The 57,428-nt window shown below is 67.4% G+C and carries 48 protein-coding genes (2 of these 48 only partly in view); 29 read left to right on the top strand and 19 right to left on the bottom strand.

Annotated elements, in window-relative coordinates:
• The 3 genes from HLH21_RS01300 to HLH21_RS01310 all read left to right on the top strand — a co-directional run.
• Positions 1 to 1,097, top strand: the 3' portion of a protein-coding gene (locus HLH21_RS01300) for a lysine--tRNA ligase (protein WP_182940406.1). The gene continues 523 nt to the left of window position 1, outside the view; the window shows 1,097 of its 1,620 coding nt (coding positions 524-1,620); the start codon falls outside the window, past its left edge; its stop codon occupies positions 1,095 to 1,097.
• A gap of 60 nt (positions 1,098 to 1,157) precedes the next feature.
• A complete protein-coding gene (locus HLH21_RS01305; protein ID WP_373319608.1) occupies positions 1,158 to 3,218 on the top strand; it encodes a lysylphosphatidylglycerol synthase domain-containing protein in 2,061 nt (686 codons plus the stop codon).
• Positions 3,219 to 3,301: 83 nt separating this feature from the next.
• The gene (locus tag HLH21_RS01310) at positions 3,302 to 4,030 is read left to right on the top strand and encodes a MarC family protein (RefSeq protein ID WP_182940408.1); all 729 of its coding nucleotides are present in this window, start codon (positions 3,302 to 3,304) and stop codon (positions 4,028 to 4,030) included.
• Here HLH21_RS01310 and HLH21_RS01315 read toward each other — a convergent pair.
• The 5 genes from HLH21_RS01315 to thpR form a co-directional block, all read right to left on the bottom strand.
• Positions 4,022 to 4,630, bottom strand: a complete 609-nt coding sequence (locus HLH21_RS01315) for a uracil-DNA glycosylase family protein (protein WP_182940409.1) — start codon at positions 4,628 to 4,630, stop codon at positions 4,022 to 4,024. The two genes, HLH21_RS01310 and HLH21_RS01315, sit on opposite strands and share 9 nt — an antisense overlap.
• 13 nt (positions 4,631 to 4,643) lie before the next feature.
• Positions 4,644 to 5,348 carry an NAD-dependent deacylase gene (locus HLH21_RS01320; protein WP_182940410.1) on the bottom strand — a complete coding sequence of 235 codons (705 nt, stop codon included), beginning with the start codon at positions 5,346 to 5,348 and terminating at the stop codon, positions 4,644 to 4,646.
• A gap of 138 nt (positions 5,349 to 5,486) precedes the next feature.
• On the bottom strand, positions 5,487 to 6,887 hold the full coding sequence (locus tag HLH21_RS01325; RefSeq protein WP_182940411.1) for a c-type cytochrome: 1,401 nt from the start codon (positions 6,885 to 6,887) through the stop codon (positions 5,487 to 5,489).
• A gap of 57 nt (positions 6,888 to 6,944) precedes the next feature.
• Positions 6,945 to 9,158, bottom strand: coding sequence for a PQQ-dependent dehydrogenase, methanol/ethanol family (locus HLH21_RS01330; protein WP_182940412.1), 2,214 nt, complete (start codon positions 9,156 to 9,158; stop codon positions 6,945 to 6,947).
• Positions 9,159 to 9,351: 193 nt separating this feature from the next.
• Positions 9,352 to 9,894: an RNA 2',3'-cyclic phosphodiesterase gene (thpR, locus tag HLH21_RS01335; RefSeq protein ID WP_182940413.1), complete on the bottom strand. Its 543-nt coding sequence runs from the start codon at positions 9,892 to 9,894 to the stop codon at positions 9,352 to 9,354.
• Between the two features lie 227 nt (positions 9,895 to 10,121).
• On the opposite strand from thpR, the gene HLH21_RS01340 reads away from it, so the two are divergent.
• The 5 genes from HLH21_RS01340 to cyoD all read left to right on the top strand — a co-directional run bounded on the left by HLH21_RS01340 (position 10,122) and on the right by cyoD (position 15,418).
• Positions 10,122 to 10,901: a Bax inhibitor-1/YccA family protein gene (locus tag HLH21_RS01340; protein WP_182940414.1), complete on the top strand. Its 780-nt coding sequence runs from the start codon at positions 10,122 to 10,124 to the stop codon at positions 10,899 to 10,901.
• A 656-nt stretch (positions 10,902 to 11,557) separates the two neighbouring features.
• Positions 11,558 to 12,481, top strand: coding sequence for a ubiquinol oxidase subunit II (cyoA, locus tag HLH21_RS01345; protein WP_182940477.1), 924 nt, complete (start codon positions 11,558 to 11,560; stop codon positions 12,479 to 12,481).
• Positions 12,482 to 12,486: 5 nt separating this feature from the next.
• Complete coding sequence (cyoB, locus tag HLH21_RS01350; protein WP_182940415.1) at positions 12,487 to 14,481, top strand: cytochrome o ubiquinol oxidase subunit I; 1,995 nt, start codon at positions 12,487 to 12,489, stop codon at positions 14,479 to 14,481.
• The gene (gene cyoC / locus HLH21_RS01355) at positions 14,481 to 15,086 is read left to right on the top strand and encodes a cytochrome o ubiquinol oxidase subunit III (RefSeq protein ID WP_182940416.1); all 606 of its coding nucleotides are present in this window, start codon (positions 14,481 to 14,483) and stop codon (positions 15,084 to 15,086) included. Before cyoB ends, cyoC begins: the two co-directional genes overlap by 1 nt.
• Positions 15,086 to 15,418 carry a cytochrome o ubiquinol oxidase subunit IV gene (gene cyoD, locus HLH21_RS01360; protein WP_182940417.1) on the top strand — a complete coding sequence of 111 codons (333 nt, stop codon included), beginning with the start codon at positions 15,086 to 15,088 and terminating at the stop codon, positions 15,416 to 15,418. Before cyoC ends, cyoD begins: the two co-directional genes overlap by 1 nt.
• A 187-nt stretch (positions 15,419 to 15,605) precedes the next feature.
• Here the strand turns inward: cyoD and fdxA are convergent, their stop codons facing one another.
• From fdxA to HLH21_RS01375, 3 genes are all read right to left on the bottom strand, one after another.
• Positions 15,606 to 15,938, bottom strand: a complete 333-nt coding sequence (gene fdxA / locus HLH21_RS01365) for a ferredoxin FdxA (protein ID WP_182940418.1) — start codon at positions 15,936 to 15,938, stop codon at positions 15,606 to 15,608.
• Positions 15,939 to 16,095: 157 nt separating this feature from the next.
• Complete coding sequence (locus tag HLH21_RS01370) at positions 16,096 to 16,425, bottom strand: RNA-binding S4 domain-containing protein (RefSeq protein WP_182940419.1); 330 nt, start codon at positions 16,423 to 16,425, stop codon at positions 16,096 to 16,098.
• Entirely contained in the window at positions 16,422 to 19,079 is a 2,658-nt protein-coding gene (locus tag HLH21_RS01375) for a helicase-related protein (RefSeq protein WP_182940420.1), read from the bottom strand. Before HLH21_RS01375 ends, HLH21_RS01370 begins: the two co-directional genes overlap by 4 nt.
• A 144-nt stretch (positions 19,080 to 19,223) precedes the next feature.
• Here HLH21_RS01375 and HLH21_RS01380 point away from each other — a divergent pair, with 144 nt between their 5' ends.
• From HLH21_RS01380 to HLH21_RS01390, 3 genes are all read left to right on the top strand, one after another.
• Entirely contained in the window at positions 19,224 to 20,648 is a 1,425-nt protein-coding gene (locus tag HLH21_RS01380; RefSeq protein WP_182940421.1) for a leucyl aminopeptidase family protein, read from the top strand.
• A gap of 162 nt (positions 20,649 to 20,810) precedes the next feature.
• Positions 20,811 to 21,221 carry a MarR family transcriptional regulator gene (locus tag HLH21_RS01385; RefSeq protein ID WP_182940422.1) on the top strand — a complete coding sequence of 137 codons (411 nt, stop codon included), beginning with the start codon at positions 20,811 to 20,813 and terminating at the stop codon, positions 21,219 to 21,221.
• 151 nt (positions 21,222 to 21,372) lie between these two features.
• Positions 21,373 to 21,819, top strand: coding sequence for a hypothetical protein (locus HLH21_RS01390; RefSeq protein WP_182940423.1), 447 nt, complete (start codon positions 21,373 to 21,375; stop codon positions 21,817 to 21,819).
• Between the two features lie 18 nt (positions 21,820 to 21,837).
• Here the strand turns inward: HLH21_RS01390 and HLH21_RS01395 are convergent, their stop codons facing one another.
• On the bottom strand, positions 21,838 to 22,860 hold the full coding sequence (locus tag HLH21_RS01395) for a glycosyltransferase family 4 protein (protein WP_182940424.1): 1,023 nt from the start codon (positions 22,858 to 22,860) through the stop codon (positions 21,838 to 21,840).
• Between the two features lie 67 nt (positions 22,861 to 22,927).
• On the opposite strand from HLH21_RS01395, the gene HLH21_RS01400 reads away from it, so the two are divergent.
• From HLH21_RS01400 to HLH21_RS01415, 4 genes are read left to right on the top strand one after another with little or no spacing between them, the layout of a single operon-like run.
• A complete protein-coding gene (locus HLH21_RS01400; protein WP_182940425.1) occupies positions 22,928 to 24,910 on the top strand; it encodes a polysaccharide biosynthesis protein in 1,983 nt (660 codons plus the stop codon).
• Positions 24,907 to 26,055: a DegT/DnrJ/EryC1/StrS family aminotransferase gene (locus HLH21_RS01405; protein ID WP_182940426.1), complete on the top strand. Its 1,149-nt coding sequence runs from the start codon at positions 24,907 to 24,909 to the stop codon at positions 26,053 to 26,055. Before HLH21_RS01400 ends, HLH21_RS01405 begins: the two co-directional genes overlap by 4 nt.
• A gap of 20 nt (positions 26,056 to 26,075) precedes the next feature.
• A complete protein-coding gene (locus HLH21_RS01410) occupies positions 26,076 to 26,558 on the top strand; it encodes a hypothetical protein (RefSeq protein ID WP_182940427.1) in 483 nt (160 codons plus the stop codon).
• Complete coding sequence (locus tag HLH21_RS01415; RefSeq protein ID WP_182940428.1) at positions 26,555 to 27,151, top strand: HAD family hydrolase; 597 nt, start codon at positions 26,555 to 26,557, stop codon at positions 27,149 to 27,151. Before HLH21_RS01410 ends, HLH21_RS01415 begins: the two co-directional genes overlap by 4 nt.
• 16 nt (positions 27,152 to 27,167) lie before the next feature.
• Here the strand turns inward: HLH21_RS01415 and HLH21_RS01420 are convergent, their stop codons facing one another.
• A complete protein-coding gene (locus HLH21_RS01420; RefSeq protein WP_182940429.1) occupies positions 27,168 to 28,283 on the bottom strand; it encodes an AI-2E family transporter in 1,116 nt (371 codons plus the stop codon).
• Between the two features lie 179 nt (positions 28,284 to 28,462).
• Here HLH21_RS01420 and HLH21_RS01425 point away from each other — a divergent pair, with 179 nt between their 5' ends.
• Entirely contained in the window at positions 28,463 to 29,698 is a 1,236-nt protein-coding gene (locus HLH21_RS01425; RefSeq protein ID WP_182940430.1) for an MFS transporter, read from the top strand.
• A gap of 12 nt (positions 29,699 to 29,710) precedes the next feature.
• On the opposite strand, the gene HLH21_RS01430 is transcribed toward HLH21_RS01425, so the two are convergent.
• Positions 29,711 to 31,591: an ABC-F family ATP-binding cassette domain-containing protein gene (locus HLH21_RS01430; protein WP_182940431.1), complete on the bottom strand. Its 1,881-nt coding sequence runs from the start codon at positions 31,589 to 31,591 to the stop codon at positions 29,711 to 29,713.
• 161 nt (positions 31,592 to 31,752) lie between these two features.
• Between HLH21_RS01430 and ndk the strand changes: the two genes are divergently transcribed.
• The gene (gene ndk, locus HLH21_RS01435; RefSeq protein ID WP_182940432.1) at positions 31,753 to 32,175 is read left to right on the top strand and encodes a nucleoside-diphosphate kinase; all 423 of its coding nucleotides are present in this window, start codon (positions 31,753 to 31,755) and stop codon (positions 32,173 to 32,175) included.
• 76 nt (positions 32,176 to 32,251) lie between these two features.
• Here ndk and purN read toward each other — a convergent pair whose 3' ends face one another.
• Complete coding sequence (purN, locus tag HLH21_RS01440) at positions 32,252 to 32,875, bottom strand: phosphoribosylglycinamide formyltransferase (protein WP_182940478.1); 624 nt, start codon at positions 32,873 to 32,875, stop codon at positions 32,252 to 32,254.
• 16 nt (positions 32,876 to 32,891) lie between these two features.
• The gene (gene purM / locus HLH21_RS01445) at positions 32,892 to 33,989 is read right to left on the bottom strand and encodes a phosphoribosylformylglycinamidine cyclo-ligase (protein WP_182940433.1); all 1,098 of its coding nucleotides are present in this window, start codon (positions 33,987 to 33,989) and stop codon (positions 32,892 to 32,894) included.
• Positions 33,990 to 34,121: 132 nt separating this feature from the next.
• Between purM and HLH21_RS01450 the strand changes: the two genes are divergently transcribed.
• From HLH21_RS01450 to HLH21_RS01465, 4 genes are all read left to right on the top strand, one after another.
• Positions 34,122 to 34,886 carry a P-loop NTPase family protein gene (locus HLH21_RS01450; RefSeq protein ID WP_182940434.1) on the top strand — a complete coding sequence of 255 codons (765 nt, stop codon included), beginning with the start codon at positions 34,122 to 34,124 and terminating at the stop codon, positions 34,884 to 34,886.
• A gap of 92 nt (positions 34,887 to 34,978) precedes the next feature.
• On the top strand, positions 34,979 to 37,252 hold the full coding sequence (locus tag HLH21_RS01455) for an RNA degradosome polyphosphate kinase (protein WP_182940435.1): 2,274 nt from the start codon (positions 34,979 to 34,981) through the stop codon (positions 37,250 to 37,252).
• 42 nt (positions 37,253 to 37,294) lie between these two features.
• Positions 37,295 to 38,785 (top strand): Ppx/GppA family phosphatase, encoded by a 1,491-nt coding sequence (locus HLH21_RS01460; RefSeq protein ID WP_182940436.1) that lies wholly within the window; start codon positions 37,295 to 37,297, stop codon positions 38,783 to 38,785.
• The gene (locus HLH21_RS01465; RefSeq protein WP_182940437.1) at positions 38,782 to 39,594 is read left to right on the top strand and encodes a CDP-diacylglycerol diphosphatase; all 813 of its coding nucleotides are present in this window, start codon (positions 38,782 to 38,784) and stop codon (positions 39,592 to 39,594) included. Before HLH21_RS01460 ends, HLH21_RS01465 begins: the two co-directional genes overlap by 4 nt.
• 6 nt (positions 39,595 to 39,600) lie before the next feature.
• On the opposite strand, the gene HLH21_RS01470 is transcribed toward HLH21_RS01465, so the two are convergent.
• The 6 genes from HLH21_RS01470 to HLH21_RS01495 form a co-directional block, all read right to left on the bottom strand.
• A complete protein-coding gene (locus HLH21_RS01470; RefSeq protein ID WP_182940438.1) occupies positions 39,601 to 41,091 on the bottom strand; it encodes an NCS1 family nucleobase:cation symporter-1 in 1,491 nt (496 codons plus the stop codon).
• A gap of 62 nt (positions 41,092 to 41,153) precedes the next feature.
• Entirely contained in the window at positions 41,154 to 42,467 is a 1,314-nt protein-coding gene (locus tag HLH21_RS01475; protein ID WP_182940439.1) for an aspartate aminotransferase family protein, read from the bottom strand.
• Between the two features lie 126 nt (positions 42,468 to 42,593).
• On the bottom strand, positions 42,594 to 43,877 hold the full coding sequence (locus HLH21_RS01480) for a Zn-dependent hydrolase (RefSeq protein WP_182940440.1): 1,284 nt from the start codon (positions 43,875 to 43,877) through the stop codon (positions 42,594 to 42,596).
• Between the two features lie 48 nt (positions 43,878 to 43,925).
• Positions 43,926 to 45,206, bottom strand: coding sequence for an NAD-dependent dihydropyrimidine dehydrogenase subunit PreA (gene preA, locus HLH21_RS01485; RefSeq protein WP_182940441.1), 1,281 nt, complete (start codon positions 45,204 to 45,206; stop codon positions 43,926 to 43,928).
• Positions 45,207 to 45,210: 4 nt separating this feature from the next.
• The gene (locus HLH21_RS01490; RefSeq protein WP_182940442.1) at positions 45,211 to 46,569 is read right to left on the bottom strand and encodes an NAD(P)-dependent oxidoreductase; all 1,359 of its coding nucleotides are present in this window, start codon (positions 46,567 to 46,569) and stop codon (positions 45,211 to 45,213) included.
• Positions 46,570 to 46,729: 160 nt separating this feature from the next.
• The gene (locus HLH21_RS01495; protein WP_182940443.1) at positions 46,730 to 47,407 is read right to left on the bottom strand and encodes a TetR/AcrR family transcriptional regulator; all 678 of its coding nucleotides are present in this window, start codon (positions 47,405 to 47,407) and stop codon (positions 46,730 to 46,732) included.
• A 156-nt stretch (positions 47,408 to 47,563) separates the two neighbouring features.
• On the opposite strand from HLH21_RS01495, the gene hydA reads away from it, so the two are divergent.
• The 8 genes from hydA to HLH21_RS01535 form a co-directional block, all read left to right on the top strand.
• On the top strand, positions 47,564 to 48,997 hold the full coding sequence (gene hydA / locus HLH21_RS01500; protein WP_182940444.1) for a dihydropyrimidinase: 1,434 nt from the start codon (positions 47,564 to 47,566) through the stop codon (positions 48,995 to 48,997).
• Positions 48,997 to 49,713 carry an HAD family acid phosphatase gene (locus HLH21_RS01505; RefSeq protein WP_246378995.1) on the top strand — a complete coding sequence of 239 codons (717 nt, stop codon included), beginning with the start codon at positions 48,997 to 48,999 and terminating at the stop codon, positions 49,711 to 49,713. The genes hydA and HLH21_RS01505 overlap by 1 nt, the downstream gene beginning before the upstream one ends.
• A 107-nt stretch (positions 49,714 to 49,820) precedes the next feature.
• On the top strand, positions 49,821 to 51,296 hold the full coding sequence (gene xdhA, locus HLH21_RS01510) for a xanthine dehydrogenase small subunit (protein WP_182940445.1): 1,476 nt from the start codon (positions 49,821 to 49,823) through the stop codon (positions 51,294 to 51,296).
• Positions 51,297 to 51,330: 34 nt separating this feature from the next.
• Positions 51,331 to 53,688, top strand: coding sequence for a xanthine dehydrogenase molybdopterin binding subunit (gene xdhB, locus HLH21_RS01515; protein WP_182940480.1), 2,358 nt, complete (start codon positions 51,331 to 51,333; stop codon positions 53,686 to 53,688).
• A gap of 11 nt (positions 53,689 to 53,699) precedes the next feature.
• Positions 53,700 to 54,530 (top strand): xanthine dehydrogenase accessory protein XdhC, encoded by an 831-nt coding sequence (gene xdhC / locus HLH21_RS01520; protein WP_182940446.1) that lies wholly within the window; start codon positions 53,700 to 53,702, stop codon positions 54,528 to 54,530.
• Between the two features lie 23 nt (positions 54,531 to 54,553).
• Positions 54,554 to 55,471, top strand: a complete 918-nt coding sequence (locus HLH21_RS01525) for a LysR family transcriptional regulator (RefSeq protein ID WP_246378997.1) — start codon at positions 54,554 to 54,556, stop codon at positions 55,469 to 55,471.
• A gap of 264 nt (positions 55,472 to 55,735) precedes the next feature.
• Entirely contained in the window at positions 55,736 to 57,190 is a 1,455-nt protein-coding gene (locus HLH21_RS01530; protein ID WP_182940447.1) for a SidA/IucD/PvdA family monooxygenase, read from the top strand.
• Positions 57,191 to 57,246: 56 nt separating this feature from the next.
• Positions 57,247 to 57,428, top strand: partial view of a DUF4089 domain-containing protein gene (locus HLH21_RS01535; RefSeq protein WP_182940448.1) — the 5' portion only. Its footprint extends 10 nt past the window's final position; the window shows 182 of its 192 coding nt (coding positions 1-182); its start codon is at positions 57,247 to 57,249; its stop codon lies off the right edge, out of view.

Below are 57,428 nucleotides of genomic sequence, written 5' to 3' on the forward strand. Positions count from 1 at the left end.
CCCTGGGGCCGGATCGCCGTGCGACCTATTCCCCCGTGCTGCCGATCCACCCGCGCACCGGCCTGGTGATGCAGGTGCGTATGGACGCGATCGACGCCGATGCCGGCACCGTCCGCTGGACCGACGAGGACGGGGTGGTGTTTGAAACCCCGGTGACCGGCGGCGGCGCCAAGATGCAGTGGAAGGCCGACTGGGCCATGCGCTGGTTCGCGCTGGGCGTGGATTACGAAATGTCCGGCAAGGACCTGATCGACAGCGTGAAGCTGTCGGGCAAGATCTGCCGGATTCTGGGCGGCGAGCCGCCGGCGGGCCTGACCTACGAACTGTTCCTGGACGAGAACGGGCAGAAGATCTCCAAATCCAAGGGGAACGGGATCTCGGTCGAGGAATGGCTGCGCTACGCGCCGCCCGAAAGCCTGTCGCAGTACATGTTCAACGCCCCGCAGCGGGCCAAGCGTCTGTTCTTCGACGTCATCCCCAAGGCGGCGGACGAGTATCTGGCCAATGTCGGCCGCGCGGCCACCCTGGCCGGCGACGATCCGGCGCTGCCGGCGAACCCGGCCTGGTTCATCCATGCCGGCCGGATCGGTCCGGATGCCGGCAGCCCGCTGACCTTCGGCATGCTGCTGAACCTGGCCAGCGTCGCCAACGCCGAAACCCCGGACGTGCTGTGGAAGTTCATCCGCCGCTACGATTCGGCCGCATCCCCGGACTCATGCCCGATGCTGGCCCGCCTGGTGGACCATGCGATCGTCTATTATGCCGATTTCGTGCGGCCGGCGAAAACCTATCGCCAGCCCGACGAGCGGGAGCGCGCGGCGCTTGCCGACCTGGCCGACAATCTGCGCGGCCTGGTGGACGGGCCGGCCGAGCCCGACACATTGCAGAACCTGGTCTTCGAGATCGGCAAGCGCCATGGGTTCGAGCCGCTGCGCGACTGGTTCGGGTGCCTGTACGAGGTCCTGCTTGGCCAGAAGGAAGGACCGCGCTTCGGCATCTTCATCGGGCTGTACGGCGTGTCCGAAACGGTCGAACTGATCGAGGCGGCGCTGGCCCGCGCATCCATGGCCGCGTCAACGGGCGCCGGCGCGGCCTGAGGCTCCGGCGGATCGTGACATGACGTTCCTGGACCCGTCATGCCTTTGAACCGGAACATCATGCCAGAAGCACCGCCCCCCCCGCCGCATGGCTGGCGGCGGATGCTGCGCCACGTGCCCCATGCCATCGGCCTGGTGCTGATGATCGCCGCGATCGTGGTGGTCCAGCGCGAGGTCCGGGACCTGCACTGGAACGACATCCGTGCGGCGCTGAAGACGATTCCGGTCTCGACCCTGCTGCTGGGGATGGGCTGCACCGTCCTGTCCTATTTCATCCTGTCCTTCTACGACTGCCTGGCGGTCGTGCAGGTCGGATGCCGCGTGTCGTTCCGACGTACCGCGTTCGCCTCCTTCTGTTCCTATGTGCTGTCGCACAACCTGGGGTTTTCCGCCATTTCCGGGGCGGCCGTGCGCTTTCGGCTGTATGGCAACTGGGGCCTCGGCCCCTTCGCCATCGCCCAGATCATCGCCTTCTGTTCCGCCACCTATCTGCTGGGCGCGGGCGCGCTGGTGGGTGCGGTGCTGCTGATGGAACCCGGTGCGGTGCCGATCGTCGGCGGGCATCTGCCGCATGCCCTGCTGTGGGGGATCGGGCTGCTGATGTGGCTGGGGGTCGCCGCCTATATTCTGCTGGGCCTCCGGCTGTCGGAAGTGCGGCTGTGGCGCTATACCATCGCCTTTCCATCGCCGGGCATGGCGATGGCCCAGACGGCCGTCGCGGCGGCCGAAATCGCCGCCACGGCCGGCATCGCCTATATCTTCCTGCCGCCGGGTACCGGCCTGGGGTACGGCGTCTTCCTCGCGATCTATATCGCGTCCTACACGGCGGGGCTGATGGCCAGCGTGCCGGGCGGGCTGGGCGTGTTCGACGGGGCGATGATGCTGGCGTTGAGCCCGTACCTGGAAGCCACGCAGATCATCAGCACGATCCTGGTTTTCCGCCTGTTCTATTACATCATCCCGCTGTTTCTGGCCGGGATCATGTTTGCGGGGCACGAGCTGTTCCTGCGCGGTGATGCGGCCCTGGCCCGCAAGGCCGCGCCCCAGGCCCCGCGCCGCGGCCCGCGCGAAACCCGCCCCAGCCATGTGATCCGCGAGAGCGAGGCCGATTTCTCGGTCGTCGTGGCCACCGGCGCGGTGTCGATCTGCGGCGCGCTGCTGGTCGCGCTGACGATCCTGGACCCCGCATCGTGGACGAATGCAGGCGGCCTGCACCATCTGGTCGGGGTGGCGGGCGATTACCTGCTGTCGCTGATCGGGGTGGCGCTGATCGGCCTGGCGGTCGGCCTGTCGCAGCGCGTGACCCTGGCGTGGAAGGTGACGCTGGGCCTTCTGGTCTGTGCCGCCGCCCTGACGCTGCTGCGCGGGGCGTCGCTGGCCGTTCCGGGGATCCTGGGCCTGGTGACGATCCTGATCGCCCCGTTCCGCAGTTCCTATTATCGCCATGCGCGCATCCTCAGCGAACCGCTGGCGTTCCGCACGATCCTGTCGCTGGTCCTGCTGATCGGCTGCGTGCTGGTGCTGGTCTGCTCCGGCCCGCGTGACGAGGTCGGCGGAAGCTGGTGGGAGGTCATGCTCTTTACCTCGACCCACGGCGTGGCGCGATGGACGATGGGGCTGGCCGTCGTGCTGGGGCTGGTCATGATCGGGCGCCTGGTCCGCCCCGGCCAGATCATCGTCCTGCCGTGGGACGAGGACGGGCAGGCCCAGTATCGCGCGCTGGACCACGCGCTGGACGATCCTGGCCCCGGTACGCCGGCGGGGCTGATCCCCGGCGCCGCCGGACGGGCGATGCTGCCGTTCCTGCGGACCCATGGGTTTCTGGTCGGCCTGGGCGACCCCGCCGGCGCATGGGACGATTGCGCCTCGGCCATCTGGTGGCTGCGCGACCTGGCGGTGCAGGAGGGACGGCAGCCGGTCTTCTGGCGGGTCGGGACGTCGATGCTGGACGTGTATAACGACCTGGGCCTGACGTCCTGGCCCCTGGATGGCGTGGGGGTCGAGGCCACGAGCTATCTGTGCTGCGTTCCGCAGAGCGTGGCGGCGGTCCGGGCGATCATGCAGCCGGCGGAAGGTGGGCATTCGCTGGCGGTCGTCGCCCGCATTCCCGACAGGTCTTGACGGGCGGACGGCCTTCGGAAAAACGGTAGGGCTCATCCCGCGTGGCGTCCTCGGGCGCCATTGCCCCCACGGGAACGAAGATGATGCCGCCAGCTCTTCACGCTGCCTTGCCCCCGGGCGGGCCGAGCGATTTCGCCGCCCTGACCAACATTTTCCTGCTGGCGTTTCCGGCGCTGTTTTCCATCGTCAACCCGATCGGCGCCGCGCTGATCTTCACGCAGGTGACGGCCGGGCGGACGCGGTCCGAATGCCTGGCGCTGGCCCGCACCGTCGCGTTGTATTCGGCCTGCCTGCTGATCGCCTCGATCTGGATCGGCAGCGCCATCCTGGCCTTTTTCGGCATCACGATCGATTCCCTGCGGATCGCCGGCGGGTTGGTCGTGGCGGTTCGCGCGTGGGCCTTGTTGCAGGCCCCCGAAGCGGTGGCGGCCCGCAAGGAGGAGCAGGCCCGTCAGGGGGGCCGGACCATCGCGGCGCCGAGCTGGACGGAAATGGCGTTTTTTCCCATGACGATGCCGTTTACCGTCGGCCCCGGCACCATTTCGGTGGCAATCGCCCTGAGTGCTGCCCGGCCGGCATCGTCCGGCGGCATCCTGTTCTATGTCGCGCTGTCGGCGGCCGCCGTGCTGGTGGCCGCGACGATCTGGCTGGCCTATGCCTATGCCGAACGGCTGATGGCGCTGCTGGGCGTGACCGGCGCGCGGATCGTGTCGCGGCTGGCGGCGTTGATCCTGCTGTGCATCGGGGTGCAGATCCTGTCGGCGGGGATCGAGGGGCTGGCGCTGACGATCGTCCGCGCGGCCTCATCCTGACGTGCCGTCCGCCGCCAGCAAGGGGCGGATCGCGGCCCGCAGGGCGGGCAGCACGTCGGTCGCGAACCAGGGAGTGCGCCGTTCCCATGCCCCGGTGCGCCAGGATGGATGGGGCAGGGGAAAATAGCGCGGCATGACGTCGCGGAAATTACGGACGCGGTCCTCGACGCGGCCAGGCCCCAGCACGGCGGCCTGGGCATAGGAGCCGACGAGGAGGGTCAGCCGGATATCGGGCATCATCGCCAGGATCCGGTCGCGCCAGAGTGGGGCGCATTCGGGGCGCGGGGGGCGATCGCCCCCCTTCGGAAGCCGTCCCGGATAGCACATCCCCATCGGCGCGAGGGCGATGCGGCGGGTGTCGTAGAACGTGTCCCGGTCGATCCCCAGCCAGCCGCGCAGGCGGTCGCCCGAGGCGTCGTTGAAGGATATGCCGGTCTCATGCACCCGTGTGCCGGGGGCCTGGCTTGCGATCAGGATCCGCGCCGTCCGCGATATATGCAGGATCGGACGCGGCCCCAGGGGCAGGTCGGCACAGGCCGTGCAGGCCCTGACCCGTCGGAGGAAATCGTCAAGGTCGCGGTCCCCCGAGCCGTCCGTCATCGTCGCGGCTCTTTCATCCGGCCAGGATCTCGTCGACCCAGCGCGGCACCATGCGCGTGGCGGGACCGGTCATGAACCGCTCGAAGCGCCCGGAGACGGCCGATGGGTCCAGATTGATTTCCAGCGTGTCCGCATGGTCCTCGACCAGGGCCGCGAAACCGGCGGCGGGATAGACGGTGCCGGACGTTCCGATGGCCACGAACAGGTCGCACGCCCCCAGTGCGGCTTCGATCCGGGGCATGTGCAGCGGGATCTCGCCGAACCAGACGACGTCGGGCCGCAGGGTCGGCCGGCCGCAGAGCGGGCAGGGCGTATGGGGAAGGCAGTCGGCGTGCCATTCGGGCGTGCCGCCGCACGAGGTACACCGCACGCGCAGCAATTCGCCATGCATGTGCCAGACATTCCGGCTGCCCGCACGCTCGTGCAGATCATCGATGTTTTGCGTGACGATCAGAAGTTCGCCGGGCCATTGCCCCGTGCGGGCCGCTTCCTCCAGCCGGGCCAGCGCAAGATGGGCGGCGTTGGGTCGCACGCGGTGCAGTTCGGCCCGCCGGTCATTGTAAAACCGGTCGACCAGCGCCGGATCGCGCCGGAATGCAGCGGGCGTGCAGACATCGTCGATGTCATATCGGCTCCAGATCCCGTCGGCGTCGCGAAAGGTGTCCAGGCCCGATTCCCTGCTGATGCCGGCCCCGGTCAGGACCACGATGCGTTCCATGGGATGATGTTGCTCCGTTCGGTGTCGTCACGCCCGGATGGTAACGCCCCGACTGTGCCAAAGGACGGCGCATAAGAAAACCGCCGCGGGAGGACCCTCCCGCGGCGGCAATCGGCAAGGCGACAGGCCGGAGGCCGGTTACTGGGCCTGGTCGACCCCCGAATGGGTCTGCGGCGCGAACGTCCATCCGGCACCGTAAGGCTGCGGATGGAAGATCAGCCACCCGCTGCTGGAGGCGTTCCATCCGCTGCTGGAAACCGGCGCCCCGGTGGCGCGCAGCTTGGTGACATCGGCCGCGGTGACGCTTGCAGGCGCGCGGTTGCCCCAGCTGGATCGGATGAAATTGACGACATCGGCGATCTGCTGCGCCGACAGGGTCTTGCCGTAGGCCGGCATGGCCACGGCGGACGGCGCCCAGTTGGTCGGGGGCAGCACGCCGCCATTGACGATGACGTTGACCAGCGAGGTGGGGTTGTCCGTCACGACCACCGGGTTGCCGGCCAGCGGCGGGAACATGCGGGGCACGCCGCCGCCGTCATTGCGATGGCAGATCGTGCATTGCTGCAGATAGACCTCGGCGCCGGCGGACCCGGCCGTCTTGCCCGATGCCAGCATGTCGGCGGTGGACGGGTCATAGGTATACGCGCCCTGCGACGGCGGCACGGGCGGAAGGTTCTTCAGGTATTTGGCGATGGCGCGCAGATCGTCGTCGGTGAAGTACTGGGTGCTCCAGGCCACCACGTCGGCCATGCCGCCGAAGACCGCCGAATGGTCGATGCGTCCCGATTTGAGGAAATAATAGATATCATCCTCCGACCAGCGGCCCAGGCCGACCACCGGGTCGTTACGCAGGCTGGGGGCGACCCAGTTGTCGATCGGCGCCCCGCCCGACAGGAATACCGGCCCGCCAGTGGCATCCATCGCCTTTTCCTGCATGGCGAAACCGCGCGGGGTGTGGCAGGCGCCGCAATGGCCCGGGCCGGTCACCAGATATTCGCCGCGCGCGATGACGGGATCGGTCCCGGGGGCGGGCTTGAACGCGGCGGGTGAGGGCGAGAACAGCGTGCGCCAGATCGACAGGGGCCAGCGCATCGACAGCGGCCACGAGATCTCGACCGGCTTGTTGGGCTGGCCCACCGGCGTCACCCCATGCATGAAATAGGCATAGAGCGCATGCATGTCGTCGCTGGTCATGCGCGAAAAGGCCGGATAGGGCATCGCCGGATAAAGCGTCGACCCATCCTTGCGTACGCCATGGCGAACGGCCTGATCGAAATCCTCGAACGTGTAGCGCCCGATGCCGTAGGTCGCGTCGGGCGTGATGTTGGTTGAATAGATCGTGCCGATCGGGCTCCGGATTTCCAGCCCGCCCGCATAGGCCTGTCCATGCAGGGCGGTGTGACAGGCGACGCAGTCGCCCAGTCGCGCGACATAGGCGCCCTTGTCGATCAGGGCCTGGTCGGGCGTCTGCGCCATCGCCCCCGTGGCAAGAAGGCCGAACGCCGTCGTGCCGATCGCAACTTTAAGCCTGTTGAGCATTCTGTTCACCGTGCGTCGCATTGATGCAAAAAAGAAGGAAATCCGGCATGAGGGGCCTCATTGCTGGGGCACGCCGGCATCGTTCTTCCGGGCATCAACCTCTCTCTGGTAGGTGTCGTTGGCGCGCTTGATAAGGAACTGGCGGATATCCTCGATCTGCTCGGGCGACATTGACGTATCGAAACGATCCATGCCGTAGGCCGTCAGGGCGCCGCGTCCGACCACGTTGTAGAACGCATCCTGATGGCGGATCGCGCCGGACCAGCGCAGGTCGGGCAGCACGCCCCCGGCTTCGGCATTGTCGCCGTGGCAGGCCGCGCAGAAGGTCTGGAACTGGAAATACCCGTTATCGGTCCGCTTGCCGTCATAATCGGCGGGCGGCTTGACGGGCAGGAAGCCCTTGTCATTCTGCGGCGGGAGCTTGGCCTTGCCGTCCAGCGAGAAGGCGATCACCCGCGAATGGTTGACCGTCCATCCGCTGGTCCGGGCCAGTCCCCCGAGGAAGAAGGGATAGATGCCGCCCCAGCCGACCTCGACCGCGACATATTGCTTGCCGTTGGCCAGATAGGTGACGGGCGGGGCGATGATGCCGCTCTGTGCTGCGAAGTGGAACAGGTCGGCGCCGTTCGTGGCGTCGTAGGCGTGGAATTCGCCATTCGCCAGGCCCTGGAACAGCAGGTCGCCCGCCGTCGCCACGATGCCGCCGTTCCACGGACCCTTGTGATCGACGCGGAACGCTTCCTGCTGCTTCACCGGATCCCAGGCGACGATCCAGCCCTTCAGGTCCTTGATGAAGGCCTGCTTGGCCTCCGGCGAATCGGGGATGCCGACCTTGTTCATGTCCAGGCCCAGGTTCCAGCTGTCGGGGTGGGCCTTGAAGCCGCCGACCTGGTTCTTGTACAGGAACGGGACCTGCTGCGCGGGGATGTACACTAGGCCGGTCCGCGGGCTGTAGGCCATGGCCGCGAAATTATGGCCGCCCAGATCGCCGGGGATGCCGTACCATTCCTTGCCGTTCAGGGTGTACAGCGCGTCCGGGTTGTAGATCGGGCGACCGGTCTTGGGATCGAGGCCGCTGGCCCAGTTCACGTAGACATAGTTCTTGCCCGACAGGAATTCGCCGGTCTTCGCGTCGATGATGTAGAAGAATCCGTTCTTCGGCGCATGGACGATGACGTGCCGGGTCTGCCCGTTGATCGGCAGGTCAAGCGTCATGATCTGCTGGACCGAGGTATAGTCCCACTGATCCATCGGCGTTTCCTGGAAGTGCCAGACATACTCGCCGGTCTCGGGCCTGATGGCCACGATGCTGCCCAGGAAGAGATTGTCGCCCTTTCCGTCGGAGCGGTATTTGTAGTTCCAGGGCGATCCGTTGCCCACCCCCAGATAGACCAGGTCGGTGACGGGGTCATAAACGATCGAATCCCACACCGTTCCGCCGCCGCCCTGGGTCGTCCAGGCGCCGGTCGGGCTCCAGGTCGGGTAGGCCTTGCTCATCAGCACGCTGTCGGACGCCGCGTTATCGGGCTTGTTTTCCGGATTCGGCACGGTGAAGAAGCGCCAGTCGAGCTTCCCGGTCTCGGCATCGAAGGCGGAGACGAAGCCGCGCGCCCCGAATTCGGCGCCGCCATTTCCGATGATGACCCGGCCCTTGGCGATGCGCGGGGCGCCGTCCACGGTATAGGACCGCTGGTGGCCCAGGGTGGCGTCCGCGGGAATGGTGTTCACGCTCCAGACCAGCTTGCCGGTCTTGGCGTCCAGCGCGATCAGGCGGCCGTCGAACGTTCCGAAATAGACCTTGCCGTTCCAGTAGGCGGCCCCGCGATTGACCGTATCGCAGCACCCCTTGTCGGCGATGTTGCCGGGAACCCGCGGATCGTAGGCCCACAGCAGCTTGCCGGTCGCCGCGTCCAGGGCCTTCATCTTGCTCCAGTTGGTGGTCGCGTACATCACGCCGTCGACCACCAGGGGCGTGCCTTCCTGCCCCCGGTTGGTGTCCAGGTCGTAATACCAGGCCAGCTTCAGATTGCCGACATTGGACCGGTTGATCTGGTCCAGCGGGCTGTAACGCTGCTCGGAATAAGTGCGGCCATAGGTCAGCCAGTTTCCGGGGTGGTCATCGGCGTGGATGATGGCCTCGCCCGTCGCGCCGAAACCGGCGTCGGCGGCAAGGGTAGATACCGTGTGGCCGCAAACCAGCGCCGCGCATATCGTCCCGGCGCCAAGCGCTCCTCGCAGAGAGCGTCTTTTCCCGAAAACGGCTCGCATCATGTCCGAAGTCCTCGTGACAGAAAGAAAAACCGGATAGTTCCCGGTTCTGGACGGTCCCGAAATTGGGCGTATCCGACCCGTCAGACCATAATGTGACTATTTCGACAGTCTCCTGACGTTTTAGTGTTCGGGCGTCACGCGAATGCGAAGATTGCGAACGACGCATGACTGGGAATCCGCCGAAGATCGGGCCTCAGGACGCGAACGGATATTCGGCCAACGGCTCATAGACGGGATGCCCGGCGCCGCGCAGCGATCGGAAAAGCGTCACATGGGTCGCTTCCACGGCCGGGAGCGGCGTTGCGGCATAGTGGGCCAGCCACGCCGACATCCTCCCGTCCGGGCGCCGCGGGCAGGAGCCGATCGTGACATGCGGCAGAAAGCGCCGGCGTTCGACCTGCAGCCCCGCCGCACGGCGCAGGGCCGTGTCGATCTTCTTCTGAAGATGCAGCAACGGGTCGGTGCGGGCGATGCCGACCCAAAGCGTATCCTGCCCCCCGTCCTGTTCGAACAGACCGGGCGGTTCAGGGATCAGAAGGCAGGCGGGGGCACGGATGGCCGACAGCGCATGGTGGATGTCCTCCTGCCCGGGGCGTCCGCGCACCTCGCCGATGAAGCGCAGGGTCAGGTGGTATGATTCGGGATCGACCCACCTGACGTCGGGAAGGCTTCCGCGCAGGGCCGCGATGGCCTCGCGCAGCGGGGATGCGATCTCGAGGGCGACGAAAAGTCTCATCGGCCGGCTCCGCCTTCTGATACGGCAGGAGAAAAGCTCCACTCGCCTGCCTGGCGCATATATAATATATCTATCGAGGCGGGCGGTCAGGTCGTAATGCGTGACGGAAGCTGCCGAGATTTACGGATTGTAATTCGGATGGCGGCCCTTTTTTCCTTGAATTGATCGTTTCGGGTCCCACATCACAAGAGCAATAGGTCCGGACTGTCCGGACAAGGAAGGATAACATGGCTTTCAGCCCGGATTTTCGAACGATGTCCCGACCCGCCGGCGCCGGTGCAGGCGCCGGGGCGATCGACCTGGGACTGCGTGCCTATATGCTGCGCGTCTATAACTGGATGGCGTCCGGCCTGCTGCTGACCGGAATCGTGGCGTTCCTGATCGCCAACACCAGTCTGCGCGCCGCGTTCTTCAGCGAGGTGGTGACCGAAATGGGCGTCGCCGTGCGTCCGACCGGCCTGGGCCTGCTGGCGATGATCGCGCCCCTGGGGTTCGTGCTGGTGATGTCGCTGGGCGTCAACCGCCTGTCGCGCCAGACGGTCCAGACCCTGTTCTGGCTGTTCTGCGCCGTGATGGGGGCAAGCCTGTCCAGCATTCTCATGACGTTCACCGGTGTGTCGGTGGTCCGCGTCTTCTTCGTGACGGCGGGGACGTTCGCTGCGATGTCGATCTGGGGCTATGTCACCAAGACCGACCTGACCCGGTTCGGGTCCTTCCTGCTCATGGGCCTGTTCGGCCTGGTGATCGCAGGCGTCGTCAACATGTTCCTGCACAGTGCGGGCCTGGCGTTCCTCTACAGCATCGTCGGGGTCTTCATCTTCGTCGGGCTGACCGCGTTCGACACCCAGCGCATCAAGATGAGCTACCAGCAGTTCGCCTATTACGAAGGGCCGGAAGGTGCTGCCAAGCGCGGCGTGTATGACGCGCTGGCGCTTTATCTGAACTTCATCAACCTGTTCCAGTTCCTGCTGCAGTTCATGGGCATGCGTAGCAACCAGGACAACTGAGCCCCCGCGACATTCACCGCGACTCAGCGAAAAGCCCCGCCAGACCGGCGGGGCTTTTTTTTGGTCGGCGCGGCAACCTGAACAAACACAAAACAAATCTGAAAATCAGGGTCGGAAAATCGGCAAAAATAAGACTTATTCTTCGCGGGAAAGAGTTTGATGACGCGTATGTGATCGGCGATCACTGTGCATAATTTATTGAATTAAAACGGTTTATAAAATCTCCCTGCCTATCTTCGAAATAAACTGAAACATTGCGTGAAGTCTTGCCTGCGGGGTCGTTCCGGTCGGATAAGGCAGATAGAGAACTGTACGAAAGGGTAACTGCGCAGAGAGACGCTTCAGACCACAAGGCGGCACTGCACCCGTTCGCGTCCAAACTGAGGGACGAGGCCGCTGTCGGGTCGGAAATCCTTGATCGAGATCATGGCCGAAAGGCAGAAGGATACTCATGACGGGACCGAACCGACGGAGACCTCATATTCCAATATGATGGGTGGACGAAGGCTGGATGTCACTTGATGTGAGGCACTGCGGGATGGCGGGGCCGGGACTCCGGTCCCGTAACGTACATGAAGCGTGACCGTGATTGTTTTGAGCCCGTGGACGAAGCGAGCATGTGAGCAAGGGTGATGTCGAAACCAACGAGGCGTGAGATGAAGAAAAAAATCTTGCCAAGATTATCGAATTTATTGTGTTTATCCTCAGCGTTCCTCTTGGCGGGATGTGACTGGGATACCCTCAACCCCAAGGGCGTGATCGGCATTCAGGAAAAGAGCCTGATCCTGACCGCGACCTATGCGATGCTGCTGGTCGTCGTGCCGGTCATCGTCCTGACGCTGCTGTTCGCATGGCAGTACCGGCAGTCGAACACGAACGCCGAATACCTGCCGAAATGGTCGCATTCGAACAAGATCGAGGTCGTGATCTGGGTCGTTCCCAGCCTCATCATCCTGTTTCTGGCGGTCCTGACCTACCAGACCTGCATTTCGCTGGATCCGTATCGCCCGCTCGACGAAGAGGCGAACGTGAAGCCCATCCACGTCGATGTCGTGGCCCTCGACTGGAAATGGCTGTTTGTCTACCCCGACGAGGGGATCGCCACCGTCAACCAGATCGCCTTCCCGGTGAATACGCCGGTCGAATTCCGGATCACCTCTGATTCGGTCATGAACTCGTTCTTCATCCCGCAGCTGGGCTCGATGGTCTATGCCATGGCGGGCATGCAGACGCAGATCCACCTGAGCGCGAACGAAGTCGGAAACTACGCCGGCGAGTCCGCGAACTTCAGCGGCCGCGGCTTCTCCGACATGCGTTTCCGGGCGCTGGCGATGAGCAACGACGATTACGCCGCCTGGGTTCAGAAGGTGAAGGCCTCGTCCGAACAGCTCGACAGCTCCAACTATCCGAAGCTGGCCGCGCCGAGCGAGGCGAACCCGGTCGAATATTTCTCGCATGCCGAACCGGGCCTCTTTGACGGGATCGTTGCCAAGTACAACAACGGCATGGTCATGGATAAGAGCACCGGCAAGATGTTGCATGTGCAGTCCGCGATGTCCGACATGAACATGAAGGAATAGGACAGATGTTAGGAAAATTAAGCTGGTCGGACATCCCGTTTGATGTGCCGATTCTTGTTGGAACATTCGCTGGCGCCGCGATCGCGGGCCTGGCGGTGTTCGGCCTCATCACCTATTACGGCAAGTGGGGCTACCTCTGGAAAGAGTGGCTGACCTCGGTCGACCACAAGCGTCTGGGCGTGATGTATATCGTCCTGGCGCTGGTGGCCCTGTTCCGTGGCTTCGCGGACGCCATCATGATGCGCTCGCAGCTCGCGCTGGCCTATGCCGGCAACCCGGGCTACCTGCCGCCGCATCACTACGACCAGATCTTCTCCGCCCATGGCACCATCATGATCTTCTTCATGGCGATGGCGTTCATGACGGGGCTTTGGAACGTGATCGTCCCGCTGCAGATCGGTGCGCGCGACGTGGCCTTTCCGTTCCTGAACTCGCTCAGCTTCTGGATGACCACGGTCAGTTTCGTGCTCATCAACATCTCGCTGTTCATCGGTGAGTTCTCGCAGTGCGGCTGGCTGGCCTATCCCCCGCTGTCGGAATCGCAGTTCAGCCCTGGTGTCGGTGTCGACTACTATATCTGGGCCGTCCAGCTGTCGGGCGTGGGCACCCTGCTGACCGCCGTGAACTTCTTCACCACCATCGTGAAGATGCGCGCGCCGGGCATGACCTTCATGAAGATGCCGGTCTTCACCTGGACCGTCCTGTGCTCCGCCGTGCTGGTGATGGTGGCGTTCCCCATCCTGACGGTGGCGCTGGGCCTGCTGGGTCTCGACCGCTATCTGGGCATGCACTTCTTCACCAATGATGGCGGCGGCAACCAGATGCTCTATCTGAGCCTGATCTGGGCCTGGGGCCATCCGGAAGTCTACATCCTGGTCCTGCCTGCCTTCGGTGCGTTCTCCGAAGTCACGCAGACGTTCTCGCGCAAGCCGCTGTTCGGCTACAACACCATGGTCTACGCGACCTGCTCGATCATGGTGCTGTCGCTGATCGTGTGGGCTCACCACTTCTTCACCATGGGCGCCGGCCCGAACGTCAATGCGTTCTTCGGCATCATGACGATGGTCATCGCGATCCCGACGGGCGTGAAGATCTTCAACTGGCTGTTCACCATGTACAAGGGCCGCGTCGAGTACCACGCGATCATGTACTGGGTGGTCGGCTTCATGATTACCTTCTCGATCGGTGGAATGACCGGCGTGATGCTCGCCATCCCGGCCGCCGATTTCGTCCTGCACAACAGCCTGTTCGTCATCGCCCACTTCCACAACGTCATCATCGGCGGTGTGTATTTCGGCTATGTCGCCGCCATGAACTTCTGGTTCCCGAAGGCTTTCGGCTTCAAGCTGAACGAAGCCTGGGGCAAGCGGGCGTTCTGGTTCTGGTTCGTTGGCTTCTACTTCGCGTTCATGCCGCTCTATGTCCTGGGCTTCATGGGCATGACCCGTCGCATGAACCACTACGACAACCCGGACTGGTATCCGTGGATGCTGGTTGCCGCCTTCGGCGCCACGCTGATCGCATGTGGTGTGGTCTGCCAGCTGACGCAGCTGTATGTGTCCATTCGTGACCGCAACCTGGCGGAAAACCGCGACCTGACGGGCGATCCGTGGAATGCGCGCACGCTGGAATGGTCGACCTCGTCCCCGCCGCCGTTCTACAACTTCGCCGTCGTCCCGACGGTGCATGACCTCGATGCCTTCGCCCACGACAAGGAAGCCGGCATTGATACGCGTGCGGCCGGTTCGGACTACCAGGCGATCCACATGCCGAAGAACACGTCGGCTGGCTTCTTCATCGGTATGTTCAGCCTGGTCCTCGGCTTTGCCGCGATCTGGTATATCTGGTGGCTGGCGGCTCTCGGCCTGATCGGCGTCATCGCGACGGTGATCGCGCGGAGCAGCGACAACGATATCGACTACTATGTGCCGGTGTCGGAAGTTGCCCGTATCGAGAACGAGCATACTCGTAACCTCATGGCAGCACAGGCGGCGGAATAATGGCGCACGATATGACAGCTGATGCGGCCCACGCCCACGACGAACACCATGAATCCCCCGTGGTGTTCGGGTTCTGGCTGTATCTGATGACGGACTGCCTCATCTTCGGAACGCTGTTCGCAGTGTTCGCGGTGATGCGGAACCAGTTTGCCGGTGGTCCCACCGGCAAGGAGATCTTCGACCTTTCGGGCGTCGGAGTTGAAACCGCGATCCTGCTGCTCAGCTCGATCACCTATGGTTTCGGCATGATCTCGGCCCACCAGAACAAGGTGGGCACGATGCGGACGTGGCTGGCCGTCACGTTCCTCCTCGGCCTGGGCTTCCTGTTCATGGAAATCCGTGAGTTCTCTCACATGGTCGCCGAGGGCAACGGCCCGGATCGCAGCGCCTTCCTGTCGGCGTTCTTCACGCTGGTGGGCACGCACGGCCTGCACGTTACGTGCGGCCTTCTGTGGATGGCGGTCGTGATGGTCCAGTCCATGGGCAAGACGGTCCTGTCCGAGAGGATGATAAACAAGCTCACCTGCCTGAGCCTGTTCTGGCACTTCCTGGACATCGTCTGGATCTGTGTCTTCACCTTTGTCTATCTGATGAGTGTGATCTGATGGCTGATGCACATACAGCCCATTCGGGCGAGAGCCACGGAAGCGTAGGGTCTTACCTTACCGGGTTCGTGATTGCCGTTCTGCTGACGGTGGCGGCATTCGGGCTGGTCATGGCCCACAGCTTCTCTCCGGCCGGCACCGCGATCGCGATCGCGGTCCTGGCTGCCGTGCAGGTCGTCGTTCATCTGGTGTTCTTCCTGCACATGAACGGATCGTCCGAGCAGCGCTGGAACAACATGGCCTTCATCTTCACGGTCTTGGCCGTCGCGATCCTGATTGCCGGCACGGTGTTCATCATGCATGACACCGCGATCAACATGATGTCGCGTTGATCCTCATGGGGCCTGTGGTTGCGACCACAGGCCCATTTGTCCGGGGCATTGCGGCGCCTCGGATACGGGATACGAAAAAAGGCCGGTGAGGATCATCCTCACCGGCCTTTTTCATGTTTCTATCCCAGGCCCCAAACGGGGGCTGATCGGCGGGTAGATGACCCGCCGGTCGGAATGCGGTGTCGCCTCAGTCCTTATGCGGCTCGGCCGACAGCAGATCCTTCTTGTTGGGCTTGTCCTTCCATTCCTCGGCGTCGGCCGGGGGCGTGCCCTTGCGAATGATGTTGGGCCATTTGGCGGCATAACTGGCGTTGATCTCGGCCCAGGCCGCGGCACGGTCGTCGCTGTCGGGAACGATGGCTTCCGCCGGACATTCGGGCTCGCACACGCCGCAATCAATGCACTCGTCGGGATTGATGACGAGGAAATTGTCGCCGGCGTAGAAGCAGTCGACCGGGCACACCTCGACACAGTCCATGAATTTGCAGCGGATGCAGTTTTCGGTGACCACGTAGGTCATCGTTCGTCTCCGATCATCTGGAGGCTGGCATGAGGTTGCCAGCCTTGGGGGCCTGCGAGGGGCCGGCCATGCTGGTCCTCGCCTACAATGCGCGCAGATATGAAAGTCTTTTGACGTCGTGGCAAGTCAAAGACCGCGCACCACCGACGCGGTCTTTCTATCCGGCCGCAAATGATGGCGATGACGCCTGTTCCGGGAAGATGTCGTATAGCAGCCGGGCGGCGGTGGCCGGGCCGCGCCGGGACGCCAGGGCCACAATCCGCAGGACCATGACGCCCTGTCCGCCGGGGGCGGGCAAGGTCAGAATATCCCCCGGCCGCACCAGGGCATGGGCCTTCTCGGTGCGCTGGCGATTGATCCTTACCGCTCCGGCCTGGGCGATGCGGGCGCAATCGGGGCGGCTGCGGGCGAAACGCGCGCACCACAACCATAGATCCAGCCTCTGCGCCTCCTGGGGGGCGGCGTCCCCGTGTGCTTCGCGCCTCACGACGACTGACGCTTCTTCAGGGTCGCAAGGACGGCGAACGGGCCATCGGGGATGGGGGGGGCGCGTCGTCCGCTGGTCGCCCTGGGCCGGGCGACGATCGCCACCGGTATCACCTCGTCGGCCATCTCGGGTGCCCTCGCCGGGGCGGCAGACGCACGATTCTGGTGACGCTGGCGCCGCCGGGCCTCGGGGGTCGCGGCCAGCATCGGGGGGGCCGCCGGTCCATATTCGCACGCCTTCAGCGGACGGGCGGCACGGACGGGGACGTCAAGCGCCTTCAGGATGGCGGCCACGGCTTCGGGCCGGACGCCCAGGCGCGACGGCAGGCCGTCGGGCAGGGGAACCGGGCCGTTGCGTGCGCGCCAACGCAGTTCCGCCGACAATTTTTCCGCGATGTCCAGGCGCAGCCGTACCGGGCCGGCCACGATCCAGCCCATGCGGGTCAGCATCGGGTCCCGATGGGTGTCTACCGGCACGGACACCGCGCCGACGGGCGGCAGGTCGGGAAGGGGTCGCCCCGCCCGTGCGGCCATCAGCACGGCGCGCAGTCGCATGGCGGCGGGGCGCAGCAGGCCGGGCATCAGGATCGCATGACGCCCCACCCGGATGCCCAGCGGCTTCAGCCGCCCACGCAGCACGGGGGCCACGGGGTCGCCGCCGATCGCCACCCCGCCCTGTTCCATCAGGCGATGCACGATGCCGCGCAGTGCCGGATCGTGCTCGACCGCGGCACGGGCGGCAAACAGTGGGGCCATGATGTCCTGGACCTGCCGATCCAGCCACGCGGCCAGGCGGGCGCGGATCCTTTCGCGCTGCGCGCCGTCGAGGAAGGCATTGTCCAGCACGTCGATCCGCGGGCGCAGCAGGTCGTCGCTGCCGCGCAACCGGGCGATCGGCGCGGCGTCCCACAGCAGGCATCGCCCGTCGGGCGAGATATCGAATGCGTCGTCCCCGGCCGTGGTCAGGCTGTGCACGCGACGGGGGATTTCCGCGCGCAGCGCCCGCCGCGCGGCGCGCAGCAGCAGGCGCCGATCGGGATGGTCGTATTCCGGGTCGGGCGCCAGATCCAGCCCGGCCACCCGGCCGACCGGATGGCCCTCGACCACGACCTCGCCCTGGGTGGTGACGGCGGACAGCAGGTCGTCGCCGCCCGAGGATTCGTCCAGCCGCCGTATCAGCGAGGCAGCGCGACGGTCGACGAAACGGGCCGTCAGCCGTTCGTGCAGCGCATCCGACAACTGGTCCTCGACATCCCGGGCGCGGGCCTGCCAGTGCTCGGCATTGCGGACCCAGTCCCGGCGTGCCGCGATATAGGAACAGACGCGGATCCCCGACAGGCGGTGCATCAGCGAATCGATATCGCCGTCGGGGCGGGCGAACGCCGCGATCTGGGATTCCATCCAGGCCGCGGGAACATGGCCGTCGCGGATGACATGGGTGAAGATGCGCGCGCACAGGCGGGTATGGGTTTCATCCCCCAGCTTCCTGAAATCGGGGATCTGGCAGGCTTCCCATAACAGCCGGGTGGCGCCGGAGGAGCGCGTCAGGCTCCGGATATCGGGGATTGCGGACAGGCTGGACAATGTCAGCAAGTCCGACGCCTCGTTGCCGGCGGTCAGCCCGTACGTCGGCGGGGGGCGGTTCAGGCTGGCCAGAAGGGCCTCGGGACTGGTGAAATCAAGCGCGCTGCTGCGCCAGAACAGGCGCTCGATCGGGTCGAACCGATGGGTTTCCACCGCCTCGGTCACCTCGTCGGGCAAGGCGGGGCAGGTGCCGGTCGTGCCGAATGTGCCGTCGCGCATGCCGCGCCCGGCGCGCCCGGCGATCTGGGCGATTTCGGCCGATGTCAGGGGCCGCGCCCGCGATCCATCGAATTTCGACAGGCCGGCGAAGGCGACATGGTTGACGTCCATGTTCAGGCCCATGCCGATGGCGTCGGTGGCGACCAGATAATCGACCTCGCGGTCCTGATAGAGGGCGACCTGCGCGTTGCGCGTGCGGGGCGACAACTGTCCCATGACCACGGCGCATCCGCCCCGGCGCCTGCGGATCAGTTCGGCGATGGCATAGACCTCGGTCGCCGAAAACGCGACGATCGCCGAGCGGGGGGGCAGGCGCGTCAGCTTGCTTGCCCCGATGTGGGCCAACTGGGAGAGCCTGGGGCGGCTTTCGATTTCCACCCCCGGGACCAGGCGGCGCAGCAGCGGGCGGATGGTCTCGGCGCCCAGGAACATCGTCTCGACCAGGCCGCGCGCGTGCAGTAGGCGGTCGGTGAACACATGTCCGCGATCGGGGTCGGCGCAAAGCTGGATTTCATCCACCGCGACGAATTCCGCCAGCCGGTCCAGGGGCATGGCCTCGACGGTACAGGAAAACCAGCGCGCGCCGGGCGGGATGATCTTTTCCTCGCCGGTAATCAGGGCGACGGCGCCGGCGCCCTTGGCGGCCACCATCCGTTCGTAATTCTCGCGGGCCAGCAGGCGCAGGGGGAAACCGATGACGCCGCTGGAATGGGCCAGCAGCCGCTCGATCGCCAGGTGGGTCTTGCCGGTATTGGTGGGGCCGAGAACCGCCCTGACGCGCGAGGCGACAGCAGGGTCGGAGGCGCGGCGCGCGGCGCGAAGGGGGCCTGCCCCCGTGGGTACACCCGTCATGTCCGTATGCTCAGATGACGCCGGGCGGAATGCAAGCAAAACCCGTGCGATTCCGTGGAATTGCCATCCCGGATGGTTGCGCCCGCGCCCGCATGGACGCAGGCTGCGCCCAAACGATGTCCAACAGGGTCGCGGAGGTTTGTCATGTCCGTTGAAGGGTTCCCGTGCCTGCTGCCGGCCGGCCGGAGCAGGCGCGCACGGATGCGGACGGTGCATGTGATTCGCCAGGGCGACGGCGATGACCTGACACCCCGAATCGGCGAATCCGGGGCGGCCTTCCTGCGCGATTCCGGGTTTGGGGGACGGGCAGGGGAACTGGCCCTGGTGCCCGGCAGCAATGGCGTGGCGGCCGCGGTGCTGGGGGCCGGCGATCGCACCGATCCGTTCCTGTTCGGCGGCCTGGCCAAGGCCTTGCCGCCCGGCCCCTGGACGATCGCGCTGCCCGACGGGCTGGCGCCGGCCACCGCCGTGCTCGGCTTCTGCCTGGGCGCCTATCGGATGCCTGCCTTCGGTCGCAAGATGGAGGACGCGGCCGATATCGCCCGCCTGGTCGTGCCCGCCGGGGGGGCTGCCGGCGCGGAGGTGGCGTGGGCCATCCGGCTGGGGCGGGATCTCATCAACACCCCGCCGAACCTGATGGGGCCGACCGAACTGGCGCGGGCCGCGCGTCGGGTCCTCGAGCCGCTGGGCGCCGAGGTCCGGATCGTGAAGGGGCGGGACCTGGCGCAGGCCTATCCGACCATCGCCCATGTCGGGGCCGGGTCGGCCCGTGCCCCCAGGGTCGTGATGGCGCGCTGGCGCGGCACGCAGGCGGGCGACGATGCGCCGCTGCTGTCCCTGGTGGGGAAGGGGGTGTGCTTCGACACCGGCGGCTACGATATCAAGCCCGCGTCGTCGATGTTGCGTATGAAAAAGGACATGGGCGGGGCCGCGCTGATGCTGGCGCTGGCCCAGCTGATCGTGACCCGCGACCTGCCGCTGCGGCTGGAATTGCGGCTGGGCTGTGTGGAGAATAGCGTTTCGGGCGCGGCCATGCGCCCGTCGGATGTTGTAACGACACGATCCGGCCTGACGGTGGAAATCGGCAATACCGATGCCGAGGGGCGGCTGGTCCTGTGCGACCTGTTGGCCGAGGCCTGCGAGATGTCGCCCGACCTTCTGGTGGATGCCGCTACCCTGACGGGCGCCGCCCGGGTGGCGCTGGGCCCGGACCTGCCGGCGCTGTTCAGTACCGACGACGGGGTGGCCGACATGATTCTGCAGGCCGGCCGCGCGTGTGACGACCCCCTGTGGCGGCTGCCCCTGTGGGATGGATATGGCGACTGGCTGCGGAGTCCGGTGGCGGATTTGAACAATGTGTCCGCCAAACCCATGGCCGGGGCCATCACGGCGGCACTTTTTTTGCGGAATTTCGTCAAAACAGGCGTGCGCTGGGCACATATCGACACATATGCCTGGAATGATAATTACCGTTCCGGCCGGCCGGAAGGGGGGGAAACACCCGCATTGAGGGCCTTATATGCCTCATTGTTGCGAATCCTTAATGTCGCGGACAGGCAGCAACAGTGAAGTAACGATATGGAGAACGAACTAAACCGTCTCCGGCGACTTATATGTGCCGCAATCTGAAACTATATAGCCGTCAGGACAGGACGACGGCGTGCCCACGGGGCGTTCCGATCTGCGACAAACCGGGCCTGTTGGTGGCCCGACAGGAAAAGGTTTTTTACAATGGCACAGACTTCGACGACCTCCGACCAGCTGATTAACACGCTCCGCGATACCGTGGTGTCCATGGTGCGCCGCGACGGGCCCGATCTGTCCGCCCGTCAGCTGGGTGTCTTCCTGACCTGCTACCTGCACGAAGGCGCCCACACGGTGCGGGGGCTGGCCTCGACCCTGAACGTGTCCAAGCCCGCGATCACGCGCGCCCTGGACCGTCTGGGCGAACTGGACCTCGCGCGCCGCAAGGTCGACCCGATGGACCGCCGCTCGGTCCTGGTTCAGCGTACGCTGAAGGGGGCAGCCTATCTGCGGGAACTGCGGTCCATCATGAACGAGGCGGCCGGCGTGCCGGCCACGGGCCGCGCCACCAAGGCCGCCCGTGGCGAGGAACGCGCGCCGCGTCGCGCCGCCGGCTGATTGCGCCGGTATCGGCCATCCGTTCCCCACGCGGGACGGATGGCCGCCGGTCCGGTCGCCTGATCGGGCCGCCTGACGAACGGGCGTGGCGTTCGCGCGTCGTCCAGGTCTGATTATCCAGGCATCCCCAAGACATCCAAGGTATATGAACATGCGACTGGCATCACGCTTGGCCGCCATGGCTATTCTTGCGACTCCGCCTCTGGCCGCGCCCGCGCTGGCGGCCGATACGCTGGGCACCCCTTCGGGGCATATCCGGCTGGTCGCCAAATCCGCCGATGTCGGCGTCGGCTGGACGTGGGGGACCGGCACCCTGACCTATGGGCATCATAGCTACCGGTTCTCGATCAAGGGCGGGTCGATCGCGGCGGTCGGCTATTCCACGATCGAAGGAACGGGTACGGTCTACAATCTGAAGCACCTGCATGATTTCAACGGCACCTACGTTGCCGGAAGTGGCGAGGCGACGCTGGGCAGCGGGGTCGGCGGGTCGTTGCTGCATAACGGGAACGGCGTCACGATCAGCATCGACACGGTCACCAAGGGCGCGCGGCTGGCCGGCGCGGCGCAGGGACTGGAACTGACGCTGGTCAAGTAACATTCGGTGCGGACTGGCTCATGCCCTTCCGGGGGCGCCGCGCCGCATCCGGATAAGGACCTGCCACGTCCACAGGATCTGCGGCGGCAGGACCAGCAGCAGGGCCGGGGCGGGGCCGCACCAGCCCCGCGCCACCGCGACGGTGAGGGTCCCGCCCCATATGACGAACCCCCAATGGATCACGGTCACCAGGGCGGGGGCCATGCCCCCCCGGGTCGCCAGTTGATAGAGATGGTCGCGGTGGCTCTCGGTCAGGCGCGCCCCGGCCCGCCAGCGGCGAAACAGGGTCAGGGTGACGTCATAGAGCAGGCCCGACATCAGAAGCGGAACGCCGCTCCAGCCCCCGAACGCCGGTGCGGTGTCGGCAAGCATCAAGCCGAAGGCGCCGATCAGCACGCCGCAGCCCTGGCTTCCGACATCGCCCATGAAAATGCGCGCGGACGGAAAATTGAAGGGAATGAAGCCCGCGATCGCCGCCGCCAGCAACAGGGCCGGCAGGGCGACGGCGGCGGACGGCGCCACGCAGGCGATGACCAGGCAGGCAAGCATGATCGCCCCGGACGCCAGGCCGTTCAGCCCATCCATGAAATTGACCGCGTTGGTCACATAGACCAGCCACATCACCGACAGGATGATATCCCCCGCCGGGCCGGCCACCCCGGACAGGCGGGTTCCCGTCCCGACCAGGATCGCGGCGGCGGCGAACTGGGCGGCCAGCTTGATGGCGGGGCGCCACTGATACACATCGTCCAGCCACGAAACGGCGGCCAGGACGATCGTCGCCACGATCATGCCGAACGTGGCGACCGACAGGACGGGCAGGCCGTCGAGGTGCCGTGCAATCGGAACCGCCATGACAACGGCGGCGATGATGCCGAGACCTCCGCCCTTCGGGGTCGGCCGGGTATGGGAACTGCGATGGCCGGGATGATCCAGCACGTTCAGCCGGGTCGCGCCCAGGACCATCAGGGCGGCGGATGCCCAGGTGGCGACCAGGAGAATCGCGAAGGGCATGAGGGGGAGGCAGGATGGATCGTTCATGCGTCGCGGGAGTTTGTCATGATGGCTGCTTCTAGCATGGATGGGATTGGGCTATACGGACGCGATAATGGCCTCGCAATGCCCTGACACCCGGCAGTCCGCTGACAGGCTGCGACCGGTCAACCGAATCGTCGTCAACATTCTGCTGGATGGTGTGCTCGCCGCGCTGTCGGCGCCGCTTGCGCGATGGCTGGCCGATCCGCATGGCGGTCTGCTGCACCCGTTGTGGTTTCTGGCCGGCGGGGCGATCACGCTGGTCATCAGCGGCCTGCCGTTCCGGGTTCCATTGCAATATTGGCGGTTTTCCGGCGTGGGAGACCTGCTGGGGATCGCTGGGGCGTCGATCGCCAGCGCCGTCCTGTTTGCGCTGGGTCTTCATCTGACCGGCTTTCCGATTCCCAGCCCCACATTTCCGGTCATCCATGCCCTGGTCCTGCTGGTGCTGATGGGGGGGGTGCGAATCGTCTATCGGCTGGCCCATCGCCGCCCATCCCGGTACGAGGCGTCGAGTCAGGTGATCCTGATCGGCGCGGACGTGTCCGCCGACCTGTTCATCCGCGCCATGGAGCGCGACCCGGCCCCCCGATTCCGCGTCACCGGTATCCTGACCCAGGGCCGCCAGCAGGCGGGACGGCGCATCCACGGCATTCCGATTCTGGGCCATGTCCAGGCGATCGACGAGATCCTTGAGCGGGTGATCGCCGATGGCGGCGCGCCCGAGCGGCTGGTCGTGACCGACACCGATTTTCGCGGCCAGAATCTGGCGGAGGTCATGCGGGTCGCCGAACGCCATGCGATCATGGTCCAGCGCACCCCGGTGCTGACCGACCTGACCCCCGCCGACCGGCTGGAACTGCGCCCGCTGGCGATCGAGGACCTGCTCAACCGGCCACAGGTCGAGCTCGATCACATGGGCATGGCGGCGCTCCTGGGGGGCCGTACCGTCATGGTGACGGGCGCCGGGGGGTCGATCGGTTCGGAACTCGCCCGGCAGATCGCCCAATACGCACCAGCCCGTCTGATGCTGCTGGATCATGGTGAATTCGCGTTGTGGCAGGTCGATCTGGACCTGTCGGAACGTGCGCCGAAGATCCGGCGGGAGGTGATCCTGGCCGATGTCCGCGATCGCGACCGGATCGAGCAGGTCTGCGCCCTGTACCGTCCCGAGCTGATCTTCCACGCGGCGGCGCTGAAACATGTGCCGATGGTCGAGGCCAACCCGTGCGAGGGCGTGCTGACCAATGTCGTGGGCACGCGGATCGTCGCCGACGCGGCCGCGCGGAACGGCACCCGGGCGATGGTGATGATTTCCACCGACAAGGCGGTGAACCCGTCCAGCCTGATGGGGGCGTCCAAACGGGCGGCCGAAATGTACTGCCAGGCCCTGGATGTCGAGGCTCGCACCGGGGGGCGCGCCGATGCGATGCGCTGCGTCACGGTACGATTCGGCAATGTGCTGGGATCGACCGGATCGGTGGTGCCGCTGTTTCGCCGGCAACTGGAGCACGGTGGGCCGCTGACGGTCACCCATCCCGACATGCAACGCTATTTCATGACGGTGCCCGAGGCGGTCGGCCTGGTTCTGCAGGCCAGCGTGCGCGGCACCATCCGCCCGCGCGAGGGCAGCGGGACCGATACGCTGCTGCGTGAGGGCGGGATCTTCGTGCTGGACATGGGCAAGCCGGTCAAGATCGTCGATCTGGCCCGCCAGATGATCCGCCTGGCGGGCCTGCGCCCCGACGAGGACGTGCCGATCCGCTTCACCGGCCTGCGGCCGGGGGAAAAACTGTTCGAGGAACTTTTCCATGGGCGCGAGGCCCCGGTGCCCACCGACCATCCGGGCCTGAAGATGGCGACCCCGCGCATGGTGGACCGCCGTGATGTCGGCGCGGTGATCGACAGGCTGGAAGCCGCCTGCCACGGTGGCGACACCGCGCGGATCCTTGCGCTGATCGAAGGCCTCGTTCCCGAATTCGCCCATAACCCGTCAGGGGACGCGCGCGATAACCTTGCCGGGCGCACCGACGCCGAAAGGACCATGACGACATGACCGCCCCTGATCCGTCCGCCTGCCCGCCCGCGATTGCCTTTCTCGACCTTCCGGCCCAGCAGGCCCGTCTGGGCGAGGCGATCCGCCGGCGGATCGACACCGTGCTGAATCATTGCCGTTTCGTGATGGGGCCCGAGGTCGAGGAACTGGAGCGCGCGCTGGCGGCCTATGCCGGGGCGGGGCATTGCGTCGGCGTGTCCTCGGGCACCGACGCCATCCAGATCGTGCTGATGGCCGAGGGAATCGGGCCGGGCGATGCCGTGTTCCTGCCTGCGTTCACCTACACCGCGACGGCCGAGGTGCCGTTGCTGCTGAACGCGACGCCCGTCTTTGTCGATGTCGATCCCCGGACCTTCCAGATCGACCCGGCCAGCCTGGAGCGTCGGATTGCCGAGGTCCGCGCGCGTGGGGAACTGTGCCCGCGGGCGATCATCGGCGTCGACCTGTTCGGCCAGCCGGCGCCGTGGCCGGCGCTACGTGCGATCGCCGCGCGCGAGGACCTGTTCCTGATGGACGATTGCGCCCAATCGTTCGGCGGCGCCCTGGCGGGACGCAAGCTGGGGCGGGAGGCGACCGCGACGACCCTGTCCTTCTTCCCGTCCAAGCCGCTGGGCGGCTATGGCGATGGGGGCGCGATCCTGACGGACGATGCCGAACGGGCCGATCTCTACCGGTCGCTACGCACGCATGGCGAGGGCAAGACCCGCTACGAGGTCCTGCGTACCGGCATGAACGGGCGGCTGGACACCTTGCAGGCCGCCGTCCTGCTGGCGAAGCTGGACGGGTTCGAGGACGAGCTGGACCGTCGCGAGGCCATCGCCTCGGCCTACGATTCGGGGCTGGAAGGCGTGGTGCTGACGCCCGCGCGGGTGCCGGATTCGCGCAGCGCCTGGGCCATCTATGCCATCCTGACGGAGGGCGAGGCCGCGCGTACGGCCCTCCAGGCCCGCCTGCGCGCGCAGGGCGTGCCGTCCGCGATCTATTATCCGCGCCCCCTGCATCTGCAGCCCGCATATCAGGCCCATCATGACGGGACGTCTTTGCCGGTTGCCGAAGATCTGTCAGCCCGTATTCTCGCGCTGCCCATCCACCCCGAACTGACGGACGCAGAGGTCGCCAGGGTCATCGCGGCTGTTCGCGGATAAGACGAGAGAAGAGACGAGACATGAAACGGGAAACGGCATTTCTGCTGGGATTCCTGGCGATCACAGTCGGTACGTCGGCGGTGTTGTGGTCGTTCGCGGTTCCGAATTTCCGGCCGCTCAATTTTCCCCGGATGACGGCGGGCACCATCAGCGTCGGGCCGATGCGGACACAGCGCGCCCTGTCGGCCGACGAGATCCGGACGGTCAACGACTGGCTGGACCATCATCATGGCGGCTGGGGACCGCTGGGCCAGACGCCGCCCTCCAGCGGCGATGCGACGATGGTCCTGACGACGGATCGTCCGGCCGGAAGCGCAGGAAAGGCGGAGCCGTACACCATCACCCTGTGGACCGGCATCAGCGCCGCGGACTGGAACGACACCGTCTTCCTGGAAGACAGGCCGGGCAGCGTGATCCGGATCCAGAAATTCCCGGACCACGATTTCGCCATCCTGCGCCGGATGGTGGATCAGCAGTCCTATGAACGCTCGGCCTTCCCATGATCGTCGTTCCGCCGGAGACCGGGGCGCTGATCTTCGATTGCGACGGCACGCTGGTCGACACGCTGCCGCTGTACCTGCGCGCCTGGCTGGGCGCCTTCGATACGGTGGTGGGCCATTCCGTACCGCCTGACTGGTTCCGGGGCCGGGGCGGCCTGTCCGAACAGATGGTGCTGGACGTGCTGGAGGCCGAGATCGGCCGTCCGGTGGACCGGCCGGCCGTGGTGCGTGCGGCGCGGGCCGGCGTGCTGGCGGACATGCACAGGCTGACCGAAATCGCGGTCGTCGCCGATGTCGCGCGGCGGTTCCGGACCGTGCTGCCGATGGCGGTCGCGTCCAGCGGATCGCGCGAAGTCGTGACCGCGTCGCTGACCTGCACCGGCCTGCTGCCGCTGTTCGACAGCGTGGTGACGATCGACGATGTGGCGCGTCCGAAACCCGCGCCCGACCTGTTTCTGGAGGCCGCGCGACGGCTGGGCGTTTCCCCCGCCGCCTGCCTGGTGCTGGAAGACAGCACGGAAGGGCTGGCCGCCGCCGCGCATGCCGGCATGCGCGGCCTGGACGTCCGGGTGTTCATCGCCCCATCCAGGGGCTGAATTCCGGGCGAGGGGCTTACACCCGTTCGTCATCCTCCAGCTTCGGCGTGGCCTCGTCCATGACGGCCAGCAGCGCGGCGGTGAGGGGCGAGGCCAGGATCAGCCCGGGCATGCCCAGGATGGTGCCGAAGACGGTCTGTGACAGGATGGTCAGGCCGGGCGGCATCTGCACGGCATGCCGCTGGATCATCGGCGCCATCACATTGCCTTCGAAGAACTGGATGGCCCCGTACAGGGCCGCGACCATCACTCCTTCGCGCGTTCCCAGGGACAGGCCCAGCAGGATGGCGGGAACCGCGCCGATGAACGCCCCGATATAGGGGATGAAATTGGCCAGCCCCGCGACGATGCCCAGGGCCAGCGCCAGGGGCACGCCGATGAACCACAGCCCGACCGACGACAGGATGCCCACCACCAGCATGTCCAGCGCCTGGCCGGCCGTCCAGGCCCACAGGGTCCGCCCGGCCGTCAGCATCAGCGTGCGCGCCTGCGGGCGGTGGGCCGGCGGGATCAGGCGCAACGCGCCGTTGACGTACAGCGTCGGCGCCAGCGCGAAATACAGGCCCGCGATCAGGATCACCGCCAGCGTGCCCGCCGCGCCGAACGCCGACGACAGGAAGCCCGTCATCGACCCGGCGATGCGCGTGCCCATGCCGCTGTCGCCGCCTTCGGCCTGGTTGCCGCCGAGCGATTGCGGCAGATGGTCCAGCACCGTTCTGCCCAGCGAACTGGCGTTCAACTGGTCGCGCAGGGAGTGGGCCTGGGTCGTCAGGGCGATGCGTAGCCGGGTCGCCTGTTCCGAGATGGCCGGGCCGCTGCTCCACAACAGGCCGACGATCGCGGCCAGCAGGACGACCACCACCAGGCTCAGGGCCAGCCAGTACGGCAGGCGCAGGCGTCGTTCGGCGATGGCGGCCAGATTATGCAGGATCACCGCCATCAAGGTCGCGGCGAATATGACCATCAGCACGTCGCCGATCAGCCAGATCGAGACCACGAGGACGGTCAGAAGGATGGTGATCTGCAACAGCTGGTAAATTCTGCCGAGTTGGACAGCACGCGCATCCTCCTGCGCCTCGGGCGGCTGCGGGGACGTGGCGGGCTGGTGATCCGTCGCGGGGGAAAGGGGCATGGGGCATCCGGATTGGTGTCGGGACCCGATGGTAGGCACATCCGCCGGCGCGCGTCGATTCCATGGGGCCACAGCAATTCTCCGGAAAATCCGATGACAGATGTCGGACAGATCGACGTGACCGCCGCCAGCCGGCAACGGCATACTGGATCGAATTCGTAAACAAAAAGGAATGCGGGATGAATGCCGAGACCGGAAGGAACGCGCCTACCGACACCTCCGTGGGGCATGTCGAGGCGCCGCATGGCGTCGGCGCGGCGGAATTCGCGCTGGCGCTGGGCACGTTCGCCATCGGCACCGGCGAGTTCGCGATCATGGGCATGCTGCCGGAAATGGCGTCGTCCCTCGATGTCTCCGTCCCGGTGGCCGGCCACATCATCAGCGCCTACGCCCTGGGCGTCGTCGTCGGCGCGCCGCTGATCGCGGTGGCCGGCGCACGCCTGCCGCGTCGCACGCTGCTGATGGTCCTGATGGCGGTCTTCGTCGTCGGCAATGTGCTGGCGATACTGTCGCCCGGCTATCGCACGCTGGAGGGCATGCGCTTCCTGACCGGCCTGCCGCACGGGGCCTTCTTCGGCGTGGCGGCCCTGGTCGCGGCCTCGCTGGTCGACCGCGCGCATCGGGGCCGCGCGGTCGGGCGCGTCATGGCCGGGCTGACCGTATCCAGCGTCCTTGGCGCGCCGTTCGCGACCTGGGGCGGCGAATTCCTGGGCTGGCGCCTGACCTACGCGCTGATCGGGGTGCTGGGCGTCGCCAGCCTGCTGCTGATCGTACGCAACATCCCTGCCGATCCGCCGCATCCGGGTGCGTCGCCCCTGCGCGAACTGGGGGCGCTCCGCCGGTCGCAGGTCTGGTTCACGCTGGCGACCGGGGCCGTCGGATTCGGCGGCATGTTCTGCGTCTATACCTATCTGTCGGACGTGCTCATCAACGTGTCCGGCTATCCGGCCTATACGGTGCCCCTGGTCCAAGCCCTGTGGGGCGTCGGCATGGTCGCGGGCAACCTGATCGGCGCACGGCTGGTTGACGTCAATCTGAACATGACGGTGATCCTGGCGTTCGTCTGGAGCATGGTGACGCTCTGCCTGTTCTACCTGACCGCATCCAGCCCCTGGGTCGTCACCCCGGTCATCCTGCTGCTGGGCGGAATCATCGCCCTGGTGCCGGCCTTGCAGACCCGGCTGATGGATGTCGCGGCCGACGCCCAGACCCTGGCGGCCTCGCTGAACCATTCCGCCTTCAACGTGGCCAACGCGCTGGGCGCGTGGCTGGGGGGCGTGGTGATCGCCGCCGGGCAGGGGGAACAGGCGGTCGGCTGGGCCGGGGCGATGCTGTCGGCCGGCGGACTGGTCATCTTCCTGGCGGCGCTGGCCGCCCAGACCCTCCGGCGGCGCGCGGCCGCGGCCGGGGCCTGATCCGCGACCTGCCTATTCGGCCGCGCTCTCCTCGATCGCGGCTTCGGCTTCCAGCCATTCTTCCTCGGCCTGGGCTTCCTCGCGCCCGATGGCGGCCAGGCGGGTATTGATCGACGTGACCTCGTCCGCGCGGCCGGCCGCATAGAGCGCGGGGTCGGCAAGCCGGGCCTCCAGCCGCGCCCGTTCGCCGGCCAGGCCGGCCATCCGGGCCTCGGCATCGCGGGCCTTGCGACGCAGGGGGGCGATGGCCTTGCGGGCCTCGGCGCGTTCGCGCCGGTCCTCGCGTTTGGGCGCGGGCGCGGCGACGGCGGGGCGGGTGGCCGCCCGGGCGCGTTCGGTCAGCCAGACGCGATACTCCGCCATGTCGCCGTCGAACGGACGGACGGCGCCGTCGCCGACCAGCCAGAGCCGGTCGGCCGCCAGTTCGACCAGGTGCGGATCGTGGCTGATGAGCAGGACGGCCCCCTCGAATTCGGCCAGGGCGCGGATCAGGGCTTCGCGCGCGTCCAGGTCCAGATGGTTGGTCGGCTCGTCCAGGATCAGCAGATGCGGCGCGTCGCGCGTGGCCAGCGCCAGCAGCAGCCGGGCCTTCTCGCCGCCCGACAGGTCGCGGGTCACGGTGTCGGCGCGATCGGCATCCAGCCCGAAGCGGGCCAGTTGCGCGCGCACGGCGGTTGGCGGCGCCTTGGGCATCGCGCGGGCCATGTGATCGACCGGGGTTTCGTCGGGCAGCAATTCCTCGGCCTGATGCTGCGCGAAATAGCCGACGCGCAGGCGCGGGCTGTGCGACACCGTGCCGCGCATCGGCGCCAGCCGACCGGCGATCAGCTTGGCGAAGGTGGATTTGCCGTTGCCGTTCGCGCCCAGCAGGGCGATCCGGTCTTCCATGTCCAGCCGCAGCGACAGGTCCGACAGGATCGGGCGGCCGTCATATCCCACCGACACCCGGTCCAGCACCAGCATCGGCGGCGGCAGGGGGGCCGGCTCGGGAAAGGCGAACCGGGTCGGCGCGTCCTCGATCACGGTGTCGAGGACCGGCAGCTTTTCCAGCGCCTTCAGCCGGGCCTGGGCCTGCCGCGCCTTCGTGGCCTTGGCCCGGAAGCGATCGACGAAGGATTGCATATGCGCGCGCTGGGCCGCGATGCGTTCCGCCGCGCGGGCCTGCTGCAGGGCCTGTTCCGTCCGGATGCGGACGAATTCGCTGTATCCGCCGGGCGTAAGCGACAGCTTGCGCTGGTCCAGATGGGCGATGGCGTCCACCGCGCGGTCCAGCAGGCCCCGGTCGTGACTGACGATCAGCGCGGCGCCGGTAAACCGGGCCAGCCAGTTTTCCAGCCAGATCGTGGCTTCCAGGTCCAGATGGTTCGTCGGCTCGTCCAGCAGCAGCAGGTCGGGGTTGAGGAACAGCGCCGTCGCCAGCGCCACGCGCATGCGCCACCCGCCGGAAAAATCCGACACCGCGCGCGCCTGCGCGTCGCTGTCGAACCCCAGGCCGGACAGGATGGTCGCGGCCCGCGAGGGCGCGCTGTCGGCGCCGATGGCGCGCAGGCGTTCATGGATGTCGGCCAGCCGGGCCAGATCGCGCGCGTGGTCGGCTTCGGCCAGCAGGGCGGTCCGTTCCGCATCGCCCGCCAGCACCGTATCCAGCAGGTTGGCGTCGCCCGAGGGGGCTTCCTGGCGGATGCGCGCCATGCGCGCGCGCGACGACAGGTGGATGGACCCGCCGTCCGGGGCGATGTCGCCGGCGATGGCGGCCAGCAGCGTGGATTTTCCAGCACCGTTGCGGCCGACCAGGCCGATCTTGCGGCCGGGATCGACGGTCAGGCTGGCGGTGTCCAGCAGCGTGCGTCCCGCGATACGCAGGGTCAGGTCGGAAATGACGAGCAGGCTCACGGACCGGTGGCTCCAGGAATATGCGGCGATGGACGAGGATTCATGACGCTGTACCTACCAGTCTCGCGGAATATGCTCTAGATGGCGCGCGCAAGGGGCGCCGGTCCGGACGGGCAGGGGGTCCTGGCGACGTATTTCGAGAAGCAAGAAGGAGCCACCCCATGGCGACCGAACGTACCCTGTCGATCATCAAGCCGGACGCGACCCGGCGCAACCTGACGGGCAAGATCAATGCGGTGTTCGAGGATTCGGGCCTGCGGATCGTCGCACAGAAGCGCGTGCAGTTGACCGAGGCCGTGGCCGGCGCGTTCTATGCCGTGCACAAGGACCGTCCGTTCTTCGGCGACCTGGTGTCCTTCATGGTTTCCGGCCCGGTCGTGCTGCAGGTTCTGGAAGGCGAGAACGCCGTGCTGAAGCACCGCGACGTCATGGGCGCCACCGACCCGAAGAAGGCCGCGCCGGGCACCGTCCGCGCCCAGTTCGCCGAGAGCATCGAGGCGAATTCGGTCCATGGTTCGGACAGCCTGGAAAACGCGACGAACGAAATCGCGTTCTTCTTCGCGCAGACCGAAATCCTGCCCTGATCCGTCCCCTGGTCCCCGGACCATCGGCATGAAAAAGGCCGGCCCCACCAGGGCCGGCCTTTTTCATGTGCGGCCCCTACAGGAACAGCAGGCGATCCGTCGCCGGAGCGGCCTCGCCATGCGGCTCCAGGATTTTCCGCAGCGCCGCCGGGTACAGATGATGCTCCTGTTGCAGCACGCGGGCGGCCAGGCGGTCGGGGGTGTCGTCGGCGTGCACCGGGACGGCGGCCTGGCCGATGATCGGTCCGTCATCCATCACCTCGGTGACCAGATGCACGGTGCAGCCATGCAGCTTCACCCCCGCGGCCAGCGCGCGTTCGTGCGTGTGCAGGCCGGGGAAGGCGGGCAGCAGGCTGGGATGGATGTTCAGCATCCGTCCGGCCCATGCCCCGGTCAGGAACGGGGTCAGCAGGCGCATGTAGCCCGCCAGGCAGACCAGTTCGACGCCGGCCGCGCGCAGGGTCGCGTCGATGGCGCGCTCATGGGCCTCGCGGTCGCCACGGAAGGGACGGTGATCGACCGATTCGGTCGGCAGCCCGGCGGCCCGCGCCACCGCCAGGCCGGGGGCATCGGGCCGGTTGCTCAGCACCAGCGCGATGCGGGCCGGGAAATCCGGCGCGGCACAGGCGTCGATCAGCGCGCGCATGTTGCTGCCGCGCCCGCTAATCAGGATCGCGACGGGGCGTTTCGTGGCGCGCATGTCGTGCGTCACGGGTTCAGCCGACAAAATCGGGCCGGGTGGTGAAGCGCAGGCCCGCCGCCGCCCCGTCGGCTCCGGCCTCCAGATGGCCGATCACGCAGGCGTCCTCGCCCAGTTCCGCCAGGCGGCGCATCGCGGCGTCCCCGTCGCGGGCGATCAGCACCATGCCGATGCCGCAATTGAAGACCTTCAGCATTTCGTCGGCATCGACCTGTCCGGCCTGCGCCAGCCAGCGGAAGACCGGCGGAATGGACCAGCTTGCGCCATCGACCACGGCGGTCATGCCCGGCGGCAGGACGCGCGGCAGGTTCCCCGGCAGGCCGCCGCCGGTGATATGGGCGGCGCCCTGCAGCAGGCCCTGGCGATGCAGGTCCAGCACGGTCTTCACATACAGTCGCGTGGGCGTCATCAGCGCCTGTGCCAGCGTGGCCGCGTCGGTCGTCGTATCGGCAAAGGGGCAGGGGGCGTCCCAGCCCAGGCCCGTCTGCCGGACGATCGCCCGCACCAGCGAGAAGCCGTTGGAATGCACGCCGCTGGACGGCAGCCCGATCAGCGTGTCGCCGGCCCGGATGTCGGCGGGCAGCAGGGCGGTGCGTTCGGCCGCGCCGACCGAAAAGCCGGCAAGGTCGTAATGCCCGGCGCCATACATGCCCGGCATTTCAGCCGTTTCGCCCCCCACCAGGGCGCAGCCCGATTCGCGGCAGCCCTCGGCGATTCCGCGCACGACCTTGGCCGCGTCGGCCACCGCGAGGCGGCCCGTGGCGAAATAATCCAGAAAGAACAGGGGTTCCGCCCCCTGCACGACCAGGTCGTTGACGCACATCGCCACAAGGTCGATGCCGACCGTCTCATGCAGGCCGCTTTCGATGGCGACCATCAGCTTGGTGCCGACGCCGTCGGTGCAGGACACCAGCACCGGATCGGTGAACCCCGCGGCCTTGAGGTCGAACAGGGCGCCGAAGCCGCCCAGCCCGCCCATGGTGCCGCGCCGGTCGGTGGCCTTCGCCGCCGGCTTGATCGCATCGACCAGCGCGTCACCGGCCTCGATATCCACGCCCGCGTCGCGGTAGGTGGCGCCGGTTCCGGGCGAAGGGGGCAAGGGGGCGGAGGTCATTTCGGTCGGGCCTTCGTCGTCAGGGCGCCCCGTATGTCGAGCCGCCCGATGCGGTGGGGGTCGAAGAATGGGGCAAGGTAAGGTAAACGGTCTCCGGGTTCCTTTACGGCAGGCGGGGCGGCGCGCAAAGCGGTGGTTGAATGGACGGCACAGAATAAGCACGAAAGCGACGGGCCGGCGTCGTCCGGACAGCTTGTCCTGCCGTTCGCGCACGCACGGCGCTTCACCCGCGCGGATTTCGTGGCGGCGCCGTCCAACGGCACGGCGCGGGCCTGGCTGCTGGGCGAAACCGGATGGCCGGAGCACCGGTTGGCGTTGTGGGGGGCCGCCGGCACCGGCAAGACCCATCTGCTGGAGGTCTGGGCCCACGAGCGCGGCGCGGTGCTGCTGGCGGGCCGCGACGTGTGCGAAGCGACGGTGGGACGCCTGTTCGGCGGTGATATCCAGCCGCCGGTCAGGGCCGTGGCCGTGGATGACGCGGACCAGTATGCCGACCGGCGGGCCATGCTGCATCTGCTGAACGGTGCGCGCGAACATGCCGTGCCGGTGGCCCTGGCGGCCCGCCTGTCGCCCGCGCGATGGGGGGTGGAACTGCCCGACCTGGCCAGCCGCCTGCGCGCGACCATGGCCGTCGAGGTCCGCCAGCCCGAGGATTCGCTGTTGCGGATCCTGCTGCTGCGCCATCTGGCGGAACGCCAGATCGTCGTCAGCCAGCCGGTGACCGACTGGCTTCTGCGGCGCCTGCCACGAACGGCGTCCTCGGTGCGCGAGGCCGCAATCCGCCTGGATCACGCGGGGCTGGTTTCGGGAAGGGGCGTCACACGCGCCGTCGCGATGACCGTGTTGCGCGACATGCTGGCCCGTGACACGGGGCCAGGCGTCACCGTGGCGGACTGACCGATATTCTTCATCATGCGCCGCGTTGGCAACGCCGGCGGTTCATGGCTAAATTTGGCGAAAGCACGGCAGATCCGGGGCAGGAGACACGATTGACAAAACCGACGGGGAAATCCCCAGCGCGGTCGCCGGCCGGGCGCACGGTTCGCAAGCGGACGACATCCTCGCCGGAACGGCGCCGGATCGCCACGAACGGCGCGACGCCGACGCCGCCGATCGACATCCGCTCTCCCGCGCGGTTCATCAATCGCGAACTGTCATGGCTGGATTTCAACCAGCGCGTGGTCGAGGAGGCCGACAACCCCCGCAACCCGCTGCTGGAACGCCTGCGCTTCCTGTCGATCAGCGCGGGCAACCTTGATGAATTCTATTCCGTCCGCGTGGCGGGCCTGGTGGGGCAGGTGCGCGAGGGGCTGGTCGCCAGTTCGCCCGACGGCCTGACGCCCGGCCAGCAACTGGCGGCGGTCCGCGCACGCACGACCCGGCTGCTGCGCGAACAGCAGCGCATCTGGAAGGACCTGCGCGCGCGGCTGGCCGAGGCCGGCATCGTGCTGTGCGATGCGGACAGCCTGAGCGACGCCGATCGCGACTGGCTGGACATCTGCTTCATGGACCGGGTCTTTCCGGTCCTGACGCCGCTGGCCATTGATCCGGCCCATCCGCTGCCCTTCATTCCCCATATGGGGCTGGCGCTGTCCCTGCGGTTGATGAACGCGGAGACCGGCCGCTTCGTCATGAGCGCGCTGATCCTGCTGCCGGCGCAGATCGAACGTTTCATCCGTCTGCCGTCGTCGCTGTCGCCCGACGGGGTCGCGCGGTTCATCGTTCTGGAAAAACTGATCGCGCTGTGCATCGGGCGGCTGTTCCCGGGCCTGGTGGCCGGGGAGTGGGGCGTCCTGCGGGTGATCCGCGACACGGACGTGGAATTCGAGGACGAGGCCGAGGATCTGGTCCGGTCCTACGAAACCGCCCTGAAGCGTCGGCGGCGGGGCGTGGTCATTCATCTGGACATCGATTCCAGGATGCCGGCCGACCTGGGCCAGGCGGTCGCCACCGACCTGGACGTGCCGCCCGACGAGGTGGAGATCCAGCCGGGACTGATCGGCGTGGTCGACCTGAAGCAACTGATCGGCGATGACCGGCCGGATCTGCTGTTTCCGCCGTACGCGCCGCGCTTTCCCGAACGGATCATTGACTTCGGGGGGGATTCCTTCGCCGCCATCCGGGCGAAGGACATGATCGTCCATCATCCGTTCGAAAGCTTCGATGTCGTCGTCCAGTTCCTGCGCCAGGCGGCGCTGGACCCGGCGGTGGTCGCGATCAAGCAGACGCTGTACCGCACCTCGCGCGACAGCCCCATCGTCAAGGCCCTGATCGAGGCGGCGGAGGCCGGCAAATCGGTCACCGCCATGGTGGAGCTGCGCGCCCGCTTCGACGAGGAGGCGAACATCCGCCTGGCCCGCGCGCTGGAGGCCGCGGGCGTGCAGGTCGTGTTCGGGTTCGCCGACCTCAAGACCCATGCCAAGCTCAGCCTGGTCGTCCGGCGCGAGGGCGGGTCCCTGCGGTCCTATGCCCATTTCGGGACCGGGAATTATCACCCGATCACCGCGCGGATCTATACCGACCTGTCGTTCTTCACCTGCGACCCCGAACTGGCCCGCGATTCCGCCCGCCTGTTCAATTACATGACCGGCTACGCGCTTCCCACGCGGATGGAGGCCATCGCCTTCTCGCCGGTCACGATCCGCCGGACGCTGGAAGAACTGATCCAGCAGGAAATCGACCATGTCCGCGCCGGGCGTCCGGGCCAGATCTGGCTGAAAATGAATTCCCTGGTCGATCCGGACCTGATCGACCGGCTGTATCAGGCCTCCTGCGCGGGGGTACGGATCATGGGCATCGTGCGTGGCATCTGCTGCCTGCGTCCCGGCGTGCCGGGCCTGTCGGAAAATATCCGCATCAAATCCATCGTCGGGCGGTTCCTGGAACATGCCCGGGTGTTCGCCTTCGGCGACGGCCACCGCCTGCCGTCGCGCCAGGCCAAGCTGTATATTTCCTCGGCCGACTGGATGGTCCGGAACATGGACTGGCGGGTCGAAAGCATGGTGCCGATGCGCGACCCGACGGTGCATGCCCAGGTCCTGGACCAGATCATGGTGACGGACCTGAAAGACAATCTGCAATCGTGGATCCTGCAGCAAAACGGTGTATGGAGACGGCTGGAACCGGGTACGAAACCATTTTCGGCCCATGACTACTTCATGACCAATCCGTCCCTGTCGGGCCGGGGGCTGGCGGCCCAGGACAACACCATCCGCGTCAGCACCCCGATGCCCCGCCATCAGGACCGTATTCTCGATGATTGAGGAGGTCGCCATGACGCAGCTACCGACCTGGCGCGGCGTCCGATGACTGTCGCGCCGCATCGCCGTTCGGCCGTCGTCGATCTGGGCTCGAACTCCGTGCGTCTGGTGGTGTTCGACGGGATTTCACGCAACCCGATCCCGATTTTCAATGAAAAATCGGTCCTGCGGCTGGGGCGGGGACTGAATGCGACGGGGCGCCTGAACGAGGAGGGCGTCGGCATGGCGATGGAGGTCATGGACCGCTTTCACGCCATTGCCCGCGGCATGGAGGCCGACCCGTTCGAGATTCTCGCCACGGCGGCGGTGCGCGATGCCACCAACGGTCCGGAATTCGTCGCCGCCCTGCGCGCGCGCATGCCCGGCGTTCCCATCCGCATCCTGTCGGGCGAGGAGGAGGCCGATTATTCCGCCACCGGTGTCCTGTGCGGCCTGCCGGAGGCCGAAGGCCTGGTTGCGGATATCGGGGGCGGATCGCTGGAACTGATCCGGCTGTCGGGCGGGCAGAAAATGGACGCCTGTACCCTGCGCCTGGGGGTTATCCGCCTGAACGACCGGTCCGGGGGGGATTTGCAGAAGGCGCGCAGCATCGCCGATGCCGACATCGCGCAGGTCGGGTGGCTGGACGCCATGCGCGGCCGGCCGCTCTATCTGGTAGGGGGGGCGTTCCGGGCGCTGGCGCGGTTGCAGATCGCGCGTACGAACTATCCGCTCAATATCGTCCATCTCTATACGCTGGGCGAGGACGACGCGCGCGAGATGACCGACTGGATCGCCGGATCGTCGCGCCGGGCCCTGGAACGCCTGCCCGGCGCGCCGCGCAAGCGCCTTGAGGACGTGCCGTTCGCCGCGACCGTGCTGCGTCGCCTGATGCGCCGGGTCCAGCCGAGCAGCCTGGTGTTCTGCGTCGATGGCCTGCGCGAGGGCTGGTACATGCGTCGCGTCGCCGCCTCGGTCGGCGGAATAGACCCGCAGGAAGCGGTGGCGCAGGAGATGTGCTCCCGCCTGGGACGCAGTGTCACGCTGCCCGACCGGCTGATGCACTGGACGGCGCCGCTGTTCCCGGACGAGGCGCAGATCGACCGGCGCCTGCGGCGCGCGGCGTGCCTGATGTCCGACATCGGGTCGTACGACCACCCGGAATACCGGGCCGAGCAGACCTATCTGCGTGTCCTGCGGATGCAGGGGGTGGGCTTCGACCATCCCGCGCGCGCGTTCGTGGCCCTGACGCTTGCCATCCGGTACGAGGCCGAACTGGGGCAGGATTTCCTGCACCCGTCGCGGCAGTTGCTGACCGATGCCCAGTTCCGCCGTGCCGTCGTATTGGGCCTGGCGCTGCGTCTGGCCTACACCGTCTGCGGCGGCACCGAGGAACTTCTGGACGGGACGGGGATCGAGATCACGGACCAGGAACTGGCGCTGCATCTGACCGCCGGGCGCACCGCGGTGCGGGGCGAAAGCGTCCGCCGCCGCCTCGACCGGCTGGGCGGCATGCTGTCCCTGCCGGCGCGTATCGTCGAAGGCGGTGCGGCATGAGGCGTGTGCTGCTGGCGTTCGGCGTTCCGGGCCTGCTTGCGGCGGGGGTGCTGCTGACGGTGGCGCGGGCCAACGGCCCGCACAAGGCCGGGGAAAATCCGAACGTCCTCTGGACCATCGTGCATGATCGCTGCGTGCCCAACCAGCTTGGGGAGGAGACGCCCAGCCCCTGCGCGGTGGTCGATACCGACCGGGGCTACGCGGTCCTGAAGGACAAGAGCGGCCGCGCCCAGTACCTGGTGATCCCCACCGCCCGCGTCACCGGAATCGAAGACCGCGCCCTGCTGGCGCAGGACGCGCCCGATTATTTCGCGGCGGCATGGCGCCAGATCGACCGGTCGCTGGCCCGCCTGGGCCACACCATGCCGCGCGAGACGATGGCGCTGGCGATCAATTCGAAATTCGGCCGGTCGCAGAACCAGCTTCATATCCATGTCGATTGCCTGGCCCCGAACATCCGGGTGGCGCTGCATTGGGCGCGGCCGAAAATCGGCTCGGGATGGACGCCGCTGGTGCTGGACGGACATGTCTATCGTGCCACGCGGATCGACGGGGATACGCTGGACGGGGCCTATCCGTTCCGCCGTCTTGCCGCCTCGCTGGCCGATCCGGCGCGTGAGATGGACGAACATACGCTGGTGGTGGTCGGGACGGTCTGGCCCAACGGCCGCCCCGGCTTCATCCTGCTGGACGATGTGGTCAAGCCGCTGTCCGGCGACCGTGCGTCGGGCGAGGAACTGCAGGACCATGCCTGCCACATCGCGGCGTTCGAGCCGGGCCGCCCGATCCGGCCATCCGACCATCTGTAGGGCGGTTCATGACGCGGTGCTCGGCAGGGACGCCGTGTCGTCGGCGCCATTCCACATATCCTGGCCCTGCCGGCGGGACAGGGCCAGGTACACGCCGCCACCGATCGCCACGCCGATGAACCAGGACACGGCATTCAGCCCCTCCAGCCCCGGCACGACATGGCCGATGGACGCCAGGCCGCCGCCTGCGGCGAAAGCGACCAGGGCCGGGGGATTCCAGCCTTTCCGCCCGGCATAGCGTCCGTCGAGGCGGTAGAGCGCCGCCACGTCCAGGGCCTGTTTCCGCACGACGTAGAAATCGGCCAGCATGATGCCGGTCACCGGGCCGAGCATGCCGCCGATCAGGTCGAGGACGCGATAGATGCTGTCCGCCTGGTTGAACCACAGCCAGGGCATGAAGAAGACGCCCAGCACCAGCACCAGCCGCGCCGCGCGATGGAAATCCAGCCGGCGCGGCATCAGGTTCACCAGGTCGTACGATGCCGGCATGATATTGGCCACGACATTGACCGACAGCGTCGCGAGCACCAGCGTCGCCCCGCCCAGGATCGTGACGACGGGGTAGTTCAGCGCCAGCAGCAGATCGACCGGATTCCAGATCGGATGTCCGAACAGGATGATGGTGGCCGACGTCGTGATGATGCCCATCGGGGTGAACACCAGGGCCGTGACCGGCAGGCCGATGGCCTGTCCGACCACCTGGTCGCGTTCCGACTTCACGAAGCGCGACAGGTCGGGGATGTTGACGGCGAACGTCGCCCACAGCCCGATCATCCCGGTGACGCCCATGGCGAAGGTGGACCAGAAGGCCATCCCGTGCAGGCGGGACGGCTGGGCGAACAGCGGGCCCAGCCCATGCCCCACATGCAGGCCCCAGATGGTGGCCAGCAGCCCCACGACGATGACCAGCGGGCCTGCCACCAGTTCGAAATTGCGGATGCGGTGCACCCCGTGGCTGACGATCCATGCATGCAGGGCCCAGACGATGGCCATCGCCACCCAGGTGCGGGCCTGCATGCCCAGGAATGATGCCGTCATGCCCGCCCAGGCGCCGCTGAGGGTCGACATCACGGCGTCCACGGCCTGCGCCGCCGCATAGGCCTGCACCGAAAACCAGAACACCGCGCAGAACCCCCGGAGCACCACGGGGATCTGCGCGCCGTACGGCCCGAACGCCGAACGGATCAGGACGCAGAACGGAATGCCGTACTTCGTGCCGGCGCGGGCATTGAACCACATGGCGACGAACAGGACGGCATAGGCGACGGCGACGATTTCCAGGCATTCCCAGGCCGAGAACCCCAGGGCCATCAGTCCCGACGCCGCTTCATAGACCACGATATTGTGGACCATGCCCATCCAGACCGTCGCCATGTTGACCCAGCTCCAGTCCCGCCGGGCGGCGGGAACGGGCGCGAGGTCCGCGTTGTACAGGGCGGGATCGTAGCCGGGCGGCAGATCGGATGATGTGTCGGCGGTTACGGGCGCTGCTGTCATGTCGGGGCCTCGGTCAGGATCGGGCAGGGACGGGTATTGGGGACGGGCCTTGGCCCACGCGGTCATTCGACCGTGCGGATGATGTCCGACAGGGTGCCGAACAACTGGTCGATCTGCGATTTCTCGATAATCAGGGGCGGTGACACCGCGACCACGTCGCCGGTGTAGCGGACGAGGACGCCCTGGCGGAACGCCCGGTCGAACACCTCATACGCGCGCGCGCCCACCGCGCCGGGGCGGGAGTCCAGCTCGATCCCCGCGACGAGACCGACATTGCGGATGTCGATGACATGCGGCAGGCCGCGCAGGGCATGCACGGCCTCCTCGAAATACGGGGCGATGTCGCCCGCGCGCTCGAACAGATTTTCCTCGGCATAGGTGTCCAGGGTGGCGATGGACGCGGCGCAGGCGACGGGATGGCCGGAATAGGTATAGCCATGCGGCAGTTCGATGCCGGCCTCGGGCCCGTTCATGAAGGCGGCATAAACATGTTCGCGCGCGATCGCGGCGCCCATCGGAATGGTGCCGTTGGTCACGCCCTTGGCGCAGGTCAGGATATCGGGCAGGACGCCGAATTTCTCGGCTGCGAAGGGGGTGCCGCCCAGGCGGCCGAAGCCGGTGATGACCTCGTCGAAGATCAGCAGGATGCCGTGCTTGTCGCAGATCTCGCGCAGGCGCTTCAGATAGCCGACGGGCGGCGGCAGGACGCCGGTCGATCCCGCCATGGGTTCGACCATCACGGCGGCGATCGTCGACGGGTCGTGCAGGGCGACGATGCGTTCCAGATTGTCCGCCAGTTCCGCGCCATAGGCCGGCAACCCCTTGGTGAAGGCGTTGCGTTCCATGTCCAGCGTGTGCGGAAGATGGTCCACCCCGGTCAGCAGCGAACCGTACAGCTTCCGGTTGCCGGAAATGCCGCCGACGGAAATGCCGCCGAAACCCACGCCGTGATAGCCGCGCTCGCGCCCGATCAGACGCGTGCGCGACGCATCGCCGCGGACGCGGTGATAGGCAATGGCGATCTTCAGCGCGGTATCGGCGGCCTCGGACCCCGAATTGCAGAAGAACACATGGTTCAGGTCGCCCGGCGCCAGGGCGGCGATGCGGTCGGCGGCCTCGAAGCTCAGCGGGTGGCCCATCTGGAAGGTCGGCGCGAAATCCAGCGTCGCGATCGTCTTCTGCACCGCCTCGGTAATGCGGGGGCGGGCATGGCCGGCGTTGACGCACCACAGGCCGGCGCAGCCGTCCAGCACTTTCCGCCCGTCGTCGGACGTGTAGTACATCCCCTCGGCCGAAACCAGCATGCGCGGGGTCTTGCGGAACTGGCGATTGGCCGTGAACGGCATCCAGAACGCGTCGTGGTTGCTCTGCGACATCGCGCACTCCATCCCAAGGATCAATGTGGGTCCACCCGACGCAGGCCATCCTGTCACGGCTGCGGAACCGTGACGAAGATGGAACATGTGCGCTGCTATGGACAGATGATTCGTCGAACCTCGCGATCAGGCATCCAGCCGCGCATCGGCATCCAGCACGGCGCGCAGCAGGACGTTGGCCCCCGCGGCGACGTCGGCGGATTCGGCGCTTTCGGCCTCGTTGTGGCTCAGCCCCCCGGCGCAGGGAACGAAGATCATGGTCGTGGGGGTGATCCGCGCCATGTAGGCCGCGTCATGCCCGGCGCCGGAGACGATGTCGCGCGCGGGATAGCCGAACGACCCGGCCGCGCGGCGGACGGCGTCGATGCAGGCCGGATCGAAATGAACGGCGGGGGAATCCCACACCCGTTCCAGGACCATCTGCATGCCGCATTCGGCGGCGATGGCCGCAGCACGGTCGCGGAAGGCGGCCTCCATCCGCTCGACCACCGCATCGTCGGGGTCGCGCAGGTCGATGGTAAAGAAGACCTCGCCCGGCACGACGTTGCGGCTGTTGGGCCGGTTTTCGATCAGCCCGACGGTGCCGACCGCGTCGGGGCCGTGGGCGAGGGCGACTTCGTTCACCGCCTCGATCATCCGGGCGGCGGCCAGCAGGGCGTCGGCGCGCATCGTCATCGGCGTGCTGCCGGCATGGGAATCCCGGCCGGTCAGCGTGACCTCGTACCAGCGCATGCCCTGGACGCCGGTGACGACGCCGATGGTCTTGTTTTCGGCCTCCAGGATCGGCCCTTGCTCGATGTGCAGTTCGAAATAGGCCGCGACCGGATGCTGCCCGCACGGCTCGGTCCCGCGATATCCGATGCCGACCAGCGCGTCCTCGAAGCGGATTCCCGCGCGGTCGGTCTTGTCCAGGGCCTCCTGCTCGGTGAACACGCCGGCGAAGACGCCCGAGGACAGCATCGCCGGGGCGAAGCGGGCCCCTTCCTCGTTGGTCCAGTTAATCAGTTCGATAGGGTGCCGGGTTTCATGGCCGGTGGCGTGCAGGGCGCGCAGGACGGCCAGGCCGCCCAGAACCCCGATGATGCCGTCGAACTTGCCGCCGGTGGGCTGGGTATCCAGATGGCTGCCCATCGTGATCGGCGGCAGGCTGTCGTCGGCGCCCGGCCGGCGGGCGAACTGGTTGCCCATGGAATCATAGGTCACGGTGCAGCCCACGGCCTGGCATGCCGCGATGAACCAGTCGCGGACCAGCCGGTCTTCCTCCGTCAGGGTCAGCCGCCGGATGCCGCCTTTCGGCGTGCCGCCGAAACGCGCGGTTTCCAGAATGTCGTTCCACAACGCCGCCCCGTCCACGGTGACGTTGCCGCCGGCTCTGAGGCCGCCCGTTCCATTCGCGCCCGTATCGTTCATCGCCCTGTCGTCGCTCCTGCTGGTCGCATTTTCGTCCATGACCGCCGGTCAGCCGGCATTCGCCGCCTGACCGCGCATCGGGTTGTTGGGATGCTCGGTCCAGGTCTGCATACCGTCCACCGGCTGCGGCGTCATGGTAATGCAATCGTCGACCGGGCAGACATGGGCGCATAGGTTGCAGCCGACGCATTCCTCGTCGATGACCTCGTAACGGCGTTCGTCGCCGGCGCGGATCTTGGCGATCGCCTGATGGGACGTGTCCTCGCAGGCAATGTGGCACAGGCCGCATTTGATGCAGGCATCCTGGTCGATGCTGGCGATCGTCTTGAATTTCAGGTTGAGCTGGTTCCACTGGACATAGCGCGGCAGCGCCTGCCCCCGCAGCGCGTCGAGCGAGGCATAGCCCTTTTCGTCCATCCAGTTCGACAGGCCGTCGATCATGTCCTCGACGATCTTGAAGCCGTAATGCATGGCTGCGGTGCAGACCTGCAGGCCGGTGGCGCCCATCGCCAGGAATTCCGCCGCGTCCCGCCAGGACGAGATGCCGCCGATGCCCGAAATCGGCAGGCCCGCCATTTCGGGGTCGCGGGCGACGTCGCCCAGCATGCGAAGGGCGATCGGCTTGACCGCCGGGCCGCAATAGCCCCCATGGGTGCCCAGGCCGCCGACCACCGGCATGGGCGCCATGGCGTCGAGATCGACGCCGACGATGGACTGGATGGTGTTGATCAGCGACACGGCGTCCGCGCCGCCCCGGCGCGCCGCGCGGGCGGGGACCAGGATGTTGGTGATGTTGGGGGTCAGCTTCACGATCACCGGCATGCGGGTGTACTGCTTGCACCAGCGCGTGACCATTTCGACATATTCCGGAACCTGGCCGACGGCGGAACCCATGTTGCGTTCCGACATGCCGTGCGGACATCCGAAATTCAGTTCGATTCCATCCGCGCCCGTGTCCTCGACCAGCGGCAGGATGGCCTTCCAGCTTTCCTCCCGGCAGGGCACCATCAGGCTGACGACGACGGCGCGGTCGGGGTAGTCGCGCTTGACCGAGCGGATCTCCGCCAGGTTGGTGGCCAGCGGCCGGTCGGAAATCAGTTCGATATTGTTCAGCCCCGCCATCCGCGTGCCGTTGTAGCTGACGGCCCCGTAGCGGCTGCTGACGTTCACCACCGGGGGGTCTTCGCCCAGCGTTTTCCACACCACGCCGCCCCAGCCGGCCTCGAAGGCGCGGCGGACGTTGTATTCCTTGTCCGTCGGCGGGGCGGACGCCAGCCAGAACGGGTTGGGCGAGCGGATGCCGGCAAGGGTCGTACGCAGGTCGGCCATGGAATCACGCCTTCTGGAGGGAGGGTTTGGACATCAGGTCGGCATGGATCTGTTCGGCGACGTCGCGGCCGTCGCGGACCGCCGATACCGTCAGGTCGGGCCCGGGCGTGCAGTCGCCGCCGGCATAGACCCCGGGAACCGAGGTCCGGCCGCCGCCGTCCACGACGATCCGCCCGCCGGCCACGGTGACGCCCGATCCGTCCAGCGGGTCGGCGACGAAGACCTGCCCGACGGCCAGCAGCACCATGTCCGCAGCAATGGTGAAGGACAGGCCGTCATAGACCGGCTGCCCGTCGGCGCCGGGGGCGCCCTGGGTGAACGCGACGCCGGTGACGGACCCGTCGGCGCCCAGGATGTGGGTGGGCGACGCCCAGTGGCGGAGGGTCACCCCGTTGGTCTGCGCCCATTCCTGTTCGACAGTCGTGGCGGACATGTGGTCCGCGCCGCGGCGATAGACCATGGTCACCTCGTCCGCGCCCAGGCGCCTGGCCTGGACGGCGGCATCGACCGCGGTGTTGCCACCGCCGATGACCACCACCCGCCGGCCCACGGGAACGTCGGCCTTGGTGGGCGAGGCGCGCAACGCGGCGATGAAATCGACGGCGCTGGCCACGCCGGCCAGGTCCTGCCCCGCGAGGCCCGGCGAGCGGACCCCCGCGTGACCCAGCGCCAGCACCACGGCGTCATGATCCGCGCGCAGCGCGGGCACCGTGATGTCGCGCCCCAGGCAGTGATCGGGATGCAGGACGATGCCGCCGATGCCCAGCAGGAAGTCGATTTCGCGCTGGGCGAAATCGTCGGCCAGCTTGTACGCCGCCACGCCGTACTCGTTCAGCCCGCCCGCCTTGGGGCGCGCGTCATAGACATCGACGTCATGCCCATGCATCGCCAGGCGATGGGCGCAGGCCAGGCCGGCGGGGCCGGCGCCGACGACGGCGATGCGCCGGCCCGTCGCAGCCGCCCGCGTGAAGGGCTGGCCCCCATGGGTCATCTGCCAGTCCGTGGCGTGGCGTTGCAGCGCGCCGATCTCGATCGGCCGGGCATCCTGCGTGTTGCGGACGCATTTCTGTTCGCACAGGATTTCGGTCGGGCAGACGCGGGCGCAGGATCCGCCCAGGATGTTGGATTCCAGGATCGTCCGGGCCGAACCGCGCAGATTGCCCGTTGCGATCTTGTGGATGAAGGAGGGGATGTCGATCCCGGTCGGGCAGGCCTCGATGCACGGGGCGTCGTGGCAGAAATAGCAGCGCTCGGCCTCGCTGACCGCCTGGTTGGCGGTCAGCGGCGGGTGGGCGTCGGCAAAATTGCGCGCCAGGACGTCGCCGGGCAGGCGCGCGGCCGCGATGTCGGGGGTCTGGTCCATGGGATCTCGCTCGATCTGACTGCCCCCAGTCTAGGGATGGTTTCGACAATTTGGTAGTATAAAATCTGACCAAATGGTCAAGTTAGGTGGAAAAATAAGCGATATTTGGCATTCCCAAGAAAAAATGCTTCGTTTGATGATTAAAAAATAATCATTTAGCCTAATGCGCGGGCAGTTGACATCCACCCAGGACCAATGCCGTTATGGTCGCCGCGGCGTCCTCGTAATCCTGCGTCTCCAGTGTGGGGGTGCCGAGGACCGCGACGATCTGGGCGTTCATGTCGGCGTAGGTCTGCGTCATCGACCAGATGCAGAACATGAGGTGGGTGGTGGGGATCGGGCGCATCAGTCCGGCCCGCTGCCAGGCGGTGAAGATTTTATCCAGGTTCTGGACATGGATACGCAACGACGTGCCGAGGAACTGGTTGATATGCGGCGCACCCTGCAGGACCTCGTGCGCGAAGATGCGCGATGCATCGGGCCGGTCGCGGGAAAAGGCGATCTTGGCGCGGATGTAGCCTTCCAGCCCCTCGCGCGGGGTGAGGTCCTCGCGGATCCACAGGGTGGCGTCGTCCAGCCAGTCGACCAGGATGTTTTCCAGGACGGCGCGGTACAGATCTTCCTTGGTGCCGAAATAATAATGGATGTTCGCCTTGGGCAGGCCCGCCCCCGCCGCGATCGCGGCCATGCTGGTCCCCTTGTAGCCGTCCCGGCCAAAGAGATGTTCCGCCGCGCGGAAGATCTGCTGCATGCTTGCCCGACGCGGTGCGCCGGCCGGCTTGTCCTGCGGCGGGGGCGAGGACGCGGACTGGGACGGAAGGAGGCGGGTATTGCTCATGCCCGCATCGTTCCGGCTTGGCTGTCCGCGCGCAAGTCGCAAACGGTTACAATCGCCCCGACGTGACGTCCTGTCGGAAGGCATGCATTTTCTGGGGCCGATGGCGCACGCTTGCGCGGGGCGGATCGCCCGATATCGAAGGAATGGAGGATTCGGATGCTTCTGGTGCGTGGTGGCACGGTCGTGACGGCGGAACGCACCCTGCGGGCGGACGTGCTCTGCGACGAGTCGGGGCGGATTGCCGCCGTCGGCCCGGCGCTGGACGCGCCCGCCGGGTGTGACACCGTCGATGCCGGCGGATTGCTGGTCATGCCGGGGGGCATCGACCCGCATACTCATATGGAAATGCCCTTCATGGGGTCGGTCGCCAGCGACGATTTCTATACCGGCACCGCCGCGGGCGTCGCGGGCGGGACGACGACCATCATCGACTTCGTCATACCCGAGGCCGGGGCTTCGCTGCTGGAGGCGTGGAAGGACTGGCGGGCAAAGGCCGAAAAGGCGGTTTCGGATTATTCGTTCCACGTCGCCGTCACCCATTGGGACGATCGGGTCCATGCCGACATGGGGACCCTGACCCGGGACTGCGGCGTCAATTCCTTCAAGCATTTCATGGCCTACAAGGGCGCGCTGATGGTCGATGACGGGGTGCTGCTGCGCTCGATCGGCCGGGCGCTGGAACTGGGCGCCCTGTGCAACGTGCATGCCGAGAACGGCGACGCCGTGGCATATCTGCAGCAGGATCTGCTGCGCCGGGGCGTCACCGGGCCCGAGGCCCATCCGCTGTCGCGGCCGCCGGCCGTCGAGGGCGAGGCCGCGCAGCGCGTGATCGCCATCGCCGGCCTGCTGGGCGCGCCGGTCTACATCGTCCATGTCTCGACCAAGGAGGCGACGGCCGCGATCGCGGCGGCGCGCGCGCGCGGCCAGCGGGTCTATGGCGAGGTCCTGGCCCAGCATCTGGTCCTCGACGACAGCGTGTATGCGAACCCCGACTGGCTGGGCGCGGCCCAGCATGTCATGAGCCCGCCCTTCCGGCCGAAGCACCACCAGGCGGCGCTGTGGGCCGGGCTGGCGTCCGGGCAGTTGCAGACCACGGCGACCGACCATTGCTGCTTCTGCGCCGGGCAGAAGCAGCAGGGGCGGACCGACTTCACGAAGATCCCCAACGGCACGCCGGGCATCGAGGACAGGATGAGCGTGCTGTGGCACCACGGCGTTCGCACCGGACGCCTGACGCCGGAGGAATTCGTCGCCGTCACCTCCACGAACGCCGCGAAAATCTTCAACATCCATCCCCGCAAGGGCGCCATCGTGCCCGGCGCGGATGCCGACCTGGTGCTGTGGGACCCCGAGGGCAGCCGCACGGTGTCGGCGGCGACGCACCACCAGAATGTGGATTACAATGTCTATGAAGGCATGACCCTGACCGGGCTGGCCCGTCATACCATCAGCGGCGGGCGGATCGTCTGGTCGGACGGCGACCTGCGCGTGACGCGCGGGGCGGGGCGCTATGTCGAACGTCCCTGTTTCAGCCCGGACATGACGGCCCAGGCGAAGCGGAACGCCACCTTGGGCGGATCGGCGGCCTGATGCGCGTGCGGATGGGACTGTGGGGGGCGGCCTGTGTGGTCGCCCTGCTGGGGGGATGCAGCGGCGCGGTGCCGGCCCCCGTGGACGGCGCGGCGTCGCGGGGACTGGTCAATGTCGGCGACGCCCGCACGGCGGCAATGCGCTATCACGACAGCGGCGCCTACGACCGGGACCTTGTCCGCGTGGCCGAGGCCGCCCGCCGCTGGGTGGAAGACCGTGCGGGGCAGGTGGCCCATCCGGCCCTAGTGCTGGATATCGATGAAACGTCGCTGTCGAACTGGCCTGTGATGAAGGCGGACGATTTCGCCTATTTCCGGACGGGGGCCTGTGACAGCCTGCCCGCCGGCCCGTGCGGATATCTGGCGTGGGAGAACCTGGCCGAAGCCGCGGTGCTGCCCGGAACCCTGGCCCTGGTCAATGCGGCGCAGCGCCATGGCGTGGCGGTGTTCTTCGTCACCGGCAGGGGCGAGGCCGAACGCGCCGCCACGGCCGACAATCTGACGCATGCCGGCTATCGGGGATGGGCGGGCCTGTATCTGCGCGCGCCCGGCCCTGCGACGCCATCGGCCGCCGATTACAAGGCGCCGGTCCGGGCGGCGATCGAGGGCCGGGGCTATACGATCATCGCCAACATGGGCGACCAGCCGTCGGATCTGGCGGGCGGGCACGCCGAGAGGACATTTCTTTTGCCCAATCCGTTCTATCGAATTAACTGAGGGGTCGGGAGCGCCTCGGGGGAGGAGGCTCCAGGCCAAGTTCCGGTTGTCTGCCTTGCGGGGGAAAGGCAGCCAGAACGTCCCAACATGAGCGACGGAACCGAACGATGCGCGACCGTATCCAATTCTATCTGGGGGACACGCTCCAGTCCCTGTCCGGCTTTTCGCCGACCCTGACGGTGCTGGACTGGCTGCGGGAGCATTGCGGCCGGACCGGGACGAAGGAAGGCTGCAACGAGGGCGATTGCGGGGCCTGCACGGTGCTGGTGGTGCGGCTGGAAGGCGAACGGCTGGTATGGCGGGCGGTGAATGCCTGCATCCAGTTCGTGGCGATGCTGGACGGCGCGCAACTGTTCACGGTGGAGGACCTGCGGGCGCCGGACGGCACGCTGCATCCGGTGCAGCAGGCGATGGTCGATCTGCACGGCGCGCAATGCGGGTTCTGCACGCCGGGATTCGTCATGTCGATGGTCGCCTATCGCAAGGCGCCCGGGGCGACGGCCGGGGACCAGCCGATCGACGACGCGCTGGCGGGCAACCTGTGCCGCTGCACGGGCTATGCCCCGATCGTCCGCGCGATGAAGCAGGCCATGACCGCCGGTCCGGACCGGTTCGACGCGCAGGCGGCCGCGATTGCCGACCGCCTGGCGGCCCTGCGCGACGGCCGGACGGTCCAGGTCGCGGGGCCGGCGGGGCGGCTGACCATCCCGGCGGATGCCGATGCCCTGGCGGCCGTCCTGCTGGCCGACCCCGCCGCCACCATCGTCGCGGGGGCCACCGATGTCGGGCTGTGGGTGACCAAGGGGCTGCGCGCCCTGCCGCATGTGGTGTCGATCGGCCGGGTGCCCGACTTGCGGACGATCACGCCCACACCCGCAGGGCTGCGGATCGGTGCGGCCGTTTCCTACGAGGACGCCCGCGCCGCCCTGACGGACCTGCTGCCCGATGCGGGGGAGGTGGTGCGGCGGATCGGCTCGACGCAGGTCCGCAATGCGGGCACGGTGTGCGGCAACATCGCCAACGGCTCGCCGATCGGCGACGGGCCGCCGGTGTTCATCGCGGCGGGGGCGACGCTGCATCTGCGCCGCGGCGATGTCCGCCGGTCCATGGCGCTGGAAGATTATTTCATCGCCTACGGCAGGCAGGACCGCCAGCCGGGCGAGTTCATCGAGGGCGTGACCATTCCGCGCCCGGCGGCGGGCATGCTGTTCCGGGCCTACAAGATTTCCAAACGCTTCGACCAGGATATCTCGGCGGTGCTGGGGGCGTTTGCCCTGACGCTGGATGCGGACAGGGTCGTCACCGCCGCGCGGATCGCCTTCGGCGGCATGGCGGCCATCCCGAAACGCGCGCACGCGACCGAGGCTGCCCTGATGGGGCGCGCATGGGACGAGACGGCGCTGGAGGCCGCGCGTGCCGCCATCGCCACCGATTTCGCGCCGATTTCCGACATGCGGGCCAGCGACTGGTATCGCCGGACGGTGGCGGCGAACCTGCTGACCCGGCTGTTCGCCGAAACCGCCCCCGATGGCCCGCGTCCCGAAACCCGGCTGGCCGGCCGGATGGAGGCCGCGCATGTCTGATCCGACAACCACCGACGCGCACATGGACCGCCCGATGGCCCGCGATGCCTCCGGGCGCGCCGGGCTGGGGACTGCCCCGGATGCGATCGTCGCCGGCGGGGCGTCGCGCAGCCTGCGGCATGAAAGTGCCGCGATGCATGTCGCGGGCAGTGCGACCTATATCGACGACATGCCCGAACCGAAGGGGCTGCTGCATGTCGTACCCGGTTTGAGCACCAGGGCCCATGCGCGGATCGTGGCGATGGACCTGGACGCGGTGCGCGCGGCGCCGGGCGTGGTCCGGGTGCTGGTGGCGGCGGACATCCCCGGCCACAACCAGGTCAGCCCGGTGGGTAGGAACGACGAACCCCTGCTGGCGACCGATCTGGTGTCGTTTTATGGCCAGCCGATCTTCGCCGTGGTGGCCGAAACGCGCGGGCAGGCCCGCCGCGCGGCGCGGCTGGCGCGGATCGAATATGAAGACCTGCCCGCCATTCTCGATGTCGCCCAGGCGCGCGCGGCGGGTGGCGCCATGGTCTGGCGACCGCTGACCATGCGGCGCGGCGATGCCGAGGCCGGGCTGGCGGCGGCACCCCGCCGCCTGTCGGGCTGCATCGTGATGGGCGGGCAGGAGCATTTCTACCTCGAAGGGCAGGCAGCCCTGGCCCAGCCGGGCGAGGAAGGCGAGATGCGGGTCTGGTCGTCCACCCAGCATCCGACCGAGACCCAGCATATGGTGGCCCATGTGCTGGACCGGCCGAGCAATCTGGTGACGACGGAAATCCGCCGGATGGGCGGCGGGTTCGGCGGCAAGGAAACCCAGGCCAACGCCCCGGCCTGCCTGGCGGCGCTGGCGGCGGAACTGACCGGCCGCGCGGCCAAGATCCGGCTGGACCGTGACGACGACATGATGATGACCGGCAAGCGGCATGATTTCGTCGTGGATTACGACGTCGGTTTCGATGACGACGGCCATATCCTGGCGGTGGACATGGTGCTGGCCGCGCGCTGCGGCTGGTCGGCCGACCTGTCCGGCCCGGTGACGGACCGCGCGCTGTTCCATGCCGACAACGCCTATTACTACCCCGACGTGCGCCTGCGCTCCGAACCGCTGAAGACCAATACCCAGTCGAACACCGCCTATCGCGGCTTCGGCGGTCCGCAGGGCATCGTGGCGGCGGAACGGGTGATCGAGGACATCGCCTTCGCCACCGGGCTGGACCCGCTGGATGTCCGGCTACGCAACGTCTACGGCACCGGGACGCGCGACCTGACGCCGTATCACATGACGGTCGAGGATTCGATCGCGGCCCCGATCATGGCCGAACTGGCGCGACGCTGCGACTATCGCGCAAGGCGGGCCGCCATCCGCGCGGCCAACGGCGCCAGCCCGCATATCCGGCGCGGCATCGCCCTGACGCCGGTGAAATTCGGCATTTCCTTCACCGCGACGCATTACAACCAGGCCGGCGCGCTGGTGCATGTCTATACCGACGGGTCGGTGCAGGTGAATCACGGCGGCACCGAGATGGGCCAGGGCCTGCATACCAAGATGGTGCAGATCGCCATGCGCGAATTCGGCCTGCCGGCCGAGCGGGTGCGGATCACCGCGACGACGACCGGCAAGGTGCCGAACACCTCGGCCACGGCGGCCTCGTCCGGCGCGGACCTGAACGGCATGGCCGTGCTGGACGCAGTGCGCCGGATCAAGGAGCGGCTGGTCGCCTTCGCCGCCGGGCAGTGGGGCGTGGCGGCGGACGAGGTGCGCTTCCTGCCCGACGGCGTGCATGTCGGCGCGACCGTCGTGCCGTTCCCCGAACTGACGAAGGCCGCCTATTTCGCCCGCGTGTCGATGTCGTCCAGCGGCTTCTACAAGACGCCCAAGATCTCGTGGAATGCCGAAACCGGGCGCGGCCGGCCGTTCTTTTATTTCGCCTACGGCGCCGCCTGCGCCGAGGTGGCGGTGGATCTGCTGACCGGCGAGATGCGGATCGAGCGTGTCGATATCCTGCATGACGCGGGGCAGTCGCTGAACCCGGCGATCGATATCGGCCAGGTCGAGGGGGCGTTCGTCCAGGGGGCAGGCTGGCTGACGACCGAGGAACTGGTGTGGGACGATGCCGGGCGGCTGCGTACCCACGCGCCCAGCACCTACAAGATCCCGGCCTGTTCCGACAGGCCGCGCGTCTTCAACGTGCATCTGCTGGACCACGCGCCCAATCAGGAGGAGACGATCTTCCGGTCGAAGGCGGTGGGCGAGCCGCCGTTCGTCCATGGCGTCGCGGTGCTGCATGCCATCTCCGACGCGCTGGCCAGTATCGACGGCTATCGCACCTGTCCGCGCCTGGACGCCCCGGCGACGCCCGAGGCGATCCTGCGCGCCGCCACCCGGCTGCGCGGCGAGGCGACCTGACCGGCCGTGCCATGGACGAGATCTTGTCCGCCATGCGCTGCTGGCTGGCCGATGGTCAGCCGGTGGCGCACGTTCGCATCCTGTCCGCGCGGGGGTCCACTCCGCGCGAGGAAGGAGCGTTCATGCTGGTGACACCAGGCACGCAGGCCGGGACAATCGGCGGCGGACGGCTGGAATGGGAGTGCGTGGCCGACGCCCGGATGCTGCTGGCCACGGGTGGACCGGCCGTCGAGCGGGACATCGTCCTGGGGCCGGACATGGGGCAATGCTGCGGTGGCGCGGTGCGCGTGCGGATCGAGCGCGCCGATCCGGCAGTGTTCGACACCCTGGCGCACGAGGTCGCGGCCGTGCGCGCCGCCTGGCCGCCGCTGCTGCTGTTCGGGGCCGGCCATGTCGGGCGGGCGCTGGCGCGCGCCCTGGCGCCGCTGCCGCTGCGCCTGGTCTGGATCGACCCGCGCGGCGAAGAGTTCGGCGTGGTTCCCGATGGCGTGGAGGCCCGGATCACGGCCGACTGGGAGGGCGCGATCGCCGCCGCCCCGCCGGGCGCCGGGGTGCTGGTGCTGACCCCCAGCCACGCCCTGGATGCGCTGATCGTCGCGGCGGCGCTGGAGCGCGGCGATTTCCGCTATGTCGGGTTGATCGGGTCGAAGACCAAGCGCCGCCGGTTCGAATCGGGGTTCCGGACGCTGGGTCTTTCCGAGGAACGCATCGCAACCCTGGTCTGCCCCGTCGGCGATCGCGGCATCCGCGACAAGCGGCCTGAAATCATCGCCGCCCTGGTCGCGGCCGAGATCGTCGAGACCCTGTTGCAGGAACGTCCTGTCCGGGAAGGGGGCGCGTGATGAAGGTGGACAGGACGGCCCGTATGATGCGGCTGCATGCGCGCTGCATCCTGTATTTCAACGCGGTGCGTGAAAACGGATCGATCCGCGAGGCCGCGCGGCAGTTGAACGTCACCCCCTCGGCGCTGACCCGCCAGATCGCGCAGATGGAAGACGAAATCGGGTCGCCGCTGTTCGACCGCCTGCCGGGCGGGATGAAGCTGACCGCCGTCGGGGAAATCGTCACCCGCCATATCGTCACCGTCATGCAGGATGCGGCCCGCACCGACGACCAGATCGCGGCCCTGAGCGGCCTGCGCGGCGGCGGCGTCAGCCTGATGGCGGTGGAGGGCGTCGCGGGCGACCTGCTGTCGCGCCTGCTGTCGCGCATGGCCCGGACCTATCCGGATGTGGCGTTGTGGGCCGAAACCGGATCGCCCGACGCCATCATCACGGCGCTCTGCGGGGGCACGACCGACCTGGGAATCGCGTTTTCCCTCGAACCGCCGGATGAATTGCGACAGGTGGCGGTCGCCCATTTCCCGGTCGGGGTCGTCATGCGTCCCGATCATCCGCTGGCGACGCGCCACGCCGTGGGGGTGGAGGAGTGCGTGGCCCACAAGCTGATCCTGCCGTCCGACTCGCTATCGCTTCACCGGGTCATGGAGCCGATGCTGCGCCCCTGGCGCGACCGGCTGGACGTGGCGCTGGAGACGGGATCCATCGAGCTGACCAATCGGATGGTGGCGGCGGGCGTCGGGCTGGCCTTCCAGTCCCGGCTGGCGCTGGAATTCGAGATCGAACGCGGGATGCTGGCGCATGTTCCGCTGGATGACCCGCGCGCCACCACCGATCTGGGTGTCTATGTCCGCGACGCGCGATGGCTGCCGCCGGCACTGGACATGCTGATTACCCAGGTGTGCGACGCCCTGCACGAACTGGAAACCGTCGCCCGGCGGTGATGGGCCGACCGGTCATCATGTTGTCGATTTCACAACGGATTGGTCATTTTATTATACTGGACGAAACACCGACGCCCCCGGATAGTTTCGACGTCAGGATGGTGCGAGTGGGAACGCCGGTCCGTGCCGGGGGGCGCGGACCGGCCGTCCGGACAGATCGGATTGCGGTGGAACGCAGGAAGATATTCGGAAAAAACAGGGTGGTGGAGCGTAGGCCTCGCAGCACGCTTCAAGGACCGGGGACACAGTCAGGGAGGCGTGGCGATGGCCGCCGATAGCGAAACTCTTTCGGTGGAAGGGGGGCTGGCGGCGCTGAACGCCGCGGTCCGCCGTGACCTCGATATCATCAACTATCCGCGCCATGCCTGGACACCGCGCCTGTCCCGCGAGGGCGCGCCCGTGCTGGATGTCGCGATCGTCGGCGCGGGCCAGGGAGGGCTGGCGACGGCGTTCGCCCTGCAGCGCGGCAATATCACGAATGTCCGCATCTTCGACCGCGCCCCGCGCGGCGGCGAGGGGCCGTGGATCACCTTCGCCCGCATGATTACGCTGCGGACCCCGAAATACGTGACCGGTCCGGACCTGGGGATTCCCGCGCTGACGCCGCGCGCGTGGTACGAGGCCCGCTACGGCGCGCAGGCGTGGCAGGACCTGGACAAGATCCCCCGGGAGGACTGGCAGGCCTATCTGGACTGGTATCGCGCGGTGCTGGACCTTCCGGTCGAAAACGACCGGTCGTTCGAGCATGTCGAGTGGGACGACGGCCTGCTGCGGCTGACATTTCGCGATTCGGCGGGTCGGGAATACCGCCAGTGGGCGCGGAAGCTGGTTCTGGCGACGGGTATCGACGGCAACGGGGCGTGGCATGTCCCCGATTTCATCCGCGATGCCCTGCCGCGCGACCGTTACGCCCACACGTCCGACCCGATTGATTTCGCCACCCTGAAGGGCAAGCGGATCGGTGTCCTGGGCGCCGGGGCGTCGGCTTTCGACAATGCCGCGACCGCGCTGGAGGCCGGCGCGGCCTCGGTGGCGCTGTGCCTGCGCCGCAAGGTGATTCCGTCGGTCAACCCCTACCGGTGGATGGAAAACACCGGCTTCCTGGCGCATTTCCCGTCTCTGCCGGACGTGCTGCGCTGGCGGTTCATGCGTCAGATCTACGATCTTAACCAGCCTCCGCCGCAGGACACGTTCTGGCGCTGTCGCCGGCATCCGACCTTCTCCTACCACACCGGCTGCGGCTGGACGGCGGCGCGGATGGAGGGCGGGGACGTCGTGGTGGGAACGCCCGACGGCGAAAAGCGGTTCGATTTCGTCATCATCGGCACCGGCTTCGCCACCGACCTGGGGCGCCGGCCGGAGACGGCGTCCTTCGCCGGTTCGGTGGCCCTGTGGCAGGACCGTTTCACCCCGCCCGAGGGCGAGGACAGCGCGCTGCTGGCCGCCCACCCCTATCTGGGCGACAGCTACCAGTTCCTGCCGCGCGACGCCGCCGACCCGCTGGCGCCGATGCTGGCGCATATCCATAATTTCACCTTCGGCGCCACACCCAGCATGGGCCTGTCCGGTGCGTCCATCAGCGGCATGCGCTTCGGCGTGGAACGGCTGGCACGGGGGCTGGGGCGCGACCTGTTCGTCGCCGACGGCGCGTATCATCTGGACAGCCTGCTCAATTACACGACACCGGAACTGGTCAGCCTCGATCCTCCGGATGCATGATCCGTTCGGCGCGCGCCCCTCCGGCGGCGCGCGCCAAACGGAATGAGGATATATCCATGAGCGAGACTCACGACGATCCGGCGCGGGCGTTCGTCACGGCCCTGGCGCGGGATATCGGGGTGACGATCCCCGAATCCTGCCTGCCGGGCGTGCTGGTCAATCGGGACCTGCTTCGGCAGTACGCCGACCTCGTCAATGGCTTCGCATTGCCCGACACGTGCGAACCCGCGTTCGACTA

Origin of the sequence: Gluconacetobacter johannae (assembly GCF_014174305.1) — a bacterium.
Lineage (GTDB): Bacteria > Pseudomonadota > Alphaproteobacteria > Acetobacterales > Acetobacteraceae > Gluconacetobacter > Gluconacetobacter johannae.

Excerpts from the sequence above, each read along its gene's own strand:
- HLH21_RS01305 (WP_373319608.1), top strand. The coding sequence starts at position 1,158 with ATGCCAGAAGCACCGCCCCCCCCGCCGCATGGCTGGCGGCGGATGCTG.
- HLH21_RS01310 (WP_182940408.1), top strand. The coding sequence starts at position 3,302 with ATGCCGCCAGCTCTTCACGCTGCCTTGCCCCCGGGCGGGCCGAGCGAT.
- HLH21_RS01315 (WP_182940409.1), bottom strand. The coding sequence starts at position 4,630 with ATGACGGACGGCTCGGGGGACCGCGACCTTGACGATTTCCTCCGACGG.
- HLH21_RS01320 (WP_182940410.1), bottom strand. The coding sequence starts at position 5,348 with ATGGAACGCATCGTGGTCCTGACCGGGGCCGGCATCAGCAGGGAATCG.
- HLH21_RS01325 (WP_182940411.1), bottom strand. The coding sequence starts at position 6,887 with ATGCTCAACAGGCTTAAAGTTGCGATCGGCACGACGGCGTTCGGCCTT.
- HLH21_RS01330 (WP_182940412.1), bottom strand. The coding sequence starts at position 9,158 with ATGATGCGAGCCGTTTTCGGGAAAAGACGCTCTCTGCGAGGAGCGCTT.
- thpR (WP_182940413.1), bottom strand. The coding sequence starts at position 9,894 with ATGAGACTTTTCGTCGCCCTCGAGATCGCATCCCCGCTGCGCGAGGCC.
- HLH21_RS01340 (WP_182940414.1), top strand. The coding sequence starts at position 10,122 with ATGGCTTTCAGCCCGGATTTTCGAACGATGTCCCGACCCGCCGGCGCC.
- cyoA (WP_182940477.1), top strand. The coding sequence starts at position 11,558 with ATGAAGAAAAAAATCTTGCCAAGATTATCGAATTTATTGTGTTTATCC.
- cyoB (WP_182940415.1), top strand. The coding sequence starts at position 12,487 with ATGTTAGGAAAATTAAGCTGGTCGGACATCCCGTTTGATGTGCCGATT.
- cyoC (WP_182940416.1), top strand. The coding sequence starts at position 14,481 with ATGGCGCACGATATGACAGCTGATGCGGCCCACGCCCACGACGAACAC.
- cyoD (WP_182940417.1), top strand. The coding sequence starts at position 15,086 with ATGGCTGATGCACATACAGCCCATTCGGGCGAGAGCCACGGAAGCGTA.
- fdxA (WP_182940418.1), bottom strand. The coding sequence starts at position 15,938 with ATGACCTACGTGGTCACCGAAAACTGCATCCGCTGCAAATTCATGGAC.
- HLH21_RS01375 (WP_182940420.1), bottom strand. The coding sequence starts at position 19,079 with ATGACGGGTGTACCCACGGGGGCAGGCCCCCTTCGCGCCGCGCGCCGC.
- HLH21_RS01380 (WP_182940421.1), top strand. The coding sequence starts at position 19,224 with ATGTCCGTTGAAGGGTTCCCGTGCCTGCTGCCGGCCGGCCGGAGCAGG.
- HLH21_RS01385 (WP_182940422.1), top strand. The coding sequence starts at position 20,811 with ATGGCACAGACTTCGACGACCTCCGACCAGCTGATTAACACGCTCCGC.
- HLH21_RS01390 (WP_182940423.1), top strand. The coding sequence starts at position 21,373 with ATGCGACTGGCATCACGCTTGGCCGCCATGGCTATTCTTGCGACTCCG.
- HLH21_RS01395 (WP_182940424.1), bottom strand. The coding sequence starts at position 22,860 with ATGAACGATCCATCCTGCCTCCCCCTCATGCCCTTCGCGATTCTCCTG.
- HLH21_RS01400 (WP_182940425.1), top strand. The coding sequence starts at position 22,928 with ATGGCCTCGCAATGCCCTGACACCCGGCAGTCCGCTGACAGGCTGCGA.
- HLH21_RS01405 (WP_182940426.1), top strand. The coding sequence starts at position 24,907 with ATGACCGCCCCTGATCCGTCCGCCTGCCCGCCCGCGATTGCCTTTCTC.
- HLH21_RS01410 (WP_182940427.1), top strand. The coding sequence starts at position 26,076 with ATGAAACGGGAAACGGCATTTCTGCTGGGATTCCTGGCGATCACAGTC.
- HLH21_RS01415 (WP_182940428.1), top strand. The coding sequence starts at position 26,555 with ATGATCGTCGTTCCGCCGGAGACCGGGGCGCTGATCTTCGATTGCGAC.
- HLH21_RS01420 (WP_182940429.1), bottom strand. The coding sequence starts at position 28,283 with ATGCCCCTTTCCCCCGCGACGGATCACCAGCCCGCCACGTCCCCGCAG.
- HLH21_RS01425 (WP_182940430.1), top strand. The coding sequence starts at position 28,463 with ATGAATGCCGAGACCGGAAGGAACGCGCCTACCGACACCTCCGTGGGG.
- ndk (WP_182940432.1), top strand. The coding sequence starts at position 31,753 with ATGGCGACCGAACGTACCCTGTCGATCATCAAGCCGGACGCGACCCGG.
- purN (WP_182940478.1), bottom strand. The coding sequence starts at position 32,875 with ATGCGCGCCACGAAACGCCCCGTCGCGATCCTGATTAGCGGGCGCGGC.
- purM (WP_182940433.1), bottom strand. The coding sequence starts at position 33,989 with ATGACCTCCGCCCCCTTGCCCCCTTCGCCCGGAACCGGCGCCACCTAC.
- HLH21_RS01460 (WP_182940436.1), top strand. The coding sequence starts at position 37,295 with ATGACTGTCGCGCCGCATCGCCGTTCGGCCGTCGTCGATCTGGGCTCG.
- HLH21_RS01465 (WP_182940437.1), top strand. The coding sequence starts at position 38,782 with ATGAGGCGTGTGCTGCTGGCGTTCGGCGTTCCGGGCCTGCTTGCGGCG.
- HLH21_RS01470 (WP_182940438.1), bottom strand. The coding sequence starts at position 41,091 with ATGACAGCAGCGCCCGTAACCGCCGACACATCATCCGATCTGCCGCCC.
- HLH21_RS01475 (WP_182940439.1), bottom strand. The coding sequence starts at position 42,467 with ATGTCGCAGAGCAACCACGACGCGTTCTGGATGCCGTTCACGGCCAAT.
- HLH21_RS01480 (WP_182940440.1), bottom strand. The coding sequence starts at position 43,877 with ATGAACGATACGGGCGCGAATGGAACGGGCGGCCTCAGAGCCGGCGGC.
- preA (WP_182940441.1), bottom strand. The coding sequence starts at position 45,206 with ATGGCCGACCTGCGTACGACCCTTGCCGGCATCCGCTCGCCCAACCCG.
- HLH21_RS01490 (WP_182940442.1), bottom strand. The coding sequence starts at position 46,569 with ATGGACCAGACCCCCGACATCGCGGCCGCGCGCCTGCCCGGCGACGTC.
- HLH21_RS01495 (WP_182940443.1), bottom strand. The coding sequence starts at position 47,407 with ATGAGCAATACCCGCCTCCTTCCGTCCCAGTCCGCGTCCTCGCCCCCG.
- hydA (WP_182940444.1), top strand. The coding sequence starts at position 47,564 with ATGCTTCTGGTGCGTGGTGGCACGGTCGTGACGGCGGAACGCACCCTG.
- HLH21_RS01505 (WP_246378995.1), top strand. The coding sequence starts at position 48,997 with ATGCGCGTGCGGATGGGACTGTGGGGGGCGGCCTGTGTGGTCGCCCTG.
- xdhA (WP_182940445.1), top strand. The coding sequence starts at position 49,821 with ATGCGCGACCGTATCCAATTCTATCTGGGGGACACGCTCCAGTCCCTG.
- xdhB (WP_182940480.1), top strand. The coding sequence starts at position 51,331 with ATGGCCCGCGATGCCTCCGGGCGCGCCGGGCTGGGGACTGCCCCGGAT.
- xdhC (WP_182940446.1), top strand. The coding sequence starts at position 53,700 with ATGGACGAGATCTTGTCCGCCATGCGCTGCTGGCTGGCCGATGGTCAG.
- HLH21_RS01525 (WP_246378997.1), top strand. The coding sequence starts at position 54,554 with ATGATGCGGCTGCATGCGCGCTGCATCCTGTATTTCAACGCGGTGCGT.
- HLH21_RS01530 (WP_182940447.1), top strand. The coding sequence starts at position 55,736 with ATGGCCGCCGATAGCGAAACTCTTTCGGTGGAAGGGGGGCTGGCGGCG.